This window comes from Nonomuraea sp. ZG12, from assembly GCF_052068115.1.
Taxonomy (GTDB): domain Bacteria; phylum Actinomycetota; class Actinomycetes; order Streptosporangiales; family Streptosporangiaceae; genus Nonomuraea.
Window position 1 is genome coordinate 276,822 of record NZ_JBQHCW010000007.1, and the last position, 54,788, is coordinate 331,609.

56 protein-coding genes and 1 tRNA gene (2 of these 57 cut by a window edge) are annotated in these 54,788 nt (G+C 71.4%); 30 read left to right on the top strand and 27 right to left on the bottom strand.

The window, feature by feature from the left end; translation table 11 throughout:
- Positions 1-622, top strand: partial view of an alcohol dehydrogenase catalytic domain-containing protein gene (locus ACTMTF_RS22000; RefSeq protein WP_441112379.1) — the 3' portion only. It extends 389 nt beyond the left edge of the window; only the last 622 of its 1,011 coding nucleotides appear in the window; its start codon lies off the left edge, out of view; it ends in the stop codon at positions 620-622.
- A 67-nt stretch (positions 623-689) separates the two neighbouring features.
- Positions 690-1,907, top strand: coding sequence for an FAD-dependent monooxygenase (locus tag ACTMTF_RS22005; RefSeq protein ID WP_441112380.1), 1,218 nt, complete (start codon positions 690-692; stop codon positions 1,905-1,907).
- Here the strand turns inward: ACTMTF_RS22005 and ACTMTF_RS22010 are convergent.
- The 6 genes from ACTMTF_RS22010 to ACTMTF_RS22035 all read right to left on the bottom strand — a co-directional run bounded on the left by ACTMTF_RS22010 (position 1,810) and on the right by ACTMTF_RS22035 (position 8,208).
- Positions 1,810-2,697 (bottom strand): DMT family transporter, encoded by an 888-nt coding sequence (locus ACTMTF_RS22010; protein ID WP_441112381.1) that lies wholly within the window; start codon positions 2,695-2,697, stop codon positions 1,810-1,812. The genes ACTMTF_RS22005 and ACTMTF_RS22010 overlap by 98 nt on opposite strands.
- Positions 2,698-2,803: 106 nt before the next feature.
- Positions 2,804-3,190, bottom strand: coding sequence for a VOC family protein (locus ACTMTF_RS22015; RefSeq protein WP_397004733.1), 387 nt, complete (start codon positions 3,188-3,190; stop codon positions 2,804-2,806).
- A gap of 35 nt (positions 3,191-3,225) precedes the next feature.
- Positions 3,226-5,382, bottom strand: a complete 2,157-nt coding sequence (gene secA2, locus ACTMTF_RS22020; RefSeq protein ID WP_441112382.1) for an accessory Sec system translocase SecA2 — start codon at positions 5,380-5,382, stop codon at positions 3,226-3,228.
- 216 nt (positions 5,383-5,598) lie between these two features.
- Positions 5,599-6,510, bottom strand: a complete 912-nt coding sequence (locus tag ACTMTF_RS22025) for a DMT family transporter (protein WP_441112383.1) — start codon at positions 6,508-6,510, stop codon at positions 5,599-5,601.
- A gap of 195 nt (positions 6,511-6,705) precedes the next feature.
- On the bottom strand, positions 6,706-7,521 hold the full coding sequence (locus ACTMTF_RS22030) for an SAM-dependent methyltransferase (RefSeq protein WP_441112384.1): 816 nt from the start codon (positions 7,519-7,521) through the stop codon (positions 6,706-6,708).
- Between the two features lie 90 nt (positions 7,522-7,611).
- Positions 7,612-8,208 (bottom strand): nucleotidyltransferase, encoded by a 597-nt coding sequence (locus ACTMTF_RS22035; RefSeq protein ID WP_397004741.1) that lies wholly within the window; start codon positions 8,206-8,208, stop codon positions 7,612-7,614.
- Positions 8,209-8,298: 90 nt separating this feature from the next.
- Between ACTMTF_RS22035 and ACTMTF_RS22040 the strand changes: the two genes are divergently transcribed.
- Positions 8,299-8,784, top strand: a complete 486-nt coding sequence (locus ACTMTF_RS22040; RefSeq protein WP_441112385.1) for a DUF1360 domain-containing protein — start codon at positions 8,299-8,301, stop codon at positions 8,782-8,784.
- Here the strand turns inward: ACTMTF_RS22040 and ACTMTF_RS22045 are convergent.
- The gene (locus tag ACTMTF_RS22045; protein ID WP_441112386.1) at positions 8,781-9,734 is read right to left on the bottom strand and encodes a TIGR03557 family F420-dependent LLM class oxidoreductase; all 954 of its coding nucleotides are present in this window, start codon (positions 9,732-9,734) and stop codon (positions 8,781-8,783) included. The two genes, ACTMTF_RS22040 and ACTMTF_RS22045, sit on opposite strands and share 4 nt — an antisense overlap.
- 70 nt (positions 9,735-9,804) lie before the next feature.
- Here ACTMTF_RS22045 and ACTMTF_RS22050 point away from each other — a divergent pair, with 70 nt between their 5' ends.
- Positions 9,805-9,954 carry a GPGG-motif small membrane protein gene (locus ACTMTF_RS22050; protein WP_397004747.1) on the top strand — a complete coding sequence of 50 codons (150 nt, stop codon included), beginning with the start codon at positions 9,805-9,807 and terminating at the stop codon, positions 9,952-9,954.
- A 210-nt stretch (positions 9,955-10,164) separates the two neighbouring features.
- Here the strand turns inward: ACTMTF_RS22050 and ACTMTF_RS22055 are convergent, their stop codons facing one another.
- From ACTMTF_RS22055 to ACTMTF_RS22065, 3 genes are read right to left on the bottom strand one after another with little or no spacing between them, the layout of a single operon-like run.
- Positions 10,165-10,902, bottom strand: coding sequence for a metallophosphoesterase family protein (locus ACTMTF_RS22055; protein ID WP_441112387.1), 738 nt, complete (start codon positions 10,900-10,902; stop codon positions 10,165-10,167).
- A complete protein-coding gene (locus ACTMTF_RS22060; protein WP_441112388.1) occupies positions 10,895-11,146 on the bottom strand; it encodes a BON domain-containing protein in 252 nt (83 codons plus the stop codon). The genes ACTMTF_RS22055 and ACTMTF_RS22060 overlap by 8 nt, the downstream gene beginning before the upstream one ends.
- A gap of 44 nt (positions 11,147-11,190) precedes the next feature.
- Entirely contained in the window at positions 11,191-12,189 is a 999-nt protein-coding gene (locus ACTMTF_RS22065; RefSeq protein WP_441112389.1) for a DNA topoisomerase IB, read from the bottom strand.
- A gap of 55 nt (positions 12,190-12,244) precedes the next feature.
- Here ACTMTF_RS22065 and ACTMTF_RS22070 point away from each other — a divergent pair, with 55 nt between their 5' ends.
- From ACTMTF_RS22070 to ACTMTF_RS22080, 3 genes are all read left to right on the top strand, one after another.
- On the top strand, positions 12,245-12,499 hold the full coding sequence (locus ACTMTF_RS22070) for a hypothetical protein (RefSeq protein ID WP_189136693.1): 255 nt from the start codon (positions 12,245-12,247) through the stop codon (positions 12,497-12,499).
- Positions 12,500-12,504: 5 nt separating this feature from the next.
- Positions 12,505-13,521: an SDR family oxidoreductase gene (locus ACTMTF_RS22075; protein WP_441112390.1), complete on the top strand. Its 1,017-nt coding sequence runs from the start codon at positions 12,505-12,507 to the stop codon at positions 13,519-13,521.
- A gap of 85 nt (positions 13,522-13,606) precedes the next feature.
- Complete coding sequence (locus tag ACTMTF_RS22080) at positions 13,607-15,433, top strand: transketolase (RefSeq protein ID WP_441112391.1); 1,827 nt, start codon at positions 13,607-13,609, stop codon at positions 15,431-15,433.
- Positions 15,434-15,469: 36 nt separating this feature from the next.
- Here ACTMTF_RS22080 and ACTMTF_RS22085 read toward each other — a convergent pair whose 3' ends face one another.
- Positions 15,470-15,856 (bottom strand): ChaB family protein, encoded by a 387-nt coding sequence (locus ACTMTF_RS22085; protein WP_397004761.1) that lies wholly within the window; start codon positions 15,854-15,856, stop codon positions 15,470-15,472.
- 41 nt (positions 15,857-15,897) lie between these two features.
- On the bottom strand, positions 15,898-16,179 hold the full coding sequence (locus ACTMTF_RS22090) for a hypothetical protein (RefSeq protein WP_397004763.1): 282 nt from the start codon (positions 16,177-16,179) through the stop codon (positions 15,898-15,900).
- Positions 16,180-16,252: 73 nt separating this feature from the next.
- Between ACTMTF_RS22090 and ACTMTF_RS22095 the strand changes: the two genes are divergently transcribed.
- The 3 genes from ACTMTF_RS22095 to ACTMTF_RS22105 all read left to right on the top strand — a co-directional run bounded on the left by ACTMTF_RS22095 (position 16,253) and on the right by ACTMTF_RS22105 (position 19,624).
- The gene (locus tag ACTMTF_RS22095) at positions 16,253-16,717 is read left to right on the top strand and encodes a shikimate kinase (RefSeq protein WP_441112392.1); all 465 of its coding nucleotides are present in this window, start codon (positions 16,253-16,255) and stop codon (positions 16,715-16,717) included.
- Positions 16,714-17,271 carry a GNAT family N-acetyltransferase gene (locus ACTMTF_RS22100; protein ID WP_441112393.1) on the top strand — a complete coding sequence of 186 codons (558 nt, stop codon included), beginning with the start codon at positions 16,714-16,716 and terminating at the stop codon, positions 17,269-17,271. Before ACTMTF_RS22095 ends, ACTMTF_RS22100 begins: the two co-directional genes overlap by 4 nt.
- A gap of 97 nt (positions 17,272-17,368) precedes the next feature.
- Positions 17,369-19,624 carry a protein kinase domain-containing protein gene (locus ACTMTF_RS22105; RefSeq protein ID WP_441112394.1) on the top strand — a complete coding sequence of 752 codons (2,256 nt, stop codon included), beginning with the start codon at positions 17,369-17,371 and terminating at the stop codon, positions 19,622-19,624.
- On the opposite strand, the gene ACTMTF_RS22110 is transcribed toward ACTMTF_RS22105, so the two are convergent.
- On the bottom strand, positions 19,625-20,521 hold the full coding sequence (locus tag ACTMTF_RS22110; RefSeq protein ID WP_441112395.1) for a hypothetical protein: 897 nt from the start codon (positions 20,519-20,521) through the stop codon (positions 19,625-19,627).
- 129 nt (positions 20,522-20,650) lie between these two features.
- Between ACTMTF_RS22110 and ACTMTF_RS22115 the strand changes: the two genes are divergently transcribed.
- The 3 genes from ACTMTF_RS22115 to ACTMTF_RS22125 are packed head-to-tail and all read left to right on the top strand — an operon-like array spanning position 20,651 to position 23,074.
- A complete protein-coding gene (locus ACTMTF_RS22115) occupies positions 20,651-21,751 on the top strand; it encodes a winged helix DNA-binding domain-containing protein (protein ID WP_441112396.1) in 1,101 nt (366 codons plus the stop codon).
- Positions 21,752-21,791: 40 nt separating this feature from the next.
- Positions 21,792-22,757 carry a sugar kinase gene (locus ACTMTF_RS22120; RefSeq protein ID WP_441112397.1) on the top strand — a complete coding sequence of 322 codons (966 nt, stop codon included), beginning with the start codon at positions 21,792-21,794 and terminating at the stop codon, positions 22,755-22,757.
- 59 nt (positions 22,758-22,816) lie between these two features.
- On the top strand, positions 22,817-23,074 hold the full coding sequence (locus tag ACTMTF_RS22125; RefSeq protein ID WP_441112398.1) for a dsRBD fold-containing protein: 258 nt from the start codon (positions 22,817-22,819) through the stop codon (positions 23,072-23,074).
- Positions 23,075-23,173: 99 nt separating this feature from the next.
- On the opposite strand, the gene ACTMTF_RS22130 is transcribed toward ACTMTF_RS22125, so the two are convergent.
- Genes ACTMTF_RS22130 through ACTMTF_RS22150 form a run of 5 tightly spaced genes read right to left on the bottom strand, consistent with a single transcriptional unit; the run spans position 23,174 to position 29,598 of the window.
- Complete coding sequence (locus tag ACTMTF_RS22130; RefSeq protein WP_441112399.1) at positions 23,174-24,097, bottom strand: dihydrodipicolinate synthase family protein; 924 nt, start codon at positions 24,095-24,097, stop codon at positions 23,174-23,176.
- Complete coding sequence (locus tag ACTMTF_RS22135; protein WP_441112400.1) at positions 24,094-25,083, bottom strand: ABC transporter ATP-binding protein; 990 nt, start codon at positions 25,081-25,083, stop codon at positions 24,094-24,096. The genes ACTMTF_RS22130 and ACTMTF_RS22135 overlap by 4 nt, the downstream gene beginning before the upstream one ends.
- Positions 25,076-27,028 carry a dipeptide/oligopeptide/nickel ABC transporter permease/ATP-binding protein gene (locus ACTMTF_RS22140; RefSeq protein ID WP_441112401.1) on the bottom strand — a complete coding sequence of 651 codons (1,953 nt, stop codon included), beginning with the start codon at positions 27,026-27,028 and terminating at the stop codon, positions 25,076-25,078. Before ACTMTF_RS22140 ends, ACTMTF_RS22135 begins: the two co-directional genes overlap by 8 nt.
- Entirely contained in the window at positions 27,025-27,984 is a 960-nt protein-coding gene (locus ACTMTF_RS22145; RefSeq protein WP_441112402.1) for an ABC transporter permease, read from the bottom strand. The genes ACTMTF_RS22140 and ACTMTF_RS22145 overlap by 4 nt, the downstream gene beginning before the upstream one ends.
- Positions 27,985-27,990: 6 nt before the next feature.
- Positions 27,991-29,598, bottom strand: coding sequence for an ABC transporter substrate-binding protein (locus ACTMTF_RS22150; RefSeq protein ID WP_441112403.1), 1,608 nt, complete (start codon positions 29,596-29,598; stop codon positions 27,991-27,993).
- Between the two features lie 188 nt (positions 29,599-29,786).
- Between ACTMTF_RS22150 and ACTMTF_RS22155 the strand changes: the two genes are divergently transcribed.
- Both ACTMTF_RS22155 and ACTMTF_RS22160 read left to right on the top strand, forming a co-directional pair.
- Complete coding sequence (locus ACTMTF_RS22155; protein WP_397004789.1) at positions 29,787-30,506, top strand: FadR/GntR family transcriptional regulator; 720 nt, start codon at positions 29,787-29,789, stop codon at positions 30,504-30,506.
- A 39-nt stretch (positions 30,507-30,545) separates the two neighbouring features.
- Positions 30,546-31,400, top strand: a complete 855-nt coding sequence (locus ACTMTF_RS22160) for a DUF4429 domain-containing protein (protein WP_441112404.1) — start codon at positions 30,546-30,548, stop codon at positions 31,398-31,400.
- Between the two features lie 3 nt (positions 31,401-31,403).
- Here the strand turns inward: ACTMTF_RS22160 and ACTMTF_RS22165 are convergent, their stop codons facing one another.
- The 4 genes from ACTMTF_RS22165 to ACTMTF_RS22180 all read right to left on the bottom strand — a co-directional run bounded on the left by ACTMTF_RS22165 (position 31,404) and on the right by ACTMTF_RS22180 (position 34,967).
- On the bottom strand, positions 31,404-33,068 hold the full coding sequence (locus ACTMTF_RS22165; protein ID WP_441112405.1) for a catalase: 1,665 nt from the start codon (positions 33,066-33,068) through the stop codon (positions 31,404-31,406).
- Between the two features lie 142 nt (positions 33,069-33,210).
- Positions 33,211-33,284, bottom strand: a tRNA-Lys gene (locus ACTMTF_RS22170).
- Positions 33,285-33,341: 57 nt separating this feature from the next.
- Positions 33,342-34,268 carry a nucleoside hydrolase gene (locus tag ACTMTF_RS22175; RefSeq protein WP_441112406.1) on the bottom strand — a complete coding sequence of 309 codons (927 nt, stop codon included), beginning with the start codon at positions 34,266-34,268 and terminating at the stop codon, positions 33,342-33,344.
- Positions 34,269-34,574: 306 nt separating this feature from the next.
- A complete protein-coding gene (locus tag ACTMTF_RS22180) occupies positions 34,575-34,967 on the bottom strand; it encodes an OsmC family protein (protein ID WP_397004797.1) in 393 nt (130 codons plus the stop codon).
- Positions 34,968-35,019: 52 nt separating this feature from the next.
- Here ACTMTF_RS22180 and ACTMTF_RS22185 point away from each other — a divergent pair, with 52 nt between their 5' ends.
- Positions 35,020-35,733, top strand: coding sequence for a hypothetical protein (locus ACTMTF_RS22185; protein ID WP_441112407.1), 714 nt, complete (start codon positions 35,020-35,022; stop codon positions 35,731-35,733).
- Positions 35,734-35,755: 22 nt separating this feature from the next.
- Here the strand turns inward: ACTMTF_RS22185 and ACTMTF_RS22190 are convergent, their stop codons facing one another.
- Positions 35,756-36,025, bottom strand: a complete 270-nt coding sequence (locus ACTMTF_RS22190) for a hypothetical protein (RefSeq protein ID WP_397004801.1) — start codon at positions 36,023-36,025, stop codon at positions 35,756-35,758.
- A 132-nt stretch (positions 36,026-36,157) separates the two neighbouring features.
- Between ACTMTF_RS22190 and ACTMTF_RS22195 the strand changes: the two genes are divergently transcribed.
- Both ACTMTF_RS22195 and ACTMTF_RS22200 read left to right on the top strand, forming a co-directional pair.
- Positions 36,158-36,538, top strand: coding sequence for a phage holin family protein (locus tag ACTMTF_RS22195; protein ID WP_441112408.1), 381 nt, complete (start codon positions 36,158-36,160; stop codon positions 36,536-36,538).
- A gap of 7 nt (positions 36,539-36,545) precedes the next feature.
- Positions 36,546-37,898, top strand: coding sequence for an aromatic amino acid ammonia-lyase (locus ACTMTF_RS22200; protein ID WP_441112409.1), 1,353 nt, complete (start codon positions 36,546-36,548; stop codon positions 37,896-37,898).
- Here ACTMTF_RS22200 and ACTMTF_RS22205 read toward each other — a convergent pair.
- Positions 37,895-38,890 carry a LacI family DNA-binding transcriptional regulator gene (locus tag ACTMTF_RS22205; protein WP_441112410.1) on the bottom strand — a complete coding sequence of 332 codons (996 nt, stop codon included), beginning with the start codon at positions 38,888-38,890 and terminating at the stop codon, positions 37,895-37,897. The two genes, ACTMTF_RS22200 and ACTMTF_RS22205, sit on opposite strands and share 4 nt — an antisense overlap.
- A gap of 192 nt (positions 38,891-39,082) precedes the next feature.
- Here ACTMTF_RS22205 and ACTMTF_RS22210 point away from each other — a divergent pair, with 192 nt between their 5' ends.
- Both ACTMTF_RS22210 and ACTMTF_RS22215 read left to right on the top strand, forming a co-directional pair.
- A complete protein-coding gene (locus tag ACTMTF_RS22210) occupies positions 39,083-39,943 on the top strand; it encodes an amidohydrolase family protein (protein WP_441112411.1) in 861 nt (286 codons plus the stop codon).
- Entirely contained in the window at positions 39,940-40,500 is a 561-nt protein-coding gene (locus ACTMTF_RS22215) for a cysteine dioxygenase (protein WP_441112412.1), read from the top strand. Before ACTMTF_RS22210 ends, ACTMTF_RS22215 begins: the two co-directional genes overlap by 4 nt.
- On the opposite strand, the gene ACTMTF_RS22220 is transcribed toward ACTMTF_RS22215, so the two are convergent.
- Positions 40,472-41,152 (bottom strand): hypothetical protein, encoded by a 681-nt coding sequence (locus ACTMTF_RS22220; RefSeq protein WP_441112413.1) that lies wholly within the window; start codon positions 41,150-41,152, stop codon positions 40,472-40,474. The genes ACTMTF_RS22215 and ACTMTF_RS22220 overlap by 29 nt on opposite strands.
- Entirely contained in the window at positions 41,153-42,328 is a 1,176-nt protein-coding gene (locus ACTMTF_RS22225; protein WP_441112414.1) for a CynX/NimT family MFS transporter, read from the bottom strand.
- A 68-nt stretch (positions 42,329-42,396) separates the two neighbouring features.
- Between ACTMTF_RS22225 and ACTMTF_RS22230 the strand changes: the two genes are divergently transcribed.
- Positions 42,397-43,377, top strand: coding sequence for a LacI family DNA-binding transcriptional regulator (locus ACTMTF_RS22230; protein WP_441112415.1), 981 nt, complete (start codon positions 42,397-42,399; stop codon positions 43,375-43,377).
- 16 nt (positions 43,378-43,393) lie between these two features.
- On the opposite strand, the gene ACTMTF_RS22235 is transcribed toward ACTMTF_RS22230, so the two are convergent.
- Positions 43,394-44,650: an MFS transporter gene (locus tag ACTMTF_RS22235; protein WP_441112416.1), complete on the bottom strand. Its 1,257-nt coding sequence runs from the start codon at positions 44,648-44,650 to the stop codon at positions 43,394-43,396.
- A gap of 86 nt (positions 44,651-44,736) precedes the next feature.
- Here ACTMTF_RS22235 and ACTMTF_RS22240 point away from each other — a divergent pair, with 86 nt between their 5' ends.
- The 9 genes from ACTMTF_RS22240 to ACTMTF_RS22280 all read left to right on the top strand — a co-directional run.
- On the top strand, positions 44,737-45,723 hold the full coding sequence (locus ACTMTF_RS22240) for a DUF5937 family protein (RefSeq protein WP_441112417.1): 987 nt from the start codon (positions 44,737-44,739) through the stop codon (positions 45,721-45,723).
- A gap of 149 nt (positions 45,724-45,872) precedes the next feature.
- Complete coding sequence (locus ACTMTF_RS22245; protein WP_441112418.1) at positions 45,873-46,826, top strand: sugar-binding transcriptional regulator; 954 nt, start codon at positions 45,873-45,875, stop codon at positions 46,824-46,826.
- Between the two features lie 198 nt (positions 46,827-47,024).
- Positions 47,025-48,119, top strand: a complete 1,095-nt coding sequence (locus tag ACTMTF_RS22250) for an ABC transporter substrate-binding protein (RefSeq protein WP_441112419.1) — start codon at positions 47,025-47,027, stop codon at positions 48,117-48,119.
- A gap of 10 nt (positions 48,120-48,129) precedes the next feature.
- Positions 48,130-48,933 carry an ATP-binding cassette domain-containing protein gene (locus ACTMTF_RS22255; RefSeq protein ID WP_397004827.1) on the top strand — a complete coding sequence of 268 codons (804 nt, stop codon included), beginning with the start codon at positions 48,130-48,132 and terminating at the stop codon, positions 48,931-48,933.
- On the top strand, positions 48,930-50,165 hold the full coding sequence (locus tag ACTMTF_RS22260; RefSeq protein WP_441112420.1) for a sugar ABC transporter permease: 1,236 nt from the start codon (positions 48,930-48,932) through the stop codon (positions 50,163-50,165). Before ACTMTF_RS22255 ends, ACTMTF_RS22260 begins: the two co-directional genes overlap by 4 nt.
- Complete coding sequence (locus tag ACTMTF_RS22265; RefSeq protein ID WP_441112421.1) at positions 50,165-51,652, top strand: FGGY family carbohydrate kinase; 1,488 nt, start codon at positions 50,165-50,167, stop codon at positions 51,650-51,652. Before ACTMTF_RS22260 ends, ACTMTF_RS22265 begins: the two co-directional genes overlap by 1 nt.
- Entirely contained in the window at positions 51,649-53,193 is a 1,545-nt protein-coding gene (locus ACTMTF_RS22270; protein WP_441112422.1) for an FGGY-family carbohydrate kinase, read from the top strand. The genes ACTMTF_RS22265 and ACTMTF_RS22270 overlap by 4 nt, the downstream gene beginning before the upstream one ends.
- On the top strand, positions 53,190-53,804 hold the full coding sequence (locus tag ACTMTF_RS22275) for a histidine phosphatase family protein (RefSeq protein ID WP_397004835.1): 615 nt from the start codon (positions 53,190-53,192) through the stop codon (positions 53,802-53,804). The genes ACTMTF_RS22270 and ACTMTF_RS22275 overlap by 4 nt, the downstream gene beginning before the upstream one ends.
- A protein-coding gene (locus ACTMTF_RS22280) for a 2-hydroxyacid dehydrogenase (RefSeq protein WP_441112423.1) crosses the window boundary here: on the top strand, positions 53,801-54,788 show its 5' portion. Its footprint extends 56 nt past the window's final position; the window shows 988 of its 1,044 coding nt (coding positions 1-988); the start codon lies at positions 53,801-53,803; the stop codon falls past the right edge of the window. Before ACTMTF_RS22275 ends, ACTMTF_RS22280 begins: the two co-directional genes overlap by 4 nt.

Here is a 54,788-nt window from a genome sequence, read left to right on the forward strand (position 1 = left end):
GACGCCGCTGCCCGCCGGGCTCGACCCCGTGGCCGCGGCGCCGCTGATGTGCGCGGGTCTCACCGCGTTCAACGGCCTGCGCCGGGCGGGCGCCACCCCGGCCTCCCGGATCGCGGTCATCGGCAGTGGCGGCGTCGGCGCGCTCGCCATCCGGTACGCCGTCGCCATGGGCGCCCGGGTCGCGGTGATCGGCCGCTCGGCCCGTGGTGAGGCGAGCGCCAAGGAGCTCGGCGCGGAGCTGTTCGTGGCCAGTGCCGAGACCGACGCCGCCGCCGCGCTCAAGGCCTGGGACGGCGGCGCGGACGTCATCCTGAACTCCGCCCCGTCCACCGAGGCCGCCGCCGCGGTCCTCACCGGGCTCGCGCCGGACGGCACCCTCGTCCTGTGCGGCTACGACAACACGCCGCTCACCCTGTCCACCCCGCCGATGGTCTTCAACCGGCTGCGGGTCATGGCCTCGCCGTCCGGGTCGCCGCACGACCTGCGTGACACGCTGGCCTTCTCGGCGCAGCACCACATCCTGCCCAAGGTCGAGCCGATCACGCTCGACCAGGCCCAGGCGGCGCTGGAGGCCATGGGCGGCGGGTCCGGCGGTGGCCGCCGCGTCATCACCTTCGCCTGACTCGGCCGAGGACCCGAACTACAGGCGTAGTAGCATCACACTACAGACGTAGTTAAGGAGCCCTGACATGGCGAAGGCCGTAGTGATAGGCGGCGGCATCGGCGGGCTGACCGCCGGCATCGCTCTGCACCGCGAAGGCTGGGAGGTGACCGTGCTGGAGCGCGCCCCCAGGCTGGAGCCCGTCGGATCCGGGCTGGCCATCTCCGCCAACGGGCTGCGGGCGCTCGACACCCTGGAGCTCGGTGACGCGGTGCGCGAGCTGTCCCGGGTGCAGGGCCAGGCGGGGGTCCGCGCCGCCGACGGGCGCTGGCTCACGCACACCACCGAGGACAAGGCGCGGCAACGGTACGGCGACTCGGTGGTGGTGCTGCTCCGCGCCACGCTCGTCGACCTGCTGGTGAAGGCACTCGGCCCGCAGAGACTCCGCCTGGACACCACCGCCACCGGCGTGGACGCGGCCACCGGCACCGTCCGCACCGCCGCCACGGGCCCGGAGACCTCCACCGGCAAGGTCCGCATCGACGGCGACGAGCTGCGGGCCGACCTGGTCGTGGCCGCCGACGGCATCGGCTCGCCGGTGCGCGCCGCCCTCTTCCCCGGCCATCCCGGCCCGGTCTACGCGGGGGTGACCGCCTGGCGCGGGCTGGTGCCGCGGCCCGACGTGCCGATCCAGAGCTCGGAGAGCTGGGGCCGGGGCACCGTGTTCGGCGCCCACCCGATCAGCGACGACCTGGTCTACTTTTACGCCACGGACCTGGCACCCGCCGGAGCCGCCCACGGTGACCAGCGCGAGGAGTTGCTGCGCAGGTTCGGCGGCTGGCACCAGCCGGTCCCGGCCGTGCTGCGCGCCGCGGACCCGGCGCGGATCATCCGCAACGACCTCTACTACCTGCGCGAGCCGCTGCCCGCCATGCACTCCGGCCGGGTGGCGCTGGTGGGCGACGCGGCCCACCCGATGACGCCCAACCTCGGTCAGGGCGCCTGCCAGGCGATCGAGGACGCGGTGGTGCTCGCCCGGCTCGCGGACGGCGGGCTGGCCGCCTACACCCTGTCCGCCTACACGGAGGCCCGCCTGCGGCGGACCGCCGAGGTGGTGCGCAGGTCCATGTCGATCTGCGCGATGACCAAGCTGCGCAACCCCGTGGCCGTGGCCCTGCGCGACAGGGGAATGTCGCTGGCCACCCGGCTCACGCCCGATCTGATGCTGCGGTCAATGGACGGGATTCTGGGGTGGCGGCCACCGGCGCGGCCGGGGAGTGGTCAGGAGCGAGCCGCCCCAGCGTGATCGTGCCGGCGATGGTCAGCGCCGCCGCGAGCAGCGCGGGCACCGCCGTGGAGGAGTCGGTCGGCAGCGGCTCGCCGAGCAGGATCGCACCGGCCAGCACCGAGGTGATCGGGTCGACGACCTGCACGCCGGCGTAGGCGATGCCGAAGTAGCCGACCGCGTAGGAGCGCTGCAGCAGCACCACCGCGCAGACCAGCAGCACCGGCACGGCCAGGGTGAACCAGTGCAGCAGCCGCCCCCAGTCGCCTTCCAGGCCGCCGCCGACCACCCGGACGAACGTGGACACGCTCGCGGTGACGACGCCCGCCCCGATCGACAGCAGCAGCGCCCTGCCCGGCCCGTGGGTCCGGCTCGCGGCCACCTGGCTGACCACCGCGATCACTCCGATCACGGCGATGAACACCAGGGCGGCGCCGGTGCCGAGCCGGGGCGTGACGTGATGCTGCGGCACCAGGAACATGAGCCAGAGCAGGCCCACGGCCACGGCGATCGAGCCGAAGATCTCCGCCTTGTACGGCTTGCGGCCGTACATCAGCGCGGCCAGCGGCACCGCGAAGACCAGCGTGGCCACGCTGATGGGCTGCACCGCGACCAACGGCGCGAAGCTCAGCGCGACGGCGTGCAGGCTCGCGCCGGTCAGGCCGATGATGCCACCGATACACCAGCGAGGGCGTCTCACCAGCTTGAGTAACGAGGCGCCCTCGGCCACCGCCTCGTACTGCTGCAGTGCGGCGCCGAGCGCGTATCCCAGCGCGCCGGCGAGGGCGATGACCACACCGACCCAGGTCATGGGCACCCGCGCAGGGTCAGAGATCCCAGGAGCATCCACCCAGCTTAGAGGGGAAGCAATGCACTCGAATCATCCTTTAAGCCAATTCCAGCCTGGGAGCAGGTGCCTACGAGTCGTTCTTCGAGGGCTCCGGGCAGACGCACAGAAGGTGCCCTTCGGGGTCTTGCAGGACGATCCACCTGACGCCCTCCTCGGTGACGCCGGGCTGGAACTCCGGCTTGGTGGCGCCGAGCGCGACGTACTCCTCGACGGCCCGTGCCACGTCCGGCACCCGGAAGTCGAGGTGGAACTGCTTGTCCGGGCTCGGCCACGACACCGGCTTCCGGTCGGGGACCCGGCCGAAGTAGATGCTCGTGGTGCCGTCGCTCACGGCGGCGTACTCGTCCTCGGAGTACTGGATGTCGAACCCGGTCACCTGGTGGTAGAACTCGGCCAGCTTCCTGGGCTCCGCGCAGTCGATCGTGAACGCTATGAGGTTCGCCTTTGTCGTCATGACCCCAGGCTCGCAGCCGTACCTGCCATCTTCTGTCAGGTACGGGAAGCGCGTGCTCCCGAGCCGACCCGCTTGAGGATCCGGTCCCACTCGGTGCCGAACGGGTTGTCCTGCACCAGGTAGGTCCAGGTCGCCTCGGGCCGCTTCAGATCCGGCTCCGGCGCCTCGAACGACGCCAGCGAGCGCCGCTCCACCTCGGCCTGCAGCGACTTGTACTCGGCCACGGCCTCACGGTGGAACTCGTCCACCGGGCTCATCCGGCCCAGCGCCCGCAGGTGGATGCCCTCGCGCAGGTCGGTGAGGAAGGCCAGGTGCTCGGTCCAGCACTGGTCGATCGCGTGCAGCACGATCTGCCTGGCCGTCTCCTCCCGGGTCTCCTCCGGCATCGACGCCCAGCGCTCGGGGTCGGCCGCGGCCAGCGCCTTGGCCGCCGAGTCGCCGTACAGGACCTTGTCGCGCCACTCCATGATCAACTCGCGCTGCTGCTCCAGCAGCCGGGTGTAGCGCCAGGTGTTGCGGTGGATCTGCAGGTTGACGCCCTCCGCCACCCGCTGGGCGTGCGCGACGAGGTAGGCGCCCCGGCGGTGGCGCACCAGGCCGTCGGCGTCCGCGGCCGGCGGGCGCTCGTCCGGCGTGAACTGGGTGATCAGCTCGTCCCCCATGCTGACGAAGAACACCGAGCCGCCCGGGTCGCCCTGCCGTCCCGCCCGGCCGCGCAACTGGTCGTCCAGGCGGCTGCTGGAGTGGCGGCCGGAGCCGATCACGTACAGGCCGCCGAGCTCGGCGACACCGTCGCCGAGGCGGATGTCGGTGCCGCGCCCGGCCATCTGGGTGGAGACGGTGATGGCGTCGCGCTCCCCCGCCTTGGCGATGATCGTGGCCTCTTCGGCGTCGTTCTTGGCGTTGAGCACCACCGGCCGCAGGTTGCGGCGCTGCAGCAGCTTGGCCAGGCTCTCGGACTCGGCCACGTCGAGCGTGCCAATGAGGATGGGCCGCCCGGTGGCGTGCACCTCCTGGATCTCCTCCACCAGCGCCGCGTCCTTGTCGGGCACCGTCGGATAGATCCGGTCCGGCTCGTCCTGCCTGACACACGGCCGGTTGGACGGGATCACCGCGACCTTCAGCCCGTAGAACTCACCGAGCTGCTCGCTCACGGCCACGGCCGTGCCCGTCATGCCGCACACCGTCGGATAGCGCTTGACCAGCCCCTGAACGGTGAGCGAGTCCAGGATCTCGCCCTTCTCGCTCGGCGGCAGCGCCTCCTTGGCCTCCACCGCCGCCTGCAGCCCGTTGGGCCAGCGCTGCAGCATCGCGACCCGGCCGCGCGAGGGGTTGATGAGCTGCACCTTGCCCTCACGCACGATGTAGTCGACGTCGCGGGACAGCAGCGCGTGCGCGTGCAGGGCCAGGTTCAGCTCGATCAGCGTGCCGGGCTCGTGCTCGTCGTAGAGCTCCACGCCCAGCAGGTTCTCGACGGTCTCGGCGCCCTTCTGCGTCAGATAGACGTTGCGCGCCTGGTCGTCGACCTCGTAGTGGTAGCCCCTGATGAGCTGCCTGACCAGCACCGCCATCTCCGGCACCGCATCACCCGCGTCGGAGGCCCCGGCCATCACCAGCGGCACCCGCGCCTCGTCCACGAGCACCGAGTCGGCCTCGTCGATCAGCGCCACCTCCGGCGCCGGCACGATGATCGCGCTCGCGTCCGTCCGCAGCCGGTCGCGCAGCACGTCGAACCCGATCTCACTGACGGGCCCGTAGGTGACGTCCTTCGCGTACGCCTCCCGCCGCTCCTCCGGCGTGGAGCCCTGGCCGAGCCAGCCCACGCTGACCCCCATCGCCTCGTAGAACGGCGCCATCCACTCGGCGTCGCGCCTGGCGAGGTAGTCGTTGACGGACATGACGTGCACCCGCTTGCCCTGCAGCGCGTAGCCCGCCGCCGCCATCGCCCCGGACAGCGTCTTGCCCTCGCCGGTGGCCATCTCGGCCACCTTCCCGTCGAGCAGGGCGAGCGTCCCCAGCAACTGCACGTCGTACGGCCTGAGCCCCAGCGTCCGGTCGGCCGCCTCCCGCGCGATGGCGCAGAACTCGGCCAGATCGCTCATGTCCGGCGCCGGCAGCTCGGCCAGCCCGCCGATCCGATCGCCGCGACCGCCCGCCGCCTTGACGATCTTGCGGTACGGGCTCAGGTTCACGCCTCCGGGGCGGTCCAGAAGGTTCCTGACAATCGCTGTAAATGACGGCACAGTTCCTCCAACGCGCGCTCCGCCGGCACCGTTCCCTCCGTGCCGCCTGTGGGCCCGGGGAGCGGAGCGACGATACGGCAAGCGTCGCCGTACGGACCCTAACCCATACCGCCCACCACACCGTCACACCGCTCCCCAGGCCTCACCCCGTCCGGGGGACCATCGTCACGACAGGCGTGACCTCCGCCGCCGTGCCGCCCGCGCCACGGAAGGCAGGACCGACGGCATCACCATGGCGAGCAGCAGCAGCGCGCACCCGATCCAGGCGGCAGGCGTGAGGCGTTCGCCGAACAGCGACACGCCGAGCATGGCCGCGCCGGCGGCCTCCCCCAGCGAGACGACGGACACGGTGGTGGCGGGCAGCACGGTCAGCGCACGGAAGAACAGCCCGTAGGCCAGCGCGGTGGGCACCACGCCCAGGTAGACCAGCAGCGACACGCTCTCCCAGCTGACCTGGGGCAGCGCCCCGCCCGCCAGCGCGAGCGGAGCCAGGCAGACCGCGCCCACGACGAACCCGCCCACGGCCATCCCCTCGGGCTCGTCCCGATGCCGCCGCGAGAACAGGGTCACCGCCGCATACCCGGCAGCCGACAACAAGGCCAGACCCACCCCGGCCGGCGCCCCGCCGCCCGAACCGCCGGCGCCCCCGGCCGGCGCGTTACCGCCGGTGAGCAGGAGCAGGCCGGCGAGCGCGGTCAGCAGGGCGACCAGGCCGGCCCGGCCCAGGCGCTCACCCAGGAACAGGCGGCTGCCCAGGGCGGTGAACAGCGGGGTGGCCCCCATGGTGACCACGGTCGCCACCGCCACCCCTGACTCGGCGATGGCGGCGAAGTAGGCCGTCTGGTAGACGGCCATCCCCAGCCCCACCACCGCCACGCGCCCGTTGGGACGCCACAGGCGGGGAGAGGTGAGCGGGAGCAGGAAGGCGGCGCCCAGCAGGTAGCGCCAGAAGGAGACGTCCAGGGGGTCGAGGCCGCCCGAGGCGAACAGCAGGGCGCCGGCGGCACCGCCGGTGCCCCAGGCCGCCGCGGCGATCGCGACGTACACCGTGGCACGACGCGGGGAAAGGTCGGTCATGACAGATTGCTCCGGGGTGGAGTGGTCGAAATGGGCCCGGTGTGCGGGCAGCAGCCACTCCCGGATCGGTCAGACCCGGAGAATCAGGAATCGCCGCCCGCTACGGGGCGGGCGGAGGGGAGCAAACGAGAATGCGCGGCACAGCCGTACTCTATCCTCCGGCCGACGCTCCTGACCCCGTACCTGTTGCCGGCGTCAGGGCTTGCGGGCCACGCCGCCGAGGAGGAGTTCTTCCCAGGGGGTGAGAGGGCCGGGCAGGCGGTCGTCGGGGCGCCACTGGGGGAAGTGGACGACGCCCGGGTCCACCAGCTCCAGGCCGTCGAAGTAGCGGGTGATGGCTTCGCGGGAGCGGAAGTGGGCGGTGCCCATGGCCATCTGGAGCATCGCCGCCAGCGCCTGCGCCTGCGGGGTGAGGCCGGCGAGCATGTTGGCGGCCGCCAGGTAGCTGCCGGACGGCAGGGCCGACAGGTAGCGCCCGACCAGGGCGTGCGGGTCCTCACGGTCGGGGATGAGGTGGAGCAGCCCGATGGCCAGGAGCGCGACCGGCTGGGACAGGTCGATGAGCCGCGCCGTCTCCGGGTGGCCCAGCACCGCGTGCGCGTCGCGGGCGTCGGCGGTGATCGCGACGGCGTGCGCGTTGCCGGACAGGATGGCGCGGGCGTGCGGCTCCACCACGGGGTCCAGGTCCACGTACAGGACGCGGGCCGCGGGGGAGGCGAACTGGGCCACCTCGTGCGTGTTCTCGATGGTCGGCAGGCCCGCCCCCAGGTCGATGAACTGCCGGATCCCGGCCTCGCGGACGAGGAAGTCCACGACCCTGCCGGTGAAGGCGCGGGAGCACCAGACGAGGTCGACCACGTCGGGCACGGCCGTCCGCATGCCGCGGGCCACGGTGCGGTCGGCGGCGAAGTTGGCGGCGCCGCCGAGCAGGGCGTCGTACACGCGGGCGAGGCTCGGCTGGTCGACGTCGACGCCGGGAGGGGTCCACTCGGCTTCGGGGTGGATGGTCACGTGGGCCCCCCTTTGATGACGTGTGCGCGGATCGTATCCGGACCCACTGTCTCAGCGGGAGGGGGCTCCGTGAACAGGCGGCGAAAAGGTTCACGGCCAGGTGGGATCCCCGGCGGCCTCCACGGGGGCGTTCAGCACGCCCAGGCGTTCGAGCAGGGTGAGGAACGTGGCGGCGTACGGCGAGTGCGCGGTCACCGCGGCGACCCGAGGCCAGTCCACCTGCTCACGCAGCGCCCGCACCTGGGGCAGGAGGGCGCCGTAGTCGCAGGCGTGCTCCGACATCGGCAGCAACCAGGACACGACCAGGTCGGTCGCCTCCAGCACAGGGACGATCATGGCCGATGCCTTCATCGGCTCGGCCCGGTCGAGCAACTTGTCGGTGACCGGCTGGTCCGACACCTTGAAGATCAGGTCCACCAGCCTGCCTTCGTCGAAGGCTTTGACCAGCCAGTCCTCCGGTGGCTTGGCCGTCTCGAAGCCCATCCCCCGCAACGCTTCCAGGGCGGCGGGGATGTCGTGCTCGGTGACCACGAAATCGACGTCGTGCAAGGAAGGCGCGGCGCCTCTCGCATAGGCCGCGCACCCGCCCGCCAGCGCGTACTTCACCCCCGCGTCCTTCAACCCGGAGCTGGCGCGTTTGAGCGTGTCAAGGATGGCATCAGTGACCTCATGGCTATGACTGCTCATGGAGTCGCGCTACCCTCGCGCAGGCCGAATAGGCGTTCGGCTCGACGCGTGCGCGAGTATGGCGGCAGCGTGGGGGTAGCGCCAGGCCCCATGACCCAATTCATGGACAAGACCGAGCAGGCCTACCAGGGCGAGCACGACCGGCCGCTGGGCACCTACGTCCGCATCATGGCCGTCTACGGGGGCGTCGTGGCCACCGCCACGGTGGCCGCGGCGGTGACGGGGCGGCGGGTGCCGGAGCGCGTCGGGTTGATGGACCTGGGGCTGATGGCGGCGTGCACGCACAAGGTGGCGCGGCTGCTGGCCAAGGATCCGGTGACGAGCCCCCTCCGGGCGCCCTTCACCCGCTTCGAGGGCGTCAGCGGGCCGTCGGAACTGAAGGAGGAGCCGCGCAACACCGTCGGGGAGCTGCTGAGCTGCCCCTTCTGCATCGCTCAGTGGGCGGCCACCGGCTACACCATCGGCCTGGTCTTCGCGCCGAGGTTCACCCGGCTGGCCGGGGCGGCGATGACGGCGGTGGCCGCGTCGGACTGGCTGCAGCTCGCCTACGCCAAGCTGATCAAGTCGGCCACCTAGGCGACAGCCGGCAGCACCTGGCGCTGGTAGAAGTCGAAGAAGGCGTCCTGTTCGGCGCCGATCTGGCTGACGTAGACCTCGTCGAAACCCGCGTCCACGTACGCACGCAGCGCGCGGACGTGCACCTCCGGGTCCGGGCCGCATGGGGTGCCGCCGACGGCCTGCTCCTCGGTGACGGTCTCGGCGAGCTGCTCGAAGTGCCGGGGCAGCGGCAGGATCTGCGCGGCCTCTCCCTTGATGCCCTGCGTGGGCCACAGGCGGTGCACCGTGCGGCGGGCGGTGGCCTCGTCGGCTGCGTAGCAGGCCTTGAGCCCGCCCATCGACGGCTTGCCCGCGCCGCCCGCCTTGTGGAACTTCGCGATCGACTCGGCGCTGGGCCCGGTGGAGATGTAGCCGTCGGCGATCCGCCCGGCCAGTTCGATGGACTTGTCTCCGAAACCGGACATGTAGATGGGCGGCGGCTCGTCGGGCAGCGTGTACAGCCGTGCCGTGTCGACGTCGTAGTGGCGGCCGTGGTGGGAGACGAGTTCGCCGGTGAACAGCTTCCTCATCAGGTCGACGGCCTCTTCCAGCATGTCCAGCCGTTCCGCGGCCGGCGGCCAGCGGGATTCGATGACGTGCTCGTTGAGCGCCTCGCCGGTGCCCACGCCGAGCCGGAACCGGCCGCCGGTGAGCGCCGCCGTGGTGGCCGCGGCCTGGGCGATGATCGCGGGGTGGACGCGGATGAGCGGGCAGGTCACGGCCGTGGTGATGGGCAGGGAGGTGGCCTCGGCCAGGGCGCCGATCACCGACCAGACGAAGGGCGACTGTCCCTGCTCGTCCAGCCAGAGGTGGAAGTGGTCGGAGATCCACAGCGCCTCGAACCCGGCGCGTTCCGCCGCCTTGGCCTGCCGGACCAGTTCCTGGGGGCCATGCTCCTCACAAGACAGGAAATACCTGAATGTCGTCATATTGGGCCCCTGCCCGAGGCCCGATGAGAAAACATGTTAAATGCTGTATTGCAGGGGCAGCTCAGGACCTATGGCTACTTTGCTCTGGATCATCGCGGTAATTCTCGTCATCGCCGGGGTCTATGTGATTCTGGCTCGTCGCGATCTCCTGTGGGGGATCGTCCTGATCGTTCTCGGGCTGCTGGTGGGTCCGGGAGGGGTCAGCATCTTCAATGTCTAGGGGCGGCGTCAGCCGTCCCCCCACTGGGCCGGGATCCGAGAGCGGCCCAGTGGTCCGCCACGACTTATCGCCCTTCCTCCCGGGTGTGGGAAGGCTCCCGGGTTTGGGAAGGGCGTCCCTAACGAAGGCTTGCTGACAATCGCACGACGACCGCACGCGAACGCGGCCGGCTCCGAAGAGCCGGCCGCGTTCGCTATTCACCGTTCATGTTCACCGTTCATGTTCACCGTTCATGGCCAGGCAGTAGACCACGTAGGCCCGCCCGATCACCGGCAGCGCGACGTTGCGCACCCGGATCCCGCCCGGCGTCATGCCCTTCTCACTGCCCTTGTGCGCGTGGCCGTGCAGGATCAGGTCGGCACCCGCCGTGTCGACCGCCTCCGCCAGCAGGTAGCTGCCGAGGAACGGGTAGATCTCCAGGGGCTCGCCCTCAAGGGTCTCCTTGACGGGCGAGTAGTGCGACAGCACCACCCGGTGGTCCGCCTGTACTTCCTTGAGCGCGACCTGCCACGCCTCGGCGATGAGGCGGGTGTGCCGGACGAAGTCCTTGATCTCCGGCTCGCCGAACTCGCTCGCGCACTTGCCGGCGAACCCGCCGCCGAAGCCCTTGCCGCCGACCACGCCCAGCTTCGTCTCGCCGCACTGCACGACGACCCCGTCATCGTCGAGCACGATCACGCCGGCGTCACGGAGCTCACCGGCGATCTCGTCCTGCAGATTGGAGTGGTAGTCGTGGTTGCCCAGCACGGCGATGACCGGCAGCGGCAGATCACGGAACTCGTCGGCCACCAGGCGTCCTTCCGCCCTGGTGCCGTGCCTGGTGAGGTCGCCCGCCAGCATCAGCACGTCGGCGCGCTCCTCGATGCCCTCCAGGCGCTTGCGGTAGTGGCCACGGGCGTCCTCGCCCAGATGAATGTCGCCTACGGCTGCTATGCGTAGGTCAGTCAAGGTGCTCATCCTCTCCGGGCCCGCTCGCGTCGAGAATCTTGATCTCGTTGTGCAGGTGAAGGGCCGGGGCGGTCTCGTGGGCCACCTCGCCGAGCCTGTCCCGCTGCCCGGGCTCGCTCACCTGCCCACGCAGGAAGAGCTGATCGCCGCGAATGTCGACGCGGATGCCGAGCTCGTTCGTGCGTGCGTCCTCGGCCAGCGCCTGCTGGACGCGGGCCGCGACGTACTGCGGAGCTTCTCCCATCGCTTCCTCCTTCTCCAGACGCCGCATGCCCATCGGCGCAGTGCTCAAACGGCGCGAAGCAGGTCGAGGACGGCCCGCTCCACGGTTCCGTGCGTGGCCAGCTGCCCGTAGTCGGCGTCGGCTCCGAGCTCGGTCAGCGCGCCGGCGATCGTCCTGCCGCGCTCGTACGCCTCGATCACGCGCGGATCCACGTACGACGCCCGCGCCACGGTCGGCGTGTTGCCCAGATACTCGGCGACCTCGCGCATGACCCGGGTGATCGCCCGTTTCCTGGCGGTCTCCGTGGCCGCCTCCTTGGACACCGCCAGGCCCACGGCCGCCAGGACGGTCGCGTGCCAGGTGCGGAAGTCCTTGGCGGTGAAGTCGCCGACCGTCTCGCGCAGATAGTCGTTGATGTCGTCGCTGCGCACGTCCGCCCAGCCCGCGCCGTTGCGGAAGCGCAGCAGCTCCCCGTCGGCGCGCAGGGACTTCAGCGACCTGATCACCCGGCACGCCCCCGCGTCGGCCACCTCGATCTCGCGGGGGATGTCGCCCTTGGCCGGGTAGGAGCAGGTGACGGTGCCGTTGGAGCAGGACACATGCTCCATCCGCAGGGTCGCCAGGCCGTAGGAGTCGTAGCTCTCGCCGCCCACGCGGAAGAAGCCGATGTCGAGCAGCCGCGCCGCGGCGGCCAGCACGCGCTGCCTGGTGAGTCCGCGTCCCCTGAGCTGCTCGTCGACGGTCTTCCTGAAGGCGGGCAGCCGCTCGGCCAGCTCCATGACGCGCTCGAACTTCGCCTCGTCCTGCTGCTGGCGCCACTCGTCGTGGTAGCGGTACTGCCTGCGCCCGGCCGCGTCGGTGCCCGCGGCCTGCAGGTGACCGTCCGGGGAGGCGCAGATCCACACCTCGGTCCAGGCGGGCGGGATCACCAGCGCTTTGATCCGGTCGAGGACCGCCTGGTCGCGCACCTGGGAGCCGTCGGGGTAGTGGTAGCTGAAGCCACGCCCGCGACGGCGCCGGACGATGCCGGGCTCGTTCTGGTCACTGGGCTGCAACTCCGACACGCCCGCCGGGCTACCCCGGACGTTAGGCCGCAAACGGTAAGGGCAGTTGGGGCGCATGACTGAAGACAGGGATTGGGAAGAGACCTCCGACAGGGGGCACGCGATGGTGCCCGCCACGCCGCGCGACGTGGTGCACATCAGGGTCGGGTCGTTCATCCTGGTGTTCCTGTTCGCGCTGGCGGTCCTCGGCATCATCGCCCGCGCGCCGGTGATGACCGGGATCGCGGTCGTCGCGGCCGTCGTGGTCGTCATCGACATCGTGCTCGCCGTACGCCGCCAGAAGGACCGCAACGTCGGAGAGGCGGGCTGATCCGCATGTCAGCACACCCCCTCAGCGGGCAGGTGGTCGTCGTCACGGGAGCGAGCGGGGGCGTCGGGCGCGCCGTCGTGCGCGAGCTCGGCGCGCACGGGGCCAACGTCGCGCTGATCGCGCGGGGCACGACCGGCCTGGGAGCGGCGGCGGTCGACGTGGGCGTAGCGGGCGGCGTCGGGCAGGTGTACGAAGCCGACGTCGCGGACTACGAGCAGGTACGGCAGGCGGCCGAACGCATCGAGGCCGAGCTGGGTCCCATCGACGTGTGGATCAACGTGGCGTTCTCCTCGGTGTTCGCCCGGTTCACCGACGTGCGGCCGGAGGAGTTCGAGCGCACCACCGCCGTCACCTACCTCGGCTACGTCTGGGGCACCAGGGTGGCGCTCGACCTGATGCGCCCGCGCGGCCGTGGCACGATCGTCCAGACGGGCTCCGCGCTGTCCTATCGCGGCATTCCCCTGCAGTCGGCGTACTGCGGGGCCAAGCACGCCATCAAGGGGTTCACCGAGTCGGTCAGGACGGAGCTGCTCGCCGAGCGCAGCGGCATCCAGATCACCATGGTCCAGCTGCCCGCGGTGAACACCCCGCAGTTCGACTGGGTGTTGTCGAAGCTGCGCCGCCATCCCCAGCCGGTGCCGCCCATCTATCAGCCGGAGGTCGCCGCGCGGGGCATCGTGTACGCGGCCGCGCACCCGGAGCGCAAGGAGTACTGGGTCGGCGTCACCACCGCCGCCACGCTGCTCGCCCAGCGCGTCGCGCCCGCCCTGGTCGACCGGTATCTCGCCAGGACCGGCATCGAGTCGCAGCAGACCCCCGACAAGCCCGCCAGTGACGTCTCCAACCTGTGGGAGCCGGCGGACGAGGCGCAGGACTACGGCGCGCGCGGCAGCTTCGACGAGCGCAGTCATGCGCGCAGCCCCCAGCTCTGGCTCTCCCAGCATCGCAAGCCGGTCGCGGTCGCGGTCGCGGTGGGTGGCGCGGCGGCGGCCTTGGCGCTCTCCCTCCGCACCAAGTCCTGACTTTTCACGGTAATAGCCATAAATGCGGTCGAGGCCTCTGAATCAACGCAGCATCAACCAGCACAGCGGCCATCAAGGAGGGCTGATGCCTGAACACGATCTCCAGTTTCTGAGCGAGCTGGCCGCGCAGTTGCGCGTCGACTCCGTACGCGCGGCCGCCGCCGCTGGATCAGGTCATCCGACCTCGTCCATGTCCGCCGCCGATCTGATGGCCGTGCTGTTCTCCTGCCACCTGCGCTACGACTTCGGGCGGCCGGACGATCCGGCGAACGACCACCTGATCTTCTCCAAGGGCCACGCCTCGCCGCTGCTGTACTCGCTGTTCAAGGCCGTGGGGGTGGTCAGCGACGAGGAGCTGCTGTCCTTCCGCAAACGCGGTAGCAGGCTGGAGGGTCACCCGAGCACGCGACTGCCCTGGGTGGACGTCGCCACCGGGTCGCTGGGGCAGGGCCTGCCCGTGGGTGTCGGCATCGCGATGGCCGGGCGTCTGGAACGCGTGCCGTACCACGTCTGGGTGCTCAGTGGTGACAGCGAGCTGGCCGAGGGGTCCGTCTGGGAGGCCGCCGAGCACGCCGGCAGCGAGGGTTTGGCCAACATCACGCTCATCGTGGACGTCAACCGGCTCGGCCAGCGCGGCCCCACCCGGCACGGCTGGGACATCGGGGCGTACGCGCGCAGGTTCGGGGCGTTCGGCTGGCACACGATCGAGATCGACGGGCACGATCCCGGCCAGATCGACTTCGCGCTGGGCGACGCCTGCAACACCCGCCGGCGGCCCACCGTGATCCTGGCCAAGACCCGCAAGGGCGAGGGCGTCGTCGAGGTCGAGAACCGCGAGGGCGCGCACGGCAAGGCGCTGAAGGAGCCGGAGCAGGCGGTCGAGGAGCTGGGCGGGTCACGGAATCTGACCGTCGAGGTCCAGCCCCCGGTGAGCCGGGCGGCGCCGTACCGGTTCGAGAGCGGTGAGCTCACGCTGCCCGAGTTCAAGGTCGGCGACGAGGTCGCGACCAGGGCCGCGTTCGGCGAGGCGCTGGCCGCGCTCGGCGCCGCCCGCGGGGACGTGGTGGTGCTCGACGGCGAGGTGGCCGACTCGACGAAGGCCGAGGAGTTCGCCGCCGCCCACCCCGAGCGGTTCTTCGAGATGTACATCGCCGAGCAGCAGCTCGTCGCCGCCGCCGTCGGCATGCGGGTGCGCGGCTGGATCCCGTACGCCGTCACCTTCGCCGCCTTCCTGACCAGGGCGTACGACTTCATCAGGATGGCGGGGGTGAGCCGGTCGTCGATCCGGCTGGTGGGCTCGCACGCGGGCGTGTCGATCGGTGAGGACGGGCCGTCGCAGATGGGCCTGGAGGATATGGCCATGATGCGGGCCGTCTACGGCAGCACCGTGCTCTATCCGTGCGACGCCAACCAGACGGCGGCCCTGACCGCCGAGCTGGCCGACCTGGACGGGGTGGCGTACCTGCGCACCACGCGCGGCGCGACCCCGGTGATCTACCAGCCGGGCGAGCACTTCCCCGTGGGCGGCTCACGCGTGCTGCGCCACTCCCCGTCCGACCGGGCCACGATCGTGGCCGCCGGGATCACCGTGCACGAAGCGCTGGCCGCGGCCGACCTCCTGGCGGAGGAGGGCATCCAGGTCGGTGTGCTGGACATGTACTCGGTCAAGCCCATCGACGCGGCCGCCCTGACGGAGGCCGCGACCACCACGGGCAACCTCATCACCGTGGAGGACCACCGGCCCGAGGGCGGGCTGGGCGACGCGGTGCTGGACGCGGTGAGCGAGCTCGGCCCGAGGGTCGTGAAGCTCGCGGTGCACGGGCTGCCCGGGTCGGCGACACCGGCTGAGCAGCTCTCGGACGCCCGCATAGACCGCCACGCGGTGGTCGCGGCGGTCAAGCGGTCGCTGTGAGAGCGGCCGCTGGGGAAGCGGCCGCTGTGAGAGGGGTCAGCGGCGGGCCTGGGCGGTGGCCCGCCGGTTGGCCTTCTTGATGGCGTCCACGAGCTCCTGCTTGGTCATCTTCGACCGGCCGCGGATGTCGAGCTCCGCGGCCACGCCCTGCAGGTGCTCCTTGGTCGCGTTGGCGTTGACGCCCTCGTCGGTCCGGCCCGAACGATCCTTCGCGCCCTCGTCCGAGGGACCCTTGCGCGCCTTCGGCTCCCAGTGGTCGCCGACCTTCTCGAATGTGTGCTTCAACGCGGCGAAGGCCGTCATGTGGGCGCGCCGCCCCTCGCCGTACTCGTCCACAGCCGAGTCGTGCGCCTTCATCCACGTCTCCTGCGCCTTCTTCGGCGAGCGTCGGATGGTCGACGGCAGTTCCTGCTCGGCAGGCATGTCAGCTTCACCTCCTGATTTTCCAGCGGTCTGATTCTGATTCACAGCGGGGGTTCGTCGACGCGCCTGCGCTCCTCGTAGACTGTGGTCCTGCGCGTCTCGGGATCTTCGTAGACCTCGTGACGGTGGACCGGCTCGTCGATGGGGCCGACAGCGCGGCGGGTGACGCTGATCCGGTAGAGCCCGAACAGCATTCCGACCACGCCACCGAGCATGAGGACGACGCCGACGATGTTGATGTCAAGGCCGGCGAGATCGAATTCGACGGCCCAGGTGAGGATCGCGCCGAGCATGATGAGGATGATGCTTCCGGCGATGGTCATTTGATTTACCTCCTTGGCACGAGGAACCTCTATCCACATGTGGAAAAACAAACCAATCGTGGTGATCGGCCTGATGGGAAGCGGTAAGACCACCGCTGGGCGTCTGATAGCCGACGCCCTCGGGCTTCCGTTCAGCGACAGCGACCCCTTTCTGCGCGCCCGTTACGGCGGGAGCGCGGCCGAGATCGCCGCTTCCGAGGGCGCCGAGACCCTGCACGCGCGCGAGTCCGACCATGTGCTGCAGGAGCTCGCCGGCGAGCCGAAGGTGATCGCCGCCGCCGCCAGCACCCTGGAGGACCCGGTGGTGCGCACGGCCATGCGGGAGGCGGTGGTCATCTGGCTCGACGCGTCGGACGAGATCCTCACCGAGCGCATGCGCTCCAGCGACCATCGCCCCGACTTCTCCCCCACCGCCATGCGGGCCCGTCGCGGTCACTTCTTCCGTGAAGTGAGCGATCTCACCTATGACGTCGGCGTGCTGAGACCCGAGGAGGTGCTGGAGGCGGCGCTGCGGGATCTGGGCGTGCCCACCGGATGATGTTCGCCGCCAAGCCCACGCTGGTGGGCAAGCTGGTGACCCTGCGGCCGGTCGGCCCCGAGCACGCCGAAGGGCTGCAGGAGCTGGTCACCGACCCGGAGGTGCGGCGGCTGACCGGCTCACACGGCGAGATCGCCCCCGAGGCGGGCCGCCACTGGTACGCCACCAGGGGCGAGCAGGACGACCGGCTCGATCTGGCGATCATGGTGGCGGACGACTACGTGGGCGAGGTGGTGCTCAACGAGCTCGACACCGCCAACCTGTCGTGCAACCTGCGGATCGCGCTGATCGGCTCGCGTGCCTTCGGCAAGGGCTACGGCAGCGAGGCCATCGAGCTGGTGCTCGACCACGCCTTCGGCACCACGCCGCTGCACCGGATCAGCCTCGACGTCTTCTCCTTCAACGACCGGGCCAGGCATGTCTACAAGAAGGCTGGGTTCGTGGAGGAGGGGGTGCTCCGCGACGCGCTGCGCTGGGACGGCGAGTGGCACGACTCGGTGATCATGTCGGTGCTGCGGCCGGACTGGCAGGCAAGATCCCAGACCCTGCCATAATGATCATTATCCACGGGCTCCCCGAGGCGCGCGGGGGGCCTGTGGGGTTCCGAGGCCACCGACAACCAATCCTCTCCCACGTGCGTCTAAGCCTTCGATGACACGCTCGATGCCCGGCGACCCCGAGGAGCTTGGCGGCTACTGGCTGGCAGGCCGGCTCGGCGCGGGCAGCCGCGGCATCGTCTACGACTCCTACGACGACCAGGGCCGCCGCTTCGCCGTCAGGGTGCCCTGTCGTGACCTCGCGCCGATCCGGCGGGTGGCGCACCGCCATCTGGCCGAGGTGGTCGAGGTCCGGCTCGACGGCCGGGTGCCGTACGTCGTCTGCGCGTTCGCCGACGGCCCCGACCTGCGGCAGGCGGTGACCCGGCACGGCCCCTACTCCGGCGAGCGGCTCGTCACCCTGGCCGGCAACGTGGCCGCCGCCCTGCACGCGCTGCACTCGGCCGGGCTCACCCACCACGACCTGAGACCGGACAAGGTGCTGCTGACCCGCGACGGGCCGAAGGTGATCGGCGTGGGCGGGCCGGGCGCGGTCGGCGGCACCCGCACCTACCTGGCGCCCGAGGTCTTCACGGGGCAGCCGGCGGGCGCGGCGTCCGACGTGTTCGCGTGGGGCGGCCTGGTGCTGTACGCGGCCACCGGCGAGGACCCGTTCCGCGGTGGGAGCCTGGGCGAGGTCATGCACCGCCTGCTGACCGTCGATCCCGACGTGAGCATGCTCCCCGACGCGCTGCGCGAGCTGGTCGCGGGTGCCCTCGCCAAGGACCCGGCGGCCCGTCCCACGGCCCGCGAGCTGCTGGTCGAGACCGCGCTGGAGCTGCCCCCGCCGGACGGGCCCGCCGGGCCGCGCCCCCTCGGCGAGGTGGCGGAGGAGATCTACGCCACGCTCTCGTTACCGCAGCGGCTGGAGCTGCCGGGGCTGCTGCTCGCCCTGATGAACGGTCCCGCCCCGCGTGACGAGCACGGGACGCTGGCCCGGCTCACCGAGGCGGGGCTGCTGGTCCGGCGCAGCGTCCGCGTTCCCCCTGCCGAGGGCGAGCTGGGCACGCTGGTGGCCGTCGACGGCGACGGTGTCGTGCCGGTGAGCGCCGCGCTGTACAGGGCCTGGCCGAGGCTGCGCGCCTGGGTGGCCGACGAGCGCGCGCGTGCCGGTCGCGGACGCCGGTGGGCGAGACTGCCCGCCGTGGCGGTGCTGGCCGCCTCCGTCGCGGTGGCCGTGAGCGTGTCCACCGTCGCGGTGCGGAGCGCCCTGGATCAGGGCGACGTGCTCAGCCAGGCCAACGCCCGGGTGGTGGCGGCCCGCGCCGAGTCGCTGCGCACCGCCGACCCGCAGGCGGCGATGCGGCTCAGCGTCGCGGCTTGGAAACTGGCGCCGGTGGTCGAGGCCCGCGAGGCGTTGCAGGCGTCGCTGTCCCAGCCGGAGCTGAGCGTGTTCACCGACCCCGCCGCGAGCTTCCAGACGAGCTACCGGCTGATCGGCGACGACCTGATCAGGTGGGCCGGTGGCGCGGTCACCCACTGGGACATCCCGAGCAGGCGGCTGCTGGCGATGTACCCGACGCCGTCCGGAACGGCGGCGCTGAGCGCCGACGGCCGCTACGCCGAGACGGCGGACGGCCGGCGGGTGGCGATCTCGGGCGGGCTGCCGGCGGCGGAGGCGACGTTCACGATCACCAACGGCGACCGGACCGTGCTGTACGCGCAGGACCGGCCGGTGTTCGAGGTGGCCGACGCGCAGGTGGCGCTGTCCGCGGACGGGCGCAGGGCCGCCGTCTCCGGCCCGGACGGGCGGGTGGAGCTGTGGGACGTGCCGGGGCGGGCCGTCAGCCGCACCGTCCAGGTCACCCCGCGGACGGACGGCGACGCCCCACCCCTCACCTTCAGCCCCGACGGGCGACTGCTGGCCGTCGCGGGCGCCCGGCCCGCGCTCATCGGCGTATCCGGCACCGAAACCGGCACCGAGATCGGCACCGGCACCCGCGCCCTCCCCGGATGGGACTTCGGCCCGCTGGGCGCCCCCGCCTTCAGCCCCGACAGCCGGCTGCTCGCCATCCCCTCGGGCGATGGCGTGCGCCTGTGGCGGGCGGACGACCGGCGGCTGCTCGCGACCCTCGTCCCGCAGACCCCCGGTCACGACTACGTCTTCTCCGGCGACGGGCGGACCCTGCACTACCTGACCGGCCACGGCTCGGTCGTCTCGCTGGACGTCTCCGCCACCGTCGCGCCGCCGGGCGGCCCCGTGGACCCGGCGCTCGCCGTACGAGAAGTGTGCGCCAGAGCGGGCGGTGCGCTCAGCGAGGACGAGTGGCGCAGGCTCATCCCCGAGGCGGGCTATCGGGAGATGTGCTGATCACTTGTTGTCGTAGCCGCAGTCCTCGACCTTCTCGGTGCCGCCCTCGCTGAAGTCGGGGTCCAGCACGACCTCGGTGAGGATGGTGGCCTCGATCGGGCGGCGCACGGTGGCCATCTTGCCGCAGTCATAGAAGGTGTACGACCCGCCGTCCTGCCCGAGCACCAGCCAGCGATCGTCAGGGGTGAGCACCTTGCCGTCGCCGTCGGACACCGTGGCCCACTGGTTGGGGAAGCCGGCCAGCGTGAGCACGATGTTGCCGTTGCCGTGCTCGTAGATGTCCTCCGCGCCCTCGGTCATCCAGCCGACCAGCACGAACCCCAGCCCGATGCCCACCAGGGCGCTGATGAGCACGCGCATGCCCGCCCTTCCCGAGGGCCGCCGGCGCAGCAGCCGGTACGGGATCAGGTAGCCGAAGAGGGCGACCACCACGATGGTGATCAGCACGGGCGTCCCGGTGATGCCGACCATGGTCAGCAGACCCCAATAGGCGGTGCCGGAGAGCAGGGCGCCGACGGTGGCGGCCAGCCACGGCCGCTCGCGCCCCCGGTCCAGCATCCGGCCGGCCCAGCCACGGGTGATCACGTTGAGCAGCCAGCCGACGCCGACCACCATCCCGGCCAGCGGCAGGAGGACCAGGACGAGCAGGATCAGCGTGGCGATCAGGCGGCCCAGGATGGTGGACTGATCGATCCCGGCCTGCTCGGGGGTGATGCCGAAGGTGTCGTAGACGCTCTGGAAGCCCAGGTGGAGCAGGGCGTACAGCCCCACCGCCACCGGCACGACGACGGTGCCGAGTCTTTCGAAGATTTCGAGGACGCTGCCCCGCTCCTTGGGACCCTGGGCCTGCTGTTCCTCGGCTTGCGCTTCAATGGGCGGTAATGTCTGAGAACTCATGAGACACAAGAGTGCACTGGGCGTCAGGTGTCGCGCTGGATGATTGAAAAATCAATCATTACGACCAGGAAACGAAGGATGGATCATCGCGGCACGAGACCTGCCGCGACAGCCCCTACCTTGGACGGCATGGACCCCCTCCTCACCCGCAGGGAACTGAACAGAGCGACCCTTGACCGGCAGTTCCTGCTGAGCCGCACCGATCTTCCCATCGCCGAGGCGGTCGAACAGGTCGGCGGCCTCCAGGCGCAGACCCCGCACACCTGGTACACCGGCCTGTGGAACCGGATCGCCGGCTTCCGGGCCGCGGACGCCGCCAAGCTGCTGGAGTCGCGCGCCCTGGTGCGCATCGCGTTGCAGCGCTCGACCATCCACCTGGTCACCGCGCGCGACTGCCTGGCGATGCGGCCGCTGCTGCAGGTGGTCACCGAGCGGATGACCAGGACCACCTTCGTCAGAAAGCTCGACGGCGTGGACCTCGACGAGCTCGCGGCCCACGGGCGGTCGCTGCTGGAGGCCGAGCCGATGACCTTCGCCGCGCTCGGCCGGGCACTGGCTGAGCGCTGGCCCGGCAACGACCCGCACGCGCTGGGCCAGGTGGTGCGCTGGCTGGTGCCGCTGGTGCAGGTGCCGCCGCGCGGCCTGTGGGGCAGGAGCGGGCCGATCGCGCACACCAGCGCCGAGTCGTGGCTCGGGTTCGACATGCCGCCGATGACGGCCGAGGAGCTGGTCATCCGGCATCTGTCGGCGTTCGGCCCGTCCTCGGTCATGGACGTGCAGACCTGGTCGGGCCTGACGCGGCTGGCCGAGGTGGTGGAATCCATGGATCTGCTCCGGTTCCGCGACGAGTCCGGCCGCACCTTGTACGACCTTCCCCACCTTGTACGACCTTCAGCCGAAATTTCGGCACCCGTGCGATTGATGTATGACTTCGACAACCTTTTCCTGTCACATGCTGACCGGACAAGGGTCATCACCGAGGCCGGCTTCGCCGCGCTGCAGGGCTTCATGGGCACCAACGTGATGCCACGCGTCATCCTGGTCGACGGCTTCACCGCCGGGGACTGGACCGTGACCCGCGCGAAGGGCGCCTCCACGCTGACCATCCACCAGTGGGAGCCGATCGCCGACCTGGAGGCGGTGGCCGAGGAGGGCCGCCGGCTGCTGCGCTTCCTCGCGCCCGGCGATGAGCACGAGATCGCCGTCCTCGACGGCCCCTCGAAGTCCTGACCTCCGGCCGCATCCTTCAGAAGATGGGTAGTTCCCCTGGATGACCGAACTGGTGACCTTCGGCGAGACCATGGCGCTGTTCGCCGCCCGGCGCACCGGGCCGCTGCGCTTCGCCCGTGACTTCGACCTGGGTCTGGGCGGCGCCGAGTCGAACGTCGCCATCGGCGTGGCCCGGCTCGGCCACTCCTGCCGCTGGATCGGCCGGGTGGGCGCGGACGAGTTCGGCGACCTGATCCGCTCGACGCTCGCGGGCGAGGGCGTGGACGTGCGCGCCATCCCCGACGAGGCGGCGACCGGCCTGATGATCAAGGGCAGGCGGACGGCCGACCACATCGACGTCAGCTACTACCGCCAGGGCAGCGCCGGCTCCCGCCTCACCCCGGCCGACCTCGACCCCGAGCTCATCCGGGACGCCCGGGTGCTGCACCTCACGGCGATCACCCCCGCGCTGTCCGCCTCCTGCCGGGAGAGCGTGCGGCACGCGGTGACCGTGGCCCGCGCCGCCGGGGTCACCGTCTCCCTGGACATCAACTACCGCAGGGCGTTGTGGCCGCCCGACGAGGCCGGCGCCTGGCTACGCGACATGATCGGCCAGGTGGACGTGCTGTTCGCCACCGAGGCGGAGGGCAGACTGATCACCGCCGACGACCCCCGGCCGGCTGACGGAGGGGTGGATCCGGCCGAATTGGCGCGGGCGCTGGGCGCGTTCGGGCCGGGGCACGTACTGGTCAAGCTGGGCTCCCAGGGCGCGATCGAGTGGTCCGGCGGACGCCTGCTCCGCGCGGAGCCGTACCAGGTGACCGAGGTCGACCCGGTGGGGGCGGGGGACGGGTTCGCGGCCGGGTGGCTGGCCGACTGGCTGGCCGGCGCGGCCCCCGAGCGGCGGCTGGGGACGGCGTGCGCGGCGGGGGCGTTCGCGGTGACGTCCCAGGGCGACTGGGAGTCGCTGCCCCGCCGCGACGACCTGCGCCTGCTCGAACGCGGCGGCGACGGCGTCAGCCGGTAGCACCGTGGACGTTACCCGGCCGTACTGGGGGAAGGGCTTGCAGGAGGGAGGTGGTGAACATGGAGTACAAACAGTGGAATGTACAGATTTGGATCAGCGAGGACGACGATGACGCCGTCACCACCGCCACGGCGGTGCTGTTCACCGCTGAGGGTAAGCGGCACGAGAGCGTGGCCCACGCCCGCCGCAACCCGGACGACCCGCCCGTGCCCGGCATCGGGGACGAACTGGCCGTCGGGCGGGCGCTGACCAAGCTCGGTGCGAAGCTGATCGAGGAAGGCGCCAAGGAGGTGTCCGAGCTCGCCGGACAACGCTGACCCGGAGAGCACCGGCCGGACAGCGCCGGCCGGACAGCACTGACAGAGCGCACCACGGCGACCGGCCCACCACGGGCCGGCCGCCACCGACGGCCCGCGCTACAGCAGGCCCGCCACCGCCAGGTGCTTGCCGATCCGGCCGATCTCGTCGGCGTTCAGCGGGATCTGCGGCGTCGCCGTGGCCGGGTGGTCGATGACGCCGCGCAGGTGCAGCGCCGCCTTGAACGCGCCGAGCCCGGAAGAGCTGCCGCCCATCCGGGTGCCGCCGACGTGGACGATCTCGAACAGCCTGACCAGCCGCTCCTGCTCCCGCCTGGCCGCCTCCCAGTCGCCTTGCGAAGCGGATCTGAAGAGGTTCACGTACCCATGAGGATCCACGTTGCCCAGGCCGGGCACCACGCCGTCGGCGCCCATCCACAGCGCCGAGTCCACGGTCACCTCCGACCCGGTCAGCACGCTGAACGGCGCCTCGCGGCGGAGGATCACCTGGCGCAGCCCGCCGTCGTCGCCGCTGGAGTCCTTCACCCCGGCCAGCACCCCCTCGGCCGCCAGCTCCATCAGCAGGTCGGCGGTCAGCTTGGTGTGCACGGAGACCGGCAGGTCGTAGGCGTACAGCGGGATCCCGCCGCCGGCGGCGATGCCCCGGAAATGGGTGCGGATCTCCGCCGGATGGGTGCGCGTGTAGAACGGCGCCGTCGCCACCAGGCCCGACGCCCCGGCCGCGACCGCGACCCGGACATGCTGGAGCACGCGCGGCGTCGTCATGTCGATCACCCCGGCCAGCACCGGTACCTGCCCGCCGACATGGCCGATCACGGTGTCCAGCACCACCTTGCGCTGGGCGTCGGTGAGGTAGGCCACCTCCGAGGAGGACCCCAGCACGAACAGCGCGTCGACACCGCCCGCCACCAGGTGGTCGACCAGCCTGGCGAGCGAGGCGGCGTCCACCTCCCCCTCGGGGGTCAAGGGGGTGCACACCGGGGGGATGACACCGCTCAGCGTGGGGGTTCCTGCCGTCGTCATGCGCGCTCCTGAATCAGTTGAAGGTCTGTGGCTCCCGCCGCTACCGGATGGTGGCAGTGGTAGAGGTGCTCGTCGCCGGCGCCGGCCTCGGGCCAGGAGGCGGCGCACGCGTCGTCGGCCCGCCAGCACCGGGTGCGGAACGGGCAGCCGCTGGGCGGCCTGGTCGCCGAGGGGACCGTGCCGACCAGCGGGATCGGGTTGATCGGCGAGATCAGACCCGGGGTGGCGGAGAACAGCGCCCGGGTGTACGGGTGCCGCGCCCCCAGGGGCAGGACCTCGGCGGGCGTCTGCTCGACGATCCGGCCGAGGTACATGGTGATGACCCGGTCGCTCATCCTGCGGACGGTCTGGATGTCGTGCGAGACGAACACCAGCGCCAGCCCGAGCCGTTCCTTCAGATCGAGCAGCAGGTTGAGGATCTGGGCCCGCACGGACACGTCCAGCGCGCTGGTCGGCTCGTCGGCGATGAGCAGCTCGGGCTCCAGCGCGAGCGCCCTGGCGACGGCCACCCGCTGCCGCTGGCCGCCGGAGAGCTGGCTGGGCAGCGCGTCGGCGGCGCTGGCGGGCAGGCCGACCAGGTCGAGCAGCTCGCGTACGCGGGCGTCGCGCTGGGCGGGAGTGCCGCGCCGGTGCACGTTGAGCGGGTCGCGCAGCACCTGGCTGATCGGCAGGCGGCGGTTCAGCGCCGTGGACGGGTCCTGGAAGATCATCCCGACGCTGGAGCCGATCGCCGCCCGCCGTTCGCTCTCCTTCAGCGCCCACAGGTCCCGGCCGCGGAAGGACACGGTCCCCGACGTGGGCGGCTGCAGGCCGACCAGCACCTTGGCCAGCGTGGACTTGCCGCAGCCGGACTCCCCCACGACGCCGACCGTCTCACCGGCGCCGATGGTCATGTTCGCGCTGGTCAGCGCGTAGACGCGGTCGCGGGAGAAGATCCCGCCGGAGCGCGCCTTGTGCACCACGTGCACGTCCTTCAACTCAAGCATGCTGCTCACTCCCCCGCGTGTCCTGGTTCTCGTCGAGGAGCACCGCCGGGTGGTGGCAGGCCACCGCGTGCAGGCGGGCGTCGCCTTCCAGCGCCGGGGCGTCGGTACGGCACACCGCCGTGGCCATCGGGCACCGGTCGGCGAACCGGCAGCCCGCGGGGAAGTCCGCCGGTGACGGCACCACCCCCCGGATCTGCGTGAGCCGCTCGGCCCCCGACTCCAGCGACAGAACCGAGCCGAGCAGCCCCCGGGCGTAGTGGTGGGCCGGCGCCCCGACCAGGGTCGCGGTGGTGCCGGTCTCCACGATCTGGCCGCCGTACATGACCACCACGCGGTCGGTGACGTCGGCGACCAGCGCGAGGTCGTGCGAGACGAGGATGAGCGCGAAGCCCAGCTCCTCGCGCAGCCTGAGCAGCAGCTCGATGACCTGCGCCTGGACGGTCACGTCGAGGGCGGTGGTGGGCTCGTCGGCGACGATCAGCTTGGGCTCGCGGGACAGCGCCATCGCGATCAGCACCCGCTGCCGCTGCCCTCCGGACAGCTCGTGCGGGTAGGAGGTGAGCGTGCGGCGCGCGTCCAGGCCGACCAGGTCCAGCAGCTCAGTGGGGGTGCGCCGGCCGCCCCGGCGGGTGACCTGCTTGAGCTGGGCCTTGATGGTCATGGCCGGGTTCAGGGAGGAGAGCGCGTCCTGGTAGATCATGGCCATGTCGTGGCCGAGCAGCTTCCTGCGCGCCTTGCGGGACATGGTGAGCAGTTGCTCGCCGTCGAAGGTGATGTCACCGCTGACGCGGGCGTTGCCCGGCTGCAGGCCCATGACCGTCAGTGCGGTCAGCGACTTGCCGCAGCCCGACTCGCCGACCAGCCCGAGGACCTCGCCCGGCCGTACGTCGAAGCTGATGCCGTCGACGATGTCCACCCCGGCGTCGAACCCGATGCGCAGGTTCGCCACCGACAGGATCGGTGGCCCCTGCGGCAGCGGGCGGGCCCGCTCGGCCAGCCTCCGGGCGGCCTCGGCCAGGCCCGGCAGCTCGGTGATCCGGCCGGTGCCCGGCTCGGCCCGCTCGAAGGCGTCCTCGGCCTTGGGGACCGCGCGGCGGGCGGCCGGGGCGGCCCACGCGTCGGAGATGCCCTCGGACAGGATGTTCAGCGCGAGCACGGTGACCAGGATGAGCAGGCCGGGGAAGACCGTGCCCCACCAGCCGCCGAGCAGCACGAGGTTCTTGCCGTCGGCGATGACGCTGCCCCAGGACGGGTCCGGGGGGCGTACGCCGGCGCCGATGAACGACAGCGACGCCTCGAAGACGATCGCGTCGGCCACCATCACCGTGCAGAAGACCAGCACCGGAGCCGCGCAGTTGATCGCGACGTGCTTGATGAGGATGTGCGGGGTGCGGGCGCCGATGATGCGCTCGGCCGCGACGTAGTCCTCGCCGTACTGGGCCAGCACGTTGGCCCGCACCACCCGGGCCACCGACGGCATGTAGAGGAAGGCCATGGCCATGACCAGCACCGTGATGCTGCCGCCGAACACGGCCACCAGCACCGCGGCCAGCGCGATCCCGGGGAAGGCCATGATCACGTCGAGCAGCCGCATGATCGTCTCGTCGACGGCCCTGCGGGAGGTGGCCGCGACCGCGCCGATGATCGCCCCGGTCACCAGGGCCAGGCCGGTCGCGCCCAGGCCGATGATCAGCGACCAGCGGGCGCCGTACAACAGCCGGGAGAAGATGTCGCGGTTGGCGCTGTCGAGTCCCATCCAGTGGTCGGCGGAGGGGCCGCCGCCGAGCGAGTTCTGGAAGTACGGCGAGTGCGGCGCGATGAGCGGCGCGAACAGCGCCGCCAGCACGACGACCAGCACGATGCCGACCGCCACCCACGACAGCGGGGGCAGCCTCTTGAACGTCATGCCGGGCCGGGCCAGGCGCTCTGTCAGTCCTCGTCTCATGCGGCACTCCTGAGCCGGGGGTTGACCAGCAGATAGAGGACGTCGACCGCGAGGTTGACGACCATGAAGCCGACCGCGATCGTCAGCACCACGCCCTGCACGACGGCGGGGTCGCCGTCACGCACCGCGTTGATCATGAGCTGCCCCATGCCGGGCAGGCCGTAGATGGTCTCGATGACCACGGTGCCGCCGATCAGGTAGCCGATGCGCAGGCCGAGCACGGTCAGCGGGTTGATCAGCGCGTTGCGCAGCACGTTGCGGCCGACCACCACGATAGGCGGCAGGCCGCTGCCGATCGCGGTGCGCACGTAGTCGCGGTCCAGCTCCTCCACCATCGAGGTGCGGATGATGCGGATGAGCTGGGCGGCGATCGGCAACGACAGCGACAGGGCGGGCAGCGTCATGGAGCGCAGCCAGCCGGGGAAGGAGTCGGCCGGGTTGATGTAGCCACCCGTCGGGAACAGCCCTTCGCCCACGGCCAGCCACTGGATCATCAGCAACGCCAGCCAGAACGACGGCGCCGCCACGCCGATCAGCGACACCATGCGGATCACCTGGTCCGGCCAGCGGTCCCGGAACAGCGCGCCGGCCACGCCGAGCACCAGCGACAGCACGATGCCCACGGCCAGGCCGAGGAAGGTGAGCTGGAGCGTCAGCGGCAGGGCCGTGGTGATCGACTCGATCACCGGCTTCTTGGTCAGGACGCTGGTGCCCATGTCGCCCTGCAGGAGGTCGCCGACGAAGCGCAGGTAGCGCAGCGGCAGCGGGTCCAGCAGGCCGTTCTCGACCTGGAACTGGTGGATCTGCTCGGCGGTCGGGTTGGCACCCTGGAAGTAGGCGTACTCCGGCTTGCTGTTGGAGAAGCGCATCACGATGAAGACGAACGCGATGACGCCGAGGATCAGCGGGACCAGGATGAGGACCCGCCGCAGCAGCATTCTGGCGATGAGGACCATGGCGACTCAGGTGCGCTTGGCCTGGAGCAGATTGATGCCCGGGTAAGCCTGCGCCCGCACACCTGACATCTTCTTGGGGTCCCAGGCGGTCATCAGCTCGGTGTGCACGACGGGGTAGAGGACGGCCTGCTCAGCGATCACATCCAGATATTTCTGGACCTTGGTGGCCTTGGCCGCCTTGTCGGACTCCTGACTGGCCTCGTCCATCAGCTTGAACAGCGCCTTCGCATCCTTGGTCCCGTCGAAGTGGGCGTACTTCATCCACAGGCCGCCTTCGACGAAGTTGTAGCGGAGGATCAGGTCGGCGTCCATGCCGAACTGGTTGGGGTTCGAGGCCGCCGCGACCACCTGATAGTCCTGGAACTGGTCCATTTTCGTGAACAGCGCGGCGGTGTCCTGCGGCTCCAGCGTGGTCTTGACGCCGATGGCGTCCCACGAGGCGGCGATGGTCGGCAGGCAGTCGGCGAGCCAGCTCACGTTCACGGCCATCAGGTTGACCGTCAGGTTGTCGACCCCGGCCTCCTTGAGCAGGGCCTTGGCCTTGTCCGGGTCGTAGTCGTAGACGACCGAGGCCCGCTTGTGGTCGGGGTGCCCCTCGTTGAGGAAGGAGCTGGAGGCGGTGCCGTGGCCCTTGAGCGCCACGTCGATCATCTTCTGCTTGTCGATCGCGTAGTGCAGCGCCTGCCGCACGCGGACGTCGTCGAACGGCTTGGTCGCGGTGTTGAACATCAGGAACATGTGGTTCATCCCCGCGCCGCCCTCGACCGTGAGCCCCTGCTGCTTGAGCTGGTCCACGTTGGCGTACGGGATGTTGTCGGCGATCTGCGCCTCGGCCGAGCCGCCGGAGATCTTGGCGACCCGCGCCGCCGCGTCGACGATCGTCAGCCAGTTCATCTTCTTGACCGTCGCCGGGCGCGGCCCGTTGTAGTCGGCGAACGCCTCGAAGGAGGTGTTGGACTTCGGGTTGTGCTGGACCAGCTTGTACGGTCCCGAGCCGACGGCCTTGCCGCCCTTGGCCTGGTCCCAGGCGCCCGGCTGGCCGAAGACGTGCTTGGGCATGATCTTGGCGATGGTCAGCCTGGGCGCCGCGTCCGGGAAGGCGTACTTGAAGACGAGCTCGACCGTGCGGTCGTCGACCTTCTTGACCTCCTGCAGCCAGGACCGGAAGAAGTTGCCCACCAGCACGTTGGCCTCGGGGTCGAGGATCCGCTCGAAGGTGAAGAGCACGTCGTCGGCGGTGACCGGCTTGCCGTCGTGCCACTTGGCGCCCTCGCGGAGGGTGAACGTCCACGTGGTGGCGCTGGTGTCCGCGGGCAGGGCCGTGGCGAGCGCGGCGTAGGGCTCCCGCGTGATCGGGTCGGTGTCGAGCAGACCCTCGTAGATGTGGGTGATGCCGGCCATGGAGAAGGCCGAGGCCGTCTGCGTCGGGTCCCAGCTCTGGTCGTTGCCGTAGCCGATGACGGCGGTGATCAGGTCCTTGTTCGATCCGGCGCCGACGGAGCCGGTCGAGGCCGGTCCTCCGCTGCAGGCGGCGAGCGTGGACGCGATGATCGCGGCCGCGCCTGTCGCTCCGCTGTAACGCAGGAAGTCGCGGCGGCTGAACTCAGAGCTCACGGATGCCTCCCGGGGGGTTGGTGCAGTATTGCTACCTGCGGTGGGCCGCTCGGGGCGGCTATCGTAGAACGTGGGACATCCCATGTCCTATGTTGTGCGTACTGGTGGACGCTAGATGGCAAGCAGGGCTTGGGTCAACAGGAGGTTTCCGGAATGTTACGCAAAGTCCTTGGAGAAAGGGATCCTTCATGACCGCTGTCCCGCGCCCCCGGCCCCGGCCGAGCCGGGCCGTCGAGGCCCAGGAGGGCGTCAAGGAGCTCATCCTCCAGCGCGGACTGGTGGCGGGAGCCCCGCTTCCCACCGAGTCCGAGCTGATGGAGGAGCTGGGCGTCAGCCGCAACTCCATCCGGGAGGCGCTCAAGGCGTTGCAGGCCGTCGGCATCGTCGACATCCGCCACGGCTTCGGCATGTTCGTGGGCCGCATGTCACTGGCCGGCCTCGTGGACGAGCTCGCCTTCCACAGCCGCATCACCCTGCAGGACGGCCGCAACGCGCTGGCCAACCTCATCGAGATCCGCGAGATCCTGGAGATCGGCCTGGTCCAGCGCCTCATCGACCTGGGCCCCGACGCCGATCTGTCGCCCGTCGCCGACGTGATCGCCCGCATGGAGGCCGAGGCGCAGGTCGACGCCGTCTCGCCGGAGACCGACCGGCTCTTTCACGACCTGCTCTACCGGCCGCTGGACAACTCGGTCGTCAGTCAGTTGCTGGGCGCGTTCTGGGACGTCTACCACCAGCTCCGCGACCACCTCGGCGCACCCGACGAGACGCCTGACGACGTGGTCCGGCGCCACCGCGACATCTACACGGCGGTGCTGGCGGGCGACAAGGCGCAGGCGATGGCGGCCGTCTACGCCCACTTCGACGGCGTGCGCAACCGTCTGGCCCGGCTCCGGCCGCCCGCCTGACGGCGACGCCGCCCGCCGCGCTGTCCTAGGCTGGAGGGCATGGCCGAGATGGCGGTGTCCGACGGGGTGTGGACGTTCGACGGCGAGACCCTGCGGATCGTGCCGGGCAGCGGCAAGGACGTGCACGAGCTGCGTAAGACGCTCGGCGAGCTGGAGATCCCGATCGAGGCGATCGCCGGCGCCACGTTCGAGCCTTCCCGCAAGGGCGGGCACCTGCGGTTACGGCTGCGCAAGGGAGCCGATCCGCTGACCGACGCGGTCGCCGGCTCCCTCACCGCGCCCGCCGACCCCTACCGGCTGGCGATCCCCAAGGGCCGCACCGGTGCCGCCGAATACTTCGCCGACGAGATGCGTGACGTGCTGACCGTGTGGCAGACGCCGAACGCGCCGAGCGAGGAGTTCCTGCTGCCCGGCCCCGCGGTGCCGATCGTGACCACCGCGGGCGACGGCACCGTCCACTTCGACGGCGAGCGGGTGCGCCTGGAGTGGACCGCCTTCGCCAGCAGCACCAAGGACGAGGCCGGCCCGCAGGAGTTCGCGCTGGCCGACCTGGTGGGTGTGGAGTGGAAGCCGCTGATCGGCATGGGCTACGGCTCCCTGCGCTTCCGCCTCAAGGGCGAGGGCCCCGCCAAGCCGCCGCAGAAGGACCCGCGCTGCGTCTCCTGGGGCGTGCAGAAGTTCGGCGGCACGACCGCGCTCGTCGCCGCGGCCGTGGTCGCCCGCCTGCCCCGCGGCCTCGGCCTCGGCCTCGCCGAGCTGCCGCCGAGCACGCCCGGCGAGACGGAGACCGTCCTGCGCCATCTGGCGGAGCTGGGCGAGCTCCACCGCTCCGGCGTGCTCACCGACGAGGAATTCAGCACGGCCAAGCAGGCCCTGCTGCGCCGCCTGGAGTGAGGCTCACGCCCGGTCGGCGTGCGCCGCCCGCTCGTTCGGCACGCAGTGGGTCATCCGCAACCCGTGCACGTCCCGCTGCCCGTTCGCGCCCAGCTTGGCCAGCCGGTCCCGGTCCTCGTCGGTCAGATCCTGACTGGCGAGCGGCTCCAGGCCGCTGACGTCGTCGGGCGTGATGCCGATCCCCTCGCCGACGCGCAGCCCCAGCTCGTCCTCCACGAGCAGCAGATGCCAGACCATGCGCTCGGCGACCCGCCGGTCACACTGCTTGAGCATGGTGACGAAGTTGTGCACCAGGTCGTCCCGCTCCCACGGCTCCATCAGCAGATAGCGCTGGCCGGCCTGCGCGTAGTCGTTGGTCCTGGGGATCCGCTTGCGGGTGAGCCGCCCGGTGATGACCGGTCCCTCCTCGTCCACCGTCGGATACTCTCCCTCGCGCAGCCCGCCGAGCAGCGACGGCTCGTAGTTGATGTGCGGCGACTCCCCTGCCGAGTCGACGAAGTACGTCATCTGGCCATCACGCTGGTTGGTCCTGATCGCCGCGTTCTTCGCCTGGTTGACGGGAAGCTGCAGGTAGTTGGGGCCGACCCGGTAGCGCTGCGTGTCGCTGTAGGAGAAGGTCCGGCCGACCAGCATCTTGTCGTCGGAGAAGTCCAGCCCGTCGACCAGCACGCCGGTGCCGAACGAGATCTGCTCGTTCTCGGCGAAGTTGTTGCCCAGCGCCCGGTCGAGCACCATCCGCCCCACCGGCCTGGCCGGGAACTCGTTCTCCGGCCACACCTTGGTGTCGTCGAGCGGGTCGAAGTCCAGCTCGGGATGCTCCTCGTCGCTCATCATCTGCACGAGCAGCTCCCACTCGGGATACTCGCCGCGCTCGATGGCGTCGCGCAGATCCTTGGTGGCGTGCCCCAGCTCCTGCCCCTGGATCACGGCCGCGTCGGCCGCGGTCATGCTCCGCACGCCCTGCTTGGGCATCCAGTGGTACTTGACCAGAACCGTCTCGCCCTGCTGGTTGACCCACTTGTAGGTGTTCACCCCGAAGCCCTGCATGTGCCGGTAGTCGGCGGGGATCCCGCGCGGGCTGAACAGGTTGACGAGCATGTGCATGCACTCCGGCGTCTGCGACATGAAGTCGAAGATCCGGTTCGGCTCCTGCCTGAACGTGACCGGGTCCGGCTTGAGCGCGTGGATCACGTCCGGGAACTTGATCGCGTCCCTGATGAAGAAGACCGCCAGGTTGTTGCCCACCAGGTCCCAGTTGCCGTCCTCGGTGTAGAACTTGACCGCGAACCCCCGGGGGTCCCGCGCGGTCTCCGCCGAGTCCCGCCCCCCGATCACGGTGGAGAAGCGCACCGCCACCTCGGTCCGCTTGCCCGCCTCCTGGAACAACTTGGCCCGGGTGAACCGGCTGACCGGCTCGTCGCCGATCGTCCCGTACGCCTCGAAGAAGCCGTAGGCCGTCGTCCCCCTGGCGTGCACCACCCGCTCGGGGATGCGCTCACGGTCGAAGTGACTGATCTTCTCCAGGAACTGGTAGTTCTCCAGCGTCGCCGGACCTCGTGCGCCCACGGTCCGCTGGTTCTGATTGTCGTAGACCGGGTGCCCCTGCCGGTTGGTCAGCACCTCACGCGGGTCGCCAGGCCCAGACCCCTGGCCGGAAACGTCAGTCATGTCACTGTTCCTCTCCTCCGGTGTCCTGTTCCCCCGCTGCCCCCAAGCGGCTGTGCGACACCGGCAAAGACTCGCCCTCACCTCCTGAAACGACTAAAGGCACCTTCCACGAGGTGGAAGATGCCTAGTCTGTGCTCCGGAGTGCGCCGCCAGGGACTCGAACCCCGGACCCGCTGATTAAGAGTCAGCTGCTCTAACCATCTGAGCTAGCGGCGCCTGCAACACGGGTAACTGTATCAGCCGCCGCGCACTGTCCGCACACCGTCGCGGGCCTCAGTCACCGAGCCGCGCCGCCAGCCTTCCGTACGCCTCCAGCACCACGTCCCAGAACCGGGACACGTTCAGCGCGGTGGCCACCAGGGCGTTCGGCCGACGCTCGCGCAACTGGAAGTCCACCACCGTCATGCCCCTGGTGAACTCCCCGATGGTCTCCACGTTCACCACCGCGGGCACCATCGTGACCAGGGACGGGTCCAGCACGTACGCCACCGCGCAGGCGTCGTGGATGGCCGGCCCGCGGTGCTCGGTCACCTCGCCGTAGAACTGCGCGGCGGGCACCAGCAGCTCGGCCAGCCGCCCGAGGGGCCGCATCCGGTCCAGCTCGGCGGTGGTGACCATCGCGGTCAGGGTCACGTCCAGGCCGAGCATCTTCACCGTCCAGCCGGCCGCGAAGACGATCGCGGCCGCCTCGGGGTCGGCCAGGATGTTGAACTCGGCGGCGGGGTTGTGGTTGCCGCGGGTGAAGGAGCCGCCCATGATGACCAGGTCGCGGGCCCACTCCACGACGCGCGGCTCGCGCCGTACGGCCAGGGCGAGGTTGGTGAGCGGCCCGATCGCCACCAGCGTGACCTCGCCGGGCGCGGCCCGCAGGGTGTCGATGATGCAGTCCACCGCGTGCCCCTCGGCCACCGCGAGCAGCGGCGGCGGCAGGACGGCCCCGCCGAGACCGGTGTCGCCGTGGACGTCACCGGCGCGGACGGTCCGGTGCATGAGGGCGCCGGCGCTGCCAGGAGTGACCGGGACGTCGCCGAGACCGAGGAACTCCCTGAGCGCCAGCGCGTTGGCCGTGGTCAGGGAGAGGTCGACGTTGCCGCCGACGGTGGTGATGGCGACGAGGTCGAGGCCGGTGGCGCCGGCGGCGAGGGCGAGCGCCATGGCGTCGTCGATGCCCGGATCGCAATCGATGAGGACTTTGGTCACGTGACCGTACGATACGAGGCGAGTGTACGAAAAAGAGATCGGGGTCGGGCAGTCCCCCAAAATCTGCCCGACCCCGATCCCGACGGCGGTCCAGGCCATCGCTTTCCCCCAAAAGCGACAGCGGTCCCGCACTGGCAGACCGCGGTCCCCCTCCGCGTCCGCTCCGGTGTAGGTCTTACGGCCGGTCATAGTGCTTCCGACCTGCTTCGACACTACCGAGCCGTATGCAACGACCGCGTCATAACGCGGTCGAATATCCGTGCACGGAGCGCCAAGGATTGTCAGCGATTCGCCCGGTCTGAGCGGCTAGGGAATCTCCATCCGAACCTCCGTGCCCTCCGCGAGCGAGCGGCTGACCGTGCAGTACTTCTCGTGCACCCGCTCCGCCACGGCGCGGAAGACCTCGTCGGCCTCCTTGGCGGGCAGTTCGACGTCGTAGGTCACGGTCACCGGGCCCAGCCGGTTGGACTCGACCTTGTCCGCGCCCACCGTCATCGCGAGCCGGACGAGCCGGTGGCCGCGCTTGGCCGTCAACGGCTCCACGGTCACGATGTTGCACCCGCCCACGGCGGCCAGCAGCAACTCCACCGGTGTGAAGACACCGTCCTCCGCGTTGCTGCCCAGGCGCACCTCCGCGCCACGGTCGTTCGTCGCCCGAAATCCGCCGTCGTCGGTCCGCTCCACACGCACGTTAGCCATGTTTTAGACCTTACTCAGACAGCTCTCATGTTCGGCGCGCATGGTTCGATACATGGCTAGCGAGGCGAGATCCAAGGGTCCGGTTCTCTTCTGGTGCGGTGTCGCGGTCGCCGAGTTCGGCGCCGTCCAGCCCGGCTACGGCCAGGCGTGGCAGCCCGCCGCCTACGCCGGCGCGGCGCTGCTGGTCGCGCTCGGCCTGATCGTCGTCAGGTCCGCCGACCGCCTGCGGTCCGCGCGGGCCGGGCGACGCCTGCGGCTCGCCGCCTATCTGGCGGGCACGCTGCTCGTCGCGTACCACCTCAGCGCGGCCTCCCCCTCGCCGGTGACCCTCACCGCCCTGCTGGTGTACGGCGTGGCGTCGGTGATGGCGGTCTGGAGCCACGGCGGCGCCGCCGGGACCAGGGGCACGCTGCTCATCGCCACCGACCTGGACCCGGGGACGCTGCGCACCCTGCTGGCCGACCGTGCCGAGCGCGGCCAGAGCACCGTCGCGGTCTACCGCACCGAGCGGATCACCGACGAGTTGCGCGAGCTTCAGGACAGGTACGGTCTGGTGCTGGTCGTCGGTCAGGAGCACGACCCCAGGGCCAAGGAGCGGCTGAGCGCCTCCGGGCTGAGGCGCGAGGTGCCCGACATCGCCGACCGCGAGGTGGTGCTGGCCGGCCCACGCCACTTCACCAGGTACGTACGCGGCGCCCTGTCCCGGCTGGCCGTGCCCGGCACGCAGGTCAGGACGGCGAGCGTCCGGCTCAGGCAGCGGGCCTGACCGAACGGGCCTGACCGTACGGCTAGGCGTCGGGGTGCTTGCGGAGATAGTCGAGATAGACCGGCCGCAGTGCCTCGCCCAGGTCTCCCTCACCGGCGGCGATGGCGTCGCTGAGCAGCGCCGAGACGCGGCTGAGGTCGGCGGTCGTCTCCCTGCCCGTCGCGGCCTCGGCCGCCGGGATCACCTTCAGCAGGTTCCACAGGAACCCGAGATCCCCGTGGTGCACGGCGTAGCGCACGGCGCGATCGTGCAGTTCGCTCGCCGACAGCGACTCGAGACCAGTGGCGTCCATCTCGCTCCTCTCCCTCCCGACCGACCTATCCCGCGAGAGCCGTCCGAAACACGGGTCCACTCCAGGACAACGCAAAGTGATCGGCCGGCACGTAGGGTCGGAGTGCCTGTCACCGTGGGAGGATCATCCAGCGTGAGATTCATCATCAGCACCCTGGCGGCTGCTGCCGCTCTCTGGGTCGCCATCCAGCTTCTCGACGGCATCGACATCACCACGAAGGCCTACTCCCCCGAATACTGGGGGACGCTGCTGATCGTGACGTTGATCTTCGGCCTCGTCAACGCCATCGTCCGGCCCATCGTCAAAGCCCTGGGCTGTGCGCTCATCGTGCTCACCCTGGGGCTGTTCCTGCTGGTCATCAACGCGGGCATGCTGCTGCTGACCAGCTGGATCTCCGGGCAGTTCGACATCCCGTTCCACGTCGACGACTTCTGGCCCAGCGCCGTCCTGGGCGCGATCATCATCAGCGTGGTCAGCTGGCTGCTCAGCCTGTTCATCCCCGACGGCGACTGACACCCCTGTGGACATCGGCGGCGCCGGGCTGACCTGCTCACGGGTGCACGCGGTCGCCCACGGCCAGGCCCGGGTCACGATCTCCGGCACGGACCGGGCCCGCGCCGCGTGGGCCGCCGCCCAGCGGCTCACCGGTGTCGTGTACGGGCGCGGCACCGGAGTGGGCGCCAACAAGGGCGTCCCGGTCGAGCAGGGCGGGCGGGCCCTGCTGCGCAGCCACGCGTGCGGCGCCGGGCCGCTGGTCGCGCCCGAACGGGCCAGGGCGATGCTGGTCGTGCGGCTCAACCAGCTCCTGGTGGGCGGCTCGGGCGTCGACCCCGGCGTGCTGCCGGTGCTGGCGCAGGCCATCAACGACGGCTTCACCCCGCCGGTGCGCACCTACGGCGCCATCGGCACCGGCGACCTGACCGCCCTGGCCACCACCGGCCTGTGCCTGCTCGGCGAGCTCGACTGGCAACATCACCCCACCACCGGCACTTCCTCGCCCGTCCCTGCTCACGGCACCACTTCCCCTCCCCGATACGCGCTGGGGGACGGCGATGCGCTGCCGTTCATCAGCTCGGGCGCCGCCACGCTGGGCGACGCGGCGCTCGCCTGCCACCGGCTGCGCCTGCTGCTCGAAGCGGCCGTCGACGGGGCCGCGCGCTCCTTCACCGCCGTGGACGCCTCGGCCGAGCCGCTGGCGGCCGCCGTGCAGGAGGCGCGCCCCCATCCCGGGCAGGCGGTCGTGGCCGCCCGGCTGCGCGCCCTGCTCCCCCAGGGCCCGAGCCCCCGCGTCCAGGACCCGTACGGCTACCGCGCCTTCGCCCAGGTGCACGGCGCGGCCATGGACGCGCTGGACCGCGCCGAGACGGTGATCGAGACGGACCTCAACTCGGCGTCGGAGAACCCGCTCATCGCCGGCTCGCTCGCCTGGCACAACGGCAACTTCCACGCCGCCCCCGTGGCCCTGACCCTGGACACGCTGCGCGCCGCGCTCGTCCAGGTGGCGCAGCTCAGCACGGCCCGCCTGGCGACGCTGATGAACCCCGAGTTCACCGGCCTGCTGCCGTTCCTCGCCGACCGGCCCGGCGGCTCGGGGGCGCTCATCCTGGAGTACGTGGCCCAGGACGCCCTGGCGGAGCTGCGCCACCTCGCCACCCCGGTCACCACGGGCACGGCGGTCATCTCCCTGGGCGCGGAAGATCACGCGGGCTTCGCCACCCAGGCGGCCCGCCACGCCCTGCGCTGCGTGGAGCCGCTGGAGATCGTCCTGGCCTGCGAACACACCGCCGCCGCCCGCGCCCTGCACGGCCCGAAACCAGACACCCCCCTCACCACCGACCTGGAAACAGCCCGCCAGGCCCTGCACGGCCGCTAAAGGCCTGTCAGGTCGGCGACGGAGCTTCGTTGGCGGAGGGTGGGCTGCTGGACGACCCGGCGGCGGCGGGCGCCTCCGTCGGCGGCGGCGGCCATCAGGCGGACGGCCGCCCGGACGATGCCGTCGATGTTCCAGTCGACGGTGGACAGGCCCGGTGTGAGAAGGCCGGACATGGGGTGGGCGTCGTAGCCCATGACCGAGATGTCGCCGGGGATGGACAGCCCCAGCTCGCCGGCGGCGGCGTAGACGCCGTAGGCGATCGAGTCGGCGAAGCAGAAGACGGCGCTCGGCCGGTCCTCGGCGAGCAGGTCGTGGGCCGCCTGGGTGGCGGCGGCCAGGCCGTGCTGGGCGGTGGCGACCCGGAGGTCCAGGCCGAGCCGCTCGCCCTCGGCCGTGACGTGCACGTCGGCCGGGCGGTCGGGAGTGCTGGCGCGGGTGGAGGTGAGGACGCCGATGCGGCGGTGGCCGAGCGCCCGCAGGTGCTCCAGGGCGAGGGTGACGCCGCGCCGGTTGTCGAAGATGACCTCACCGGCGGTGCCGGCCAGGGAGTCGCCGATCGCGACCACCGGCAGCGACTCGCACAGCTGTGCCCAGAAGGGCGCGGCGGGGTCGATCGGCTGCACGATCATGCCGTCGACGCGCTGGTCGCGGAGCTGCTGGGCGAGGGCCTGCTCGCGGGCGGGGTCGCCGACGGCGTCGAGGATGAGCGCGTAGCGGTCCTTCTCCCGCAGGCCACGGCTGATGCCGACGGCGAGCGACTGCTGCCAGAGGTCCTCCAGCGAGCCGCAGAGCAGGCCGATCATGCCGGTGCGGCCGCTGGCCAGGGCCCTGGCGATGGGGTCGGCTTCGTAACCCAGCTCGGCGGCCGCCGCGCGGACCCGCTCCATCGTCTCCTCGGAGACCTGCAGACCACGCAGCGCGTAGGAGACGGCGGCCGGTGACAGGCCGGTCGCCTGGGCCACTTCCCGGATCGTCGCTCTCTTGCGAGCCATTCCGCAACCTTATTCGCTGACACCGACAGCCAGGGCGGGTGAAGTGCGAGGACGGCCACTTGATGCACGACGTTGACAATCCTCCTTGTGAAGCGCTTCACTGAACCGTATCAGTGAACCGGTTCACCCGACCGATTCCGGGACCGAAGGGTTTACCTATAAAGTAGGTAGGAAATAGGGGAAGGCGTGATCATGAGCATCGACGTGCACCAGCACCTGTGGACCGACGCGTTCGTCGACGCCCTGCGCCGCCGCACCTCCCCGCCCCGCCTCGACGGCTGGACGCTGCTCCTCGACGGCGAACCTCCCTACCAGGTCGACCCCGCGGCCCACGAGCACCGCGACACCACGGGCCTGGAGCTGGCGCTGGTCTCCCTCTCCAGCCCGCTCGGCATCGAGTCGCTGCCGCCCGGCGAGGCCTGGCCGCTGATCGACGCCTACCACGACGGCGCGCTGGCGCTGCCCGAGCCGTTCGGCGCCTGGGCCGCCACCTGCCACAGCGAGCCCGATCCCGAACGGCTCGCCAAGGACCTGGACCGGGGCTTCGCCGGGCTGCAGCAACCCGCGACGGCGGCGTTCGACGACCGGCTGCTGGAGGTGCTCACCGACCGGGACCTGCCGCTGTTCGTGCATCCCGGCCCGTGCGCCACGCCCCCGGGCGCGCCGCCCTGGTGGCCTGCCGTGGTCCCGTACGTCCAGCAGTTGCACCAGGCGTGGCACCACTTCCACGTCGCCGTCAGGCCCAGGCACCCGCGACTGCGCGTCTGCTTCGCCCTGCTGGCCGGCCTGGCCCCGCTGCACTCCGAGCGGCTCATGTCCAGAGGCGGCGGCGGCCGGGGCGAGGTCGATCCCGGCTGCTACGTGGAGACCTCCTCCTACGGCCCCCGGGCGATCGACGCCATCGTCCGCGAGCTCGGCGTCGACGTAGTCGTCAACGGCTCCGACGCCCCTTATGCCACCGCCCCCGACCCCGGCCTCGGCCAGGCCGCCGCCCATGCCATCCGCGTCACCAACCCACGTCGCCTACTCGGCAGGAAGGAGACTCGTCCGTGAACGAGCAGCACGGCAGCCAGGATGGGAGCCCCGCACTCCCCGAACGCACGCTCGACCGGCGTGAGCTGCGCGCGCTGGTGAACCGTCTGGCGGCCGACCCCGCCCGATGGCAGGACCAGGTGAACTTCCCCGCGGACGGGGGCAGGCACTACGCCTCCCTCCACCGGGACGCCTACATCGACGTGTGGCTGCTGTGCTGGCGGCCCGAGGACGACACCGGCTGGCACGACCACGACCTGTCCTCCGGCGCGGTGCACGTCGTCAGCGGGGCACTGCTGGAGTGCAACCCGCGCATCGGCGGCGAGCACCTGGAGACCGTGGTCAGCGAGGGACAGTCGTTCTCCTTCGGCCCCGACCACATCCACCGGCTCACCGGCGCGGTGGAGCACAGCGTCTCCATCCACGCCTACTCACCGCCGCTGTGGCGGCTCGGCCAGTACTCCATCGACAACACCGGCGTCATGCGCCGCGTCTCGGTGAGCTACGCCGACGAGCTGAGGCCCATGGACAACGCCGCCACGGCGACGCTCACGGAGTCGGGGAGCGCCGTGGCCTGAGCACGCAGCAGCTTCCGCAGGCCTCCGCGTCCGGCAGGGTGACCCACAGGCAGCAGGTCCTGCGGAAGTAGGCGTCGTCGGCGGGCTCGACCAGCCCGTCGACGGGCTTGCCGACCTGCTGGAGCAGCGCCATGTAGTCGCCCGGCATGATCTGGGTCAGGGGGTGCGCGAACGCCTCGGCGGTCGAGCCCCACAGGGTCCGCTCCCCCACCTTGGCCATCCCGCTAAGCACCTTGATCAGAGGCGCCTGCGCCTCGGCGAGCACGTCCCCGATCGCCTTCGTGCCGGAGGCCCACGTGACGTCCGTGGCCGCGATCGTCACCCCGGCCTCCGACTGCTTGAACCAGGTGTCGGCCAGCCGCATGACCGGGATGCGCCCGTCCAGCGCCCAGCCGAGCGCCAGCGGCATCGTGTGCCAGTAGGAGAAGGTCTTCCACAGCAGCGCCGCGCCGACGTGCCGTGGCGCGTTCCAGCGGGTGGCGGTCACGTCCACCAGCTCTCCGAGCAGTGTGTACGGCTCCCGCACGAGCTCCGAGACGGGTGTCCAGCTGTCGTCCGGGTCGATGACCAGCTTCGGCTCGACACCGAGGACACCACCGCGCTCGGCGGCCAAACGCTCGAGCAGCTCGGTCAGCACGCCGCGTTCCTCCATCTACAGGTAAGGCTTACCTAAGGTAGCAGGGCGCCCGGCGAACCAGCCAGCGACCGTCTGCACCCCCACCACGACCACCCCGAACGCCAGCGGCGCCCACCATCCGCCGGATACCTCCCGCAGCAGCCCGAACAGCACCGGCCCCAGCGCGGCGAGCAGATAACCCACCGACTGGGCCATCGCGGACAGCGCCGTGACCAGCCCCGGATTCGCCGGGCGCAGCGCGATGATCAGCAACGCCAGCGCGAACGAGGCCCCCTGCCCGACCCCCAGCACGATCATCCACAGCCACGGCAGCGTGGCCGGAGCCAGCAGCACGCCCAGGTAGCCCGCGGCGGTCAGCACCGACGAGAGGTACACGTACGACACCTGCGAGCGTCGCCGGCCCGCCAGGATCGGCACCACGAGCGTGGCGCCCACCTGGACGACGGTGGTCACGCTCAGCAGATAGCCGGCCTGGTCGGCCGGGATGCCCGCCTCCAGGAAGATCGTCGGCAGCCAGGCGAGCATGACGTAGAAGGTGAACGACTGAAGGCCCATGAACGCGGTCACGTACCAGGTCACCCTGCTGCGCAGCAGCAGGCCGAACGCGCTGGGCCCGTCGCGCGGCGGGCTGGTGTGCCGGCGGAACGCCTGCGGCAGCCAGAGCAGCGCGGCGGCCAGCGCGGGCGCGGCCAGCAGCGCCGAGACGCCCCGCCAGTCGAGCCCGGTGAGCCGCTCCATCGGGATGAGCGCGCCCGACGCGATGGCGGCCCCGCCCACGATGGCTGAGACGTAGACGCCGGTCATCAGGTTCACCCGGGCCGGGAAGTGCTGCTTGACCACGCCGGGCATGATGACGTTCATCACCGCGATGGCCGTGGCCGCGACGGCGGCGCCCGCGTACAGCATGAGCGGCCCGTCCAGGCTGCGCAGTGCGATGCCGGCGGCGAGAACGAGCAGCCCGAGCAGCAGGGTGCGGTCCAGCCCGATCCGCCTGGCCAGGAGCGGGGCGAGCGGACCGAACACCCCCAGGCAGACGATCATGACGGTGGTGATGGCGCCGCCGGCCCCGGGCGTGAGACCGACGTCTCTCATGATCTCGTCGAGCAGCGGCGAGAGGCCCGCGATCGCCGGGCGCAGGTTGAGGGCGGCCAGCACGAAACCGGCCATGAGCAGTGCGGATCTCCACGCCATAGCGACTTACTCTGGCACAGGCCCTTGACAACGTTGTCTGCGGTGGGCGGGTAAGGAAGGATCCAGGAGTGAGACCGACGATGAAGGACGTCGCCTCGGCGGCGGGCGTGGCGCTCAAGACGGTGTCCCGGGTGGTGAACGGCGAGCCGGGCGTCCACCCCGGCACCGCCGAACGCGTGCGCGAGGCCATCCAACTGCTCGGCTACAGCCGCAACGAGAGTGCCAGCGTGCTGCGCAGAGGCCGTACCGCGACCGTCGGACTGGTCATCGAGGACTCCGCCGACCCGTTCTACGCCGTGCTGAGCCGCGCGGTCGAGGACATCACCACCGGGTACGGCTGCCTGCTGCTGAGCGGCTCGTCCAGCGAGGATCCCGCCCGGGAGCGTGAGCTGGTGGGGGCCTTCTGCGCCCGGCGGGTGGGCGGGCTGATCGTGGTGCCGGCCGGCGCCGACCACTCCTACCTGCGGCCCGAGCTCGAAGCCGGCACGCCGGCGGTGTTCGTGGACCGGCCGCCGGGGCCCGGCCTGGACGTCGACACCGTGCTCACCGACAACGCCGGCGGGGCGGGCATGGCGGCCCGCCACCTGCTCGCGCACGGGCACACCCGGATCGCCTTCCTCGGCGACGAGCCGTCCATCTTCACCGCCGCCCGGCGGCTGCACGGCTTCCGCACCGCCATGGGGCACCTGTTCGACGAGCGCCTCGTCGCCATGCGGACGCCGTCGCCGGCGGGCGTACGCGCCGACGTCGAGCGCATGCTGGCCCTCGACGCGCCGCCCACCGCGCTGTTCACCGGCAACGGCAGGCTCACGGTCACCGTGCTGCGGGCGCTGGCAGGCCGGCTGCCGGCGCTGGTCGGGTTCGACGACTTCGAGCTGGCGGACCTGCTCGTGCCCGGCGTGACGGTGGTGGCCCAGGATCCGGCGGAGATGGGCCGGGTGGCGGCCGAGCTGCTGTTCCGCCGCATGCACGGTGACACGGGACCGTCGGAGCATCCGCTGCTCCCGGTGCGCCTGATCACCCGGGGCTCGGGCGAACTTCCGGTTTGAGGGGCCACTGGGAGAGCTATCCGGCCGAGGGGACGTTGGAAGCCGGGGCAGGGGTCGGCAGGGCTTCGGGGCGCAGGGCTCTGGACAGGGCGAGCGCCATCAGGACGGCCGCGCCACCCGCGGCGACGATCGCGAGCCGCGGGGAGAACAGCTCGCCGAGCACGCCCACCAGCGCCGCCCCGATGGCCTGCCCGGTCATCAGGCCGGTGGACAGCAGGCCGAACGCCTGCCCGCGCACCTCCTCCGGCACCGCGTCCACGAAGCGCCGCTGCAGGCCGAGTTGGTAGGCCAGCCCCGCCGCCGCCGTGGCCGCGAGCACCGCGGCCCAGCCGACACCGGGCGCGGCCAGGAAGCCCAGCCACGGGATCCCGAGCAGCGCCGCCAGCGGCAGCGACAGCCGTTCGCGCAGCGCCGGGGCCGCGAACCTGCCGACGGCGAACTCACCGACCGCCATCCCGCACGCGGCCGCCGCGAGCACGACCCCCGCCTGCCCCTGACCGCCCAGGTAGGGCACGATCATCGCCTCCGCTCCGGCCAGGCACAGCGGCGGCAGCCAGGAGGCGAGCAGCAGCCCGCGCACCCGCCGATCGGCCAGCAACAGCCGATTGACCCGCAACGTGGCCCGCACCGCCCCTTCCCCGCCCACCTCGCTCGTACGGGACCCGCTCACTCTTCCCTGGCGGGCAGGCCGGTACGGGAGGCCGTACCGGAGGAGGATCGCCCCGAACGCCGACAGCCCCGCGGTCACCGCGAGGGCGCCGTGCGGGCCGGCGACGGCCAGGAAGGCGCCGCCGACGGCCAGGCCGGCGACCTGTGCGCCGGCCGAGGTGACGCCCAGGAGCGAGCGGCCCAGCACGAACGCGTCCCCCGGCAGCACGTCGGGCAGCAGCGCGCTGCGCGCGGCGCCGAACACCGGCGAGAACAGCCCGGTGACCAGCACCAGCGCCAGCATCGCCCAGACCGGCAGCCCGGCGAAGGCGAGCAGCAGGCACACCACCATCCTGACCAGCTCGCCCACGATCATGACGGCCCGGGGCGGCAGCCGGTCGGCCAGCGACAGCAGGAACATCCCGCCGGCGATGTAGGGCAGCCAGCCGGCCATGTAGGCGGCGGCCGACAGTCCGGGTGACCCCGTCTGGGCGTACACCAGCACCGACAGCGCCAGCATCTTGATGGAGTCGCCGGAGACGAGCAGCGCGAAGCTACCGAACAGCACCCGGAACTCCCGGACGGCGAACACCTCACCGTAGGTGGCGCCGCGCTCTGTGGACACGATTCTCCTCACGTCGGTGGAAGGGACGCATCCGATGCTGCGGGCGGCAGGTGCCGCCGGGCGAAGCTTTCGGATATAACCGAAAGGTGGTGTTCAGGATCGAGGTCACCCCGCAGGACGTGGCGGCCAGCAGGTTCGCCATCTCCCCGCTGATCGAGACCATGCACGCGCAGTGGGTACTGGAGGGCCGGACCGCGGCCGGCGTGCACCGGCGGTGGGTGGAGCGCCGGCGCGGGCCGTACGAAGAGCTGGCGCGCAGGCACCCCGCGCTGCGCGCGACCGCGGTGATCTCCGGCAACATGGGCAGCGCGAACGTGGACTTCATCGCGCCTCCGCCGTCGGGGACGAGCGTGCCGTTCGAGGTGGAGCTGGCCGCGATGCGCGCGACCCCGCTCGCCGTGGCGCACCGGGAGATCTCGGCGGTGCTGGCGGCCAGGCCTCCCGTGCCCACCGAGGTCAGGGAGCTGCTGTTCGGGCCGGACGTGGTGCGGCTGATCGCCGACGCCTTCGAAGCGCTCTGGACGCGGATCCTCGCCGAGAGCTGGCCGCGTTTCCACGCGATCCTGGAGCGCGACGTGGTGCAGCGTGCCGGGCGGCTGGTCACCGCCGGTTGGGGAGCGGCGCTCGACGATCTCAGCTCGCAGGTCCGCTGGCATGAGGACGGGCACATCGCGATCATGATGGGCCAGCGTGACGAGAGGCACCGCCTCGGCGGCAAAGGGCTGCTCTTCCTGCCGTCGGTGTTCACCGCCAGTGTCGGCGCCTACCTGGAGGAGGCGTGGCCGTACGCGCTGCTCTATCCGGCGCGCGGCATCGCCGCGGAGCCGCCGGGGGCCGGCGCGGGGCTGGCCACGCTCCTCGGGCGCTCGCGCGCCCGCGTCCTCACCGAGCTGGCCACCCCCGCCACCACCACGCACCTGGCCGCGCTGCTCGGCCAGAGCCTCGGCGGCACCGGCGGCCACGTGGCGGCGCTGCGCGGCGCGGGCCTGATCAGCGGCACCCGCACCGGACGTAGCGTGCTGTACGCGCGCACCCCGCTGGGCGACGCCCTGGTGGCCGGCTCCCTCGCGTGACCGACCGGCGGACGAGGATGCGGCGAGGATGCGGCCAGGGTCGGCGGCAAGGACGATGTACGAAATCGCTACCCTTCACTCGGAGAGCACGAAGGTATAGTCGTTGCGCATCCGTTCAGCACAATCGTTCATAGCCAGGGAGCGCGCGCATGAATGCCGCTGACATCACCCAGGAAGCCCGCTTCCCCCAGGAGCTGATGTACGCGGCGGCGTCGCAGTACTACCTCCAGGACGCCACCCAGGCCGACATCGCCCAACGGCTCGGCGTGAGCAGGGCGACCGTGAGCAGGCTGCTGACCGAGGCTCGCAGGCAGGGCATCGTCGAGATCCGGGTGCACCGGCCCGCCGCGCTGGCCGAGGGCCCGCTGGCCGGCGAGGTCGCCGAGGCCCTGTCGCTGAAGCGTGTCTACCTGGTGCCCAAGGTCAGCGGCCCGGCGCTGGGCCCGCTGCTCGCCCCGGGCCTGGCCAAGGCGCTGGCCGGGGCGGGGCTGGAGTCGGGCGACGTGGTGCTGGTGTCGTCGGGCAGCACGGTGTACGAGTGCGCGCGCGAGGGGCTCGGCCACTTCCCCGGCGTGACGATCGCCCCGGCCGTGGGCGGCCAGCAGGATCCGCAGCCCTGGTTCCAGACCAACGAGGCCACCCGGCTGCTGGCCGAGCGGCTCGGCGGCGTGCCCAGCTACCTCTACGCGCCTGCGCTGCCGGGGCCCGAGCTGTTCTACTCGCTGCAGCACGAGCCGTCGGTGCGCCGGGTGATGGACCTGTGGGCGCAGGCCAAGTGCGCGATCGTGGGCGTCGGCTCGCCGCCGCTGATGCGGCAGGTGGTGCCCGCGTTCGTGCCGCGCGACGCGCCGAGCCTGCGCCAGGCCGTGGGCGACGTGTGCTCCCGCTTCTACGACCGCGACGGTGAGCCGGTGGGCTATCCGGGCAGCGAGCGCCTGGTCGCGACCGGGCTGGAGGAGCTGCGGCGGATCCCGTGCTCGATCGCCGTGGCGGTCGGGGCGGAGAAGGTCCTGTCGATCATCGCCGGGGCCAAGGGCGGCTACTTCAACCATCTGGTCACCGACGCGCTGACGGCCGAGAGCCTCCTCGTGGCGGCCCGCTGAGCAACCCCCTTCGGGTTAACTCGGGACCATCTCCATGCCAACAGTGTGAACATCCGTGCTGGACAAATGTTCCGCCATCGCGCTAGCGTGAAGTGCATCACAGGACGTGACCTGCTGTGAGGGGCGTCCCGGGTCGCACTCGGGGGAACGCGACGCAATGGATCGTCCGTGAGGACGAAGCGAGTGAGGAAAGATCCCGTGAACAGAACCAAGATGCGGACCTCCGCGTTCGCCGCAGTGGCGGTCCTGGCGACCTCGGCGCTGGCCGCATGCGGCTCCGACTCCACCGGCGGTGACGCGGCCGCGCCCACCGGCAGCGGCGCGGCCGTGGAGAACGCCAAGGTGGCCTTCCTCATGCCCGACCTCGCCTCGACCAGGTACGAGCTGCAGGACAAGCCGCTCTTCGAGGCCAAGATGAAGCAGCTCTGCCCGAGCTGCTCGGTCATCTACCAGAACGCCGACTCCGACGCCGCCAAGCAGCAGCAGCAGGCGAACTCCGCGCTCGCGCAGGGCGTCAAGGCCATCGTGATCGACCCGGTCGACTCCGCGGCGGCGGCCACCATCGTGCAGACCGCGCAGGCGCAGCAGGTCCCGGTGATCGCCTACGACCGACCCATCCCCGCCAAGCCGGCCGACTACTACATCTCCTTCGACAACGAGAAGATCGGCGCGATGATCGGCCAGTCGCTCGTCGACCACCTCAAGGAGGAGAAGGCCGAGGGCGGCCTCCTCCAGGTGAACGGCTCGCCGACGGACGCCGCGGCCGGCCTGATCAAGAAGGGCATCCACAGCGCGATCGACCCCAGCGGCTTCAAGCTGCTGGCCGAGTACGACACCCCCGACTGGGAGCCGGCCAAGGCGCAGTCCTGGGTCAGCGGCCAGATCACCCAGTTCGGCGACGACATCGTGGGCGTGGTCGCGGCCAACGACGGCACCGGCGGCGGCACGATCTCCGCCTTCAAGGCCGCGGGCAAGAAGGTGCCGCCGGTCACCGGCAACGACGCCGAGGTGGCCGCCGCCCAGCGCATCATCAAGGGCGACCAGTACAACACCATCTCCAAGCCGATCAAGATCGTGGCCGAGGCCGCGGCCGACGTCGCCTACCAGTTCATGCAGGGCCAGAAGCCCGCGGGCAAGGACACGCTCTTCGACACCCCGTCGGAGCTGTTCGTCCCCACGGTGGTGACCAAGGAGAACATCAAGGAAGTGCTGTTCGACAGCGGCATCATGAAGGCCGCCGACGTCTGCACCGCCGAGTACGCCGACGGCTGCGCCGAGCTCGGCATCAAGTAGGGGGAGTTCCGTGTCGCCCACTCAGCAGACGGACAGCGTCCTGTCCCTGCGCGGGATCAGCAAGACCTTCGGAGCGGTCGCCGCACTGACCGACATCTCCCTCGACGTGGCCGCGAGCCAGGTCGTGGCCATCGTCGGCGACAACGGCGCGGGCAAGTCCACGCTGGTGAAGATCCTTTCGGGGGTGCACCCGCCGGACACGGGCACGATCACGTTCGCTGGGCAGGCGGTGCAGATCCCCACTCCGGCGGCGGCCCACAAGCTGGGCATCGCCACCGTCTTCCAGGACCTCGCGCTGTGCGAGAACCTCAACGTCATCCAGAACCTGTTCCTGGGCCAGGAGATCCGCCCGCTCAGGCTGAACGACGTGGCCATGGAGACCCGTTCGTGGGAGCTGCTCCGCCAGCTCTCGGCGAAGATCCCCAGCGTCAGGGTGCCGGTGGCGGCCCTGTCCGGCGGCCAGCGGCAGACGGTGGCGATCGCCCGGTCGCTGCTCGGCGACCCGAAGATCATCATCCTGGACGAGCCCACCGCCGCCCTGGGCGTCGCCCAGACCGCCGAGGTGCTCAACCTGATCGAGCGGCTCCGCGAGAACGGCCACGGCGTCATCATGATCAGCCACAACATGGTGGACGTGAAGGCCGTGGCCGACACGGTGGTGGTGCTCAGGCTGGGCCGTAACAACGGGGTGTTCGACGTCGAGGACGTCAGCTCGGAGGACATCATCGCCGCGATCACCGGCGCCACCGACAACGCGGTGACGCGGCGGGTGGCGCGCCGGGGGAAAGACCAGAAGGAAGGATCGCCCTCGTGAACAGCACGATGACCACCGACCGCCAGGACGAGCGGCTGCGCAGCGGCGGGGGCCTGCGCGGCGCGCTCACCGACGTGGTCGACCGGGCCCGTGCGGGCGACCTCGGCGTGATCCCGGTCGTGGTCGGCCTCGTCGTCATCTGGACCGTGCTGCAGATCCTCAACCCGATCTTCCTGTCCAGCGCGAACCTGGTGAACCTCACCCTGGAGTCGGCCGCCGTCGGCGTGATCGCGCTGGGCATCGTCTGCGTGCTGCTCGTCGGCGAGATCGACCTGTCGGTCGGCTCGGTCAGCGGCCTGTCGGGGGCGGCGCTGGCGGTGCTCTTCGTCAGCGAGGGGCTGCCCGTCTGGGTGGCCATCCTGGCCGCCGTCGTCCTGGGCGCGGTGATCGGCTGGGTGTACGCCCAGTTGTTCAACCGGTTCGGGGTGCCGAGCTTCGTCATCACGCTCGCCGGGCTGCTCGGCTTCCTGGGGCTGCAGCTCTACGTGCTCGGCACCAAGGGCTCGATCAACCTGCCGTTCGACTCGGGCCTGGTGAACTTCGCCCAGCTCGCCTTCGTGCCGGCCTGGCTCTCGTACACCTTCGCCGTGCTCGCGGCCGGTGGGCTGTTCGCCAGCGGATGGCTGCACGCCAGGGAGCGCCGCAAGGCGGGACTGTCGTCCATGAGCCTGTCCGCGCTCGTGCTGCGCAGCGCGGCGCTGCTGGTGGCGCTGGCCTTCCTGGTCTGGTACCTCGGCCAGACGCGCGGCGTCGGCTGGATGTTCGTCTTCTTCGTGGCCCTCGTCCTGATCATGCACTACCTGCTGTCGCGGACGAAGTGGGGCAGGTCGGTCTACGCGGTCGGCGGCAACGTGGAGGCGGCCCGCCGGGCCGGCATCAACGTGAAAGCCGTCTTCACCTCCGTGTTCGTGCTCTGCTCCACCTTCGCGGCGGTGGGCGGCATCCTGGCCGCGGCCCGGCTGGCCGCCGCCAACCAGAGCAGCGGCGGCGGCGACGTCAACCTCAACGCCATCGCCGCCGCCGTGATCGGCGGGACGAGCCTGTTCGGCGGGCGCGGCACGGCGTTCGGGGCGCTGCTCGGCATCATCGTCATCCAGTCGATCTCCAGCGGCCTGACGCTGCTGAACCTCGACTCGTCCATCAGGTTCATGGTCACCGGGGCCGTCCTGCTGCTGGCGGTGGTCGTCGACTCCGTCTCACGCCGGTCGAGGACCTCACACGGCAGGGCCTGATGGCGGCCATCTGCGTCGACGCCGGCACCACGGTGATCAAGGCCGTCGGCTATGCCGACTCCGGCGCCGAGACCGCCGTGGTCCGGCACCGGACCAGTGTGTCCCGGCCCGCGCCCGGCCAGGCCGAGCAGGACATGGGCGCGGTCTGGGACGCGGTCGTCCGCACGGTGCGCGGCGTCGCCGCCGAGCTCCGCAGCAAGATCGACGGTTCGGTCGACTTCGTCGCGGTGACCGCGCAGGGCGACGGCTGCTGGCTGGTCGACGCCGCCGGTGAGCCGACGGGCCCGGCCATCCTGTGGAACGACGGCAGGGCGGCGGCCACGGTCGACGCCTGGAATCGGTCCGGGCTGGCCGAGCGCGCCTTCAGGACCAACGGCTCCTCGGCGGCCTCCGGGCTGCCGCATGCCATCCTGACCTGGCTGAAGGAGCACGACCCGGCCCGGCTGGAGCGCTCGGCGGCCAACCTCACCTGCGGAGGATGGATCTTCTCCCGGCTGACCGGCGAGCTCGCCGCCGACGAGTCCGACGCCTCGGCCCCCTTCATGGACCTGCGCTCCCGCCGCTACTCCCCCGAGTTGCTGGCGCTGTTCGGCCTTGACTGGGCCGCCCGGCTGCTGCCCGAGGTGCGCGACGACGCGCACCGGGTGGCCGGACTGACCCCGGACGCGGCCACGCTGCTCGGCCTGCCCGCAGGCACCCCCGTGGTGATGGCGCCGTACGACATCGCCGCCACCGCGCTCGGCTCCGGCGCGGTGCGCACCGGCCAGGCGTGCGCCATCCTCGGCACCACCCTCTGCGTGGAGAGCCTGGTCGAGCGGCCCGACCTGGACGGCGACCCGGTCGGCATCACGATCGCGCTGCCGGGCGGCCACCTGCGCGCCTTCCCCACCTTCGCCGGCACCGAGGTCGTTCAGTGGGCCTGCCGCCTGCTCGGCCTGACCGACCCGGCCGAGCTGAGCGTCCTGGCCGCGCAGAGCGAGCCCGGCGCGCGCGGCCTGGCCTTCCAGCCGTACTTCTCCCCCGCCGGGGAGCGTGCCCCGTTCTCCGACCCGCTCGCCAGGGGCGCCTTCCTCGGCATGTCCTTCGAGCACGGCCGCGAGCACGTCGCCCGCGCCGTCCTGGAAGGGCTCACCCTCGTCATCCAGGACTGCCTCGCCGCCTCCGGCCCGCCGCCGCGCGAGCTGCGGGTCTGCGGCGGCGGCGCGGCCAGCGCGCTGTGGCTCCGGCTCATCGCCGACGTCACCGGGCTGCCGGTGCTGCGCTCCGGTGACAGCGAGGTCGGCGCCAGAGGCGCCTTCCTGGTCGGCCTGGTCGCCACCGGCGCCGCCGCGAACGTCCGCGCCGCTGCCGACGATCATGTACGGCTACGTGAGACCGTCCACCCCGGGCCCGGCCCTTACGCCGAGGCCTACCAGGACTTCCTGGCGCTGCGCGAGACCGGCTCCCGGTCCTGGCCGCTGCTGGCCGAGATGCGGAGCCGTACATGAGCGTCTGGATCGGCATCGACCTCGGCACGCAGAGCGTGCGCGCGATGGCCGTCGACGGGAGCGGGCAGGTGCTCGGCGCGGCGAGTCGCGCCCTGACCAGCCACCGCGACGGCCCCCGGCACGAGCAGGACCCCGAGCAGTGGTGGCGTGAGCTGGCCGCCGCCACCCGCGAGGCGCTCGCCGGCGTGCCCGCGAGCCGGATCGCGGGGGTGGCCGTGGACGCCACCTCCGGCACGATCCTGCTCACCGACGGCCACGGCGACCCGCTCACGCCGGCGCTGATGTACGACGACCGGCGCGCCACCGAGGAGGTGGAGCGGGTCAACGTCGTGGGCGCGCACGTCTGGGAGCGACTCGGCTACCAGCGCATGCAGCCCAACTGGGCGCTGCCCAAGCTGCTGTGGCTCCTGCGCGCCGAAGCGCCGCCGGCACGCGAGCGCCCCGGCTCCCGAGCCGGAGCACAGCCGGCGCAGCATACCGGCGGCCGTGCCGGGGTCCGGGTGGCGCATCAGAGTGACTTCGTCAATCGCCGGCTGGTCGGGGCGGAGGTGGCGACCGACCTGAGCAACGCGCTGAAGACCGGCGTCGACCTGATCGACGAGCGCTGGCCGTACGACGTCCTGGACGTGCTGGGGGTGCCCGCCGGGATCCTGCCGGACGTCGTGCGGCCGGGCAGCGTGCTGGGCGTGGTCTGCGCAGCGGCGGCCGAGGCCACCGGGCTGCCCGAGGGGACGCCGGTGATCGCCGGCACCACCGACGGGTGCGCCGCGCAGCTCGGCGCGGGCGCGCTGCGGCCGGGCAGCTGGAACTCGGTGCTCGGCACCACGCTGGTGCTCAAGGGCGTGACCGAGGAGCTGATCCACGACCCGCTCGGCGTCGTCTACTCCCACCGCGCGCCCGACGGCTCGTGGCTGCCGGGCGGGGCGTCGAGCACCGGCGCCGGCGTCCTGGCCCGCGACCTCCCCGGCCGCGACCTCGCCGCCCTCAGCCAGGAGGCCACCACCCGCTACGCCAGGGGCGCCACGGGCTTCCTGCCGATCACCTATCCCCTGGTCTCGCGTGGCGAGCGGTTCCCGTTCGCGGCGCCCGGGGCCGAGGGGTTCACCCTCGGCGAGCCCGCCGACGACGTGGAGCGTTATGTGGCGATCCTGCGCGGCGCCGCGTTCGTCGAGCGCCTCTGCTTCGACTACCTCGACCTCCTCGGCGCACCCGTGGACGGGGAGATCATCCTGACCGGTGGCGCGACGAAGAGCGCGTACTGGAACCAGCTCAGGGCGGACGTGCTCGGCCGTCCCGTGACGCTGCGCGAGAACGCCGAGCCCGCCCTGGGCATGGCGCTGCTCGCCGCGAGCACGACCACCGGCACCACCGGCACCACGACCACGGCGAGCGGCGGTGGGATGGTTCGCACGCTCGCGGTCATCGACCCCTCCGGGGCCGACCTCCGCGAGCCCTACCTGCGCTTCGTCGCCGAACTCGAAGATCGTGGCTGGCTGCCCACGGCAGCCGCCGCCCATGCCCGCGAGAGGACCGCACGATGACGAACCTGGTGCTGGTGCGCCACGGCGAGACCGTCTGGCACGCCGAGAACCGCTACGCCGGGGTCAGCGACATCGAGCTGACCCCGCGCGGGCACGAGCAGGCCGAGCGGCTCGCCGCCTGGGCCGCCACTGCGGGCCTGTCCGGCGTGTGGGCGTCCACGCTGAGCCGTTCCCGGATCACCGCCGCCGCCAGCGCGGAGGCCGCGGGCGTCAAGCTCGCGGTGGACGTGCGGCTGCGGGAGGTGGACTTCGGCAAGGGCGAGGGGCTCACCGCCGCCGAGATGCGCGAGCGCTTCCCCGAAGCCCGCGCCGCCTTCGAGGCCGACCCCGGCGCCAACCCGCTGCCCGGCGGCGAGGACCCGGCCCTGGCGGCGGACCGGTTCGTGGCGGCCTTGCGCGACATCATCGCCACCGGCTCCGGCGAGCGGGTGCTGGTGGTCGCGCACACCACCGCCATCAGGATCGCGCTGTGCGGTCTGATCGGGGTGCCGCTGGGCGAGTACCGGCGGCTGTTCCCCCGGCTGGACAACTGCGCGATCACCGAGCTGCGCCTGCGCGGCGACCGGGCCGCGATGCTGCAGTACAACTCCCCGATTGGAGCCGTTCGTTGACCACCCGAGTTCTTGCCGCAGGTGACCATTTCGTGCAGAACCGCCTGCTCGTCGACGCGCTCAGGCGGGAGGTTCCCGGTGAGGTGGAGACCAGCGAGCTCACGCTGCCGTGGCCGATGGTGCCGTTCGGCCGGGTGGGCGAGGTCGAAGAGGCGTCCGACGTGGAGGACGAGCTGATCGAGGCGCTGCGCGGCGTCGAGGTGTGCGTGACCCAGATGGCCCCGCTGACCAGCCGGGTGCTGAAGGCCAGCCCGGACCTCAGGCTGTTCTGTGTCAGCCGGGGCGGCCCGGTCAACGCCAATCTTGCGGCGGCCACCGAGGCGGGGGTGGCGGTCACGTTCGCTCCCGGCCGCAACGCGGTGGCCACGGCGGAGCACACGCTGGCCATGCTGCTCGCCGCCACCCGCCGCATCCCGCAGACGCACGCCGACCTGGCCGGCGGCGTGTGGCGGGGCGACTACTACAGCTATGACAACGTGGGCCCCGAGCTGGAGGGCAGCACGGTCGGGCTGGTCGGCTACGGCGCGATCGGCCGGCGGGTGGCCCGCATGCTGGCGGGCTTCGGCGCGGAGGTGCTGGTCCACGACCCGTACGTGGACGTGCCCGGCCGGGTCGAGCTGGACGAGCTGCTGCGCCGCTCCCGGTTCGTCTCCCTGCACGCCCGCGCCACGCCCGAGACCATCGGTATGATCGGCGCCGCGCAGATCGCCGCGATGCCTTCCGGATCCGTCCTGGTCAACTGCGCCAGGGGTGCGCTGCTGGACTACGACGCCCTGTGTGACGCATTGGACTCCGGCCACCTGTTCGGCGCCGCGATGGACGTCTTCCCGGAGGAGCCGATCCCCGCGGGTTCGCGGCTGCTGGCCGTACCGAATCTGGTGATGACCCCGCACCTGGCGGGCGCGAGCAAGGAGACGGCCGCGAAGGCGGCCACGATCGTGGCCGCCGACGTGGCGCGGTATGTCCGCGGCGAGCCGCTGCTGC

What these genes read in the sequence shown, in the direction of transcription:
- ACTMTF_RS22005 (WP_441112380.1), top strand. Translation starts at nt 690, where the DNA reads ATGGCGAAGGCCGTAGTGATAGGCGGCGGCATCGGCGGGCTGACCGCC.
- ACTMTF_RS22010 (WP_441112381.1), bottom strand. Translation starts at nt 2,697, where the DNA reads ATGACCTGGGTCGGTGTGGTCATCGCCCTCGCCGGCGCGCTGGGATAC.
- ACTMTF_RS22015 (WP_397004733.1), bottom strand. Translation starts at nt 3,190, where the DNA reads ATGACGACAAAGGCGAACCTCATAGCGTTCACGATCGACTGCGCGGAG.
- ACTMTF_RS22025 (WP_441112383.1), bottom strand. Translation starts at nt 6,510, where the DNA reads ATGACCGACCTTTCCCCGCGTCGTGCCACGGTGTACGTCGCGATCGCC.
- ACTMTF_RS22035 (WP_397004741.1), bottom strand. Translation starts at nt 8,208, where the DNA reads ATGAGCAGTCATAGCCATGAGGTCACTGATGCCATCCTTGACACGCTC.
- ACTMTF_RS22040 (WP_441112385.1), top strand. Translation starts at nt 8,299, where the DNA reads ATGACCCAATTCATGGACAAGACCGAGCAGGCCTACCAGGGCGAGCAC.
- ACTMTF_RS22045 (WP_441112386.1), bottom strand. Translation starts at nt 9,734, where the DNA reads ATGACGACATTCAGGTATTTCCTGTCTTGTGAGGAGCATGGCCCCCAG.
- ACTMTF_RS22050 (WP_397004747.1), top strand. Translation starts at nt 9,805, where the DNA reads ATGGCTACTTTGCTCTGGATCATCGCGGTAATTCTCGTCATCGCCGGG.
- ACTMTF_RS22060 (WP_441112388.1), bottom strand. Translation starts at nt 11,146, where the DNA reads ATGGGAGAAGCTCCGCAGTACGTCGCGGCCCGCGTCCAGCAGGCGCTG.
- ACTMTF_RS22070 (WP_189136693.1), top strand. Translation starts at nt 12,245, where the DNA reads ATGACTGAAGACAGGGATTGGGAAGAGACCTCCGACAGGGGGCACGCG.
- ACTMTF_RS22075 (WP_441112390.1), top strand. Translation starts at nt 12,505, where the DNA reads ATGTCAGCACACCCCCTCAGCGGGCAGGTGGTCGTCGTCACGGGAGCG.
- ACTMTF_RS22080 (WP_441112391.1), top strand. Translation starts at nt 13,607, where the DNA reads ATGCCTGAACACGATCTCCAGTTTCTGAGCGAGCTGGCCGCGCAGTTG.
- ACTMTF_RS22085 (WP_397004761.1), bottom strand. Translation starts at nt 15,856, where the DNA reads ATGCCTGCCGAGCAGGAACTGCCGTCGACCATCCGACGCTCGCCGAAG.
- ACTMTF_RS22090 (WP_397004763.1), bottom strand. Translation starts at nt 16,179, where the DNA reads ATGACCATCGCCGGAAGCATCATCCTCATCATGCTCGGCGCGATCCTC.
- ACTMTF_RS22095 (WP_441112392.1), top strand. Translation starts at nt 16,253, where the DNA reads ATGGGAAGCGGTAAGACCACCGCTGGGCGTCTGATAGCCGACGCCCTC.
- ACTMTF_RS22100 (WP_441112393.1), top strand. Translation starts at nt 16,714, where the DNA reads ATGATGTTCGCCGCCAAGCCCACGCTGGTGGGCAAGCTGGTGACCCTG.
- ACTMTF_RS22105 (WP_441112394.1), top strand. Translation starts at nt 17,369, where the DNA reads ATGACACGCTCGATGCCCGGCGACCCCGAGGAGCTTGGCGGCTACTGG.
- ACTMTF_RS22110 (WP_441112395.1), bottom strand. Translation starts at nt 20,521, where the DNA reads ATGAGTTCTCAGACATTACCGCCCATTGAAGCGCAAGCCGAGGAACAG.
- ACTMTF_RS22115 (WP_441112396.1), top strand. Translation starts at nt 20,651, where the DNA reads ATGGACCCCCTCCTCACCCGCAGGGAACTGAACAGAGCGACCCTTGAC.
- ACTMTF_RS22120 (WP_441112397.1), top strand. Translation starts at nt 21,792, where the DNA reads ATGACCGAACTGGTGACCTTCGGCGAGACCATGGCGCTGTTCGCCGCC.
- ACTMTF_RS22125 (WP_441112398.1), top strand. Translation starts at nt 22,817, where the DNA reads ATGGAGTACAAACAGTGGAATGTACAGATTTGGATCAGCGAGGACGAC.
- ACTMTF_RS22130 (WP_441112399.1), bottom strand. Translation starts at nt 24,097, where the DNA reads ATGACGACGGCAGGAACCCCCACGCTGAGCGGTGTCATCCCCCCGGTG.
- ACTMTF_RS22135 (WP_441112400.1), bottom strand. Translation starts at nt 25,083, where the DNA reads ATGCTTGAGTTGAAGGACGTGCACGTGGTGCACAAGGCGCGCTCCGGC.
- ACTMTF_RS22140 (WP_441112401.1), bottom strand. Translation starts at nt 27,028, where the DNA reads ATGAGACGAGGACTGACAGAGCGCCTGGCCCGGCCCGGCATGACGTTC.
- ACTMTF_RS22145 (WP_441112402.1), bottom strand. Translation starts at nt 27,984, where the DNA reads ATGGTCCTCATCGCCAGAATGCTGCTGCGGCGGGTCCTCATCCTGGTC.
- ACTMTF_RS22155 (WP_397004789.1), top strand. Translation starts at nt 29,787, where the DNA reads ATGACCGCTGTCCCGCGCCCCCGGCCCCGGCCGAGCCGGGCCGTCGAG.
- ACTMTF_RS22160 (WP_441112404.1), top strand. Translation starts at nt 30,546, where the DNA reads ATGGCCGAGATGGCGGTGTCCGACGGGGTGTGGACGTTCGACGGCGAG.
- ACTMTF_RS22165 (WP_441112405.1), bottom strand. Translation starts at nt 33,068, where the DNA reads ATGACTGACGTTTCCGGCCAGGGGTCTGGGCCTGGCGACCCGCGTGAG.
- ACTMTF_RS22180 (WP_397004797.1), bottom strand. Translation starts at nt 34,967, where the DNA reads ATGGCTAACGTGCGTGTGGAGCGGACCGACGACGGCGGATTTCGGGCG.
- ACTMTF_RS22185 (WP_441112407.1), top strand. Translation starts at nt 35,020, where the DNA reads ATGGCTAGCGAGGCGAGATCCAAGGGTCCGGTTCTCTTCTGGTGCGGT.
- ACTMTF_RS22190 (WP_397004801.1), bottom strand. Translation starts at nt 36,025, where the DNA reads ATGGACGCCACTGGTCTCGAGTCGCTGTCGGCGAGCGAACTGCACGAT.
- ACTMTF_RS22205 (WP_441112410.1), bottom strand. Translation starts at nt 38,890, where the DNA reads ATGGCTCGCAAGAGAGCGACGATCCGGGAAGTGGCCCAGGCGACCGGC.
- ACTMTF_RS22210 (WP_441112411.1), top strand. Translation starts at nt 39,083, where the DNA reads ATGAGCATCGACGTGCACCAGCACCTGTGGACCGACGCGTTCGTCGAC.
- ACTMTF_RS22220 (WP_441112413.1), bottom strand. Translation starts at nt 41,152, where the DNA reads ATGGAGGAACGCGGCGTGCTGACCGAGCTGCTCGAGCGTTTGGCCGCC.
- ACTMTF_RS22225 (WP_441112414.1), bottom strand. Translation starts at nt 42,328, where the DNA reads ATGGCGTGGAGATCCGCACTGCTCATGGCCGGTTTCGTGCTGGCCGCC.
- ACTMTF_RS22245 (WP_441112418.1), top strand. Translation starts at nt 45,873, where the DNA reads ATGAATGCCGCTGACATCACCCAGGAAGCCCGCTTCCCCCAGGAGCTG.
- ACTMTF_RS22265 (WP_441112421.1), top strand. Translation starts at nt 50,165, where the DNA reads ATGGCGGCCATCTGCGTCGACGCCGGCACCACGGTGATCAAGGCCGTC.
- ACTMTF_RS22270 (WP_441112422.1), top strand. Translation starts at nt 51,649, where the DNA reads ATGAGCGTCTGGATCGGCATCGACCTCGGCACGCAGAGCGTGCGCGCG.
- ACTMTF_RS22275 (WP_397004835.1), top strand. Translation starts at nt 53,190, where the DNA reads ATGACGAACCTGGTGCTGGTGCGCCACGGCGAGACCGTCTGGCACGCC.